Raw genomic sequence first — 57,671 nt, 5'->3', positions numbered from 1 at the left:
CTGGCGGGTCACTCCGATGCGGTCGGCCAGCTCGGCCTGGGTCATCTCCCCGTGAGCGAAGCGCAGCGCCCGGATCGAGTTGGTGACTCTGGTCGGCTTGACCACGGTTACCGGCCCGCCGGTGCGACGCCGCCGAGCGGGGCAGAGATCCGGGTGCGCTTCTCCGCGGAAGTCATGCCCCACTCCTATGTACAGAAAGTTTGACATGTTCAAGGTAAAGCAGAGGCGACATCATGTCAAGAATTCTTTACTTCGACCGTCCGCCGACGGCCGGCCTGTAGCGTCACGACGTGCTCAGGAACATCATCTCGGTCAGGCGGGGTTGGTTCTGGCTGTTGAAGAGCACGGTCAATCGGGTGGCGATCGTCGTCGTCCGCCGGGGCTGGGGCCCGCTCTCGCTGGTCAGGCACACCGGCCGCCGGACCGGAACCGGCTACGAGACGCCGATGCTCCTCATCCGGGTCGGTTCGGGCTTCGTCGCCGAGCTGACGTACGGACCGAACGTCGCCTGGCTCCGCAACGCCCTGGCCGCCGGCGGCTGCACGGTCCTGCATCGCGGCGTCGAACACCGGATCGACCGCATCGAGCCCTACCCCACCGAGGACGGCCTGCGGGCGTTCGGCAACCCGGCCGCCCTCGTCCTGCGCCTGGCTCGCCGCCGCGACTTCCGGCTCCTCCACATCGCCCACCCCTGAGCCCGAAACCCGCCCGCGGAACTCCGGGTCGAAAATGTCGGACCCGGCTGGTATCTCTGTCGGCATGGATACCGAGCACGCCGATCCCGCCGTCATCGCCGAGCTGCGTGACGCGCTCTGCGCCGACGACGAGGGCAAGTCCGCGTTGGGCTGGCCCGGCGTCCACGCCTTCGAGGCGGAGCACGGCGTGACCCTGCCGGAGCCATATCGCACGTTCGTCGCCGAGGTCTCCGACGGCTCGTTCGCCGGCCCACCCGACTTCGGCCTGGTCGCCCTCGCCGCCCTCCCCTCCGACTGGGGTGACGGCCGTCCCGAGCGGGTCCTGGCCAAGCCGTTCCCGCTGACCGCGGCGTGGCTGTGGGAGGAGGACGAGGAGCCGGACGAGGAGCTGATCGATCGTGTCTTCAACGACGGCTCGATCGTCCTCGGCACCGACGGCTGCGGGGCGTATTGGCATCTCGTCGTCACCGGCCCGCACCGCGGCCAGGTCTGGATGATCACCGGCGAGGGCGCGGCGCCGTTCGGCGCGGAGTTCGGCCAGGGCGGCGGCGAGGCCGGCTTCGCGGGCTGGGTCCGCCACTGGTCCGCCGGGGAGCCCTGGTTCGAATGAGTGGGAAAGCGGAACGCGGCCCCGAGGGACCGCGTTCCGGTGTTGATCTACTGAGGTGGGTCAGACGGTGCGGGCCAGGCGGTCGGCCAGGAGCTTGGCGAAGCGGGCCGGGTCCTCCAGGTCGCCGCCCTCGGCGAGCAGGGCGGTGCCGTAGAGCAGCTCCGCGGTCTCCGGCAGCGCCGGGTCGTCCGCACCCCGCTCGTGGGCCGAGCGCAGGCCCGCGACCAGCGCGTGGTTCGGGTTGAGCTCGAGGATCCGCTTGACCCGCGGGCCCTCCTGACCCATCGCCCGGTACATCTTCTCCAGCGCCGGGGTGATGTCGTCCTGGTCGCTGACCAGGCACGCCGCCGAGGTGGTCAGCCGGTGCGACAGGCGCACCTCCTTGACCTGCTCGTCCAGCTTCTCCTTGAGGAAGCCGAGCAGCGGCGCGAAGTCGCCCTCCGGCTCCTTCTCCTCCTCGTCCTTCTTCAGGTCGACCGAGCCCCGGGCGATCGAGCGCAGCTTCTTCCCGTCGAAGTCGGGCACCGCGTCGACCCAGATCTCGTCGACCGGGTCGGTGAGGATCAGCACCTCGTAGCCCTGCTCGGCGAACGCCTCCATGTGCGGGGAGTTCACCACCTGCGAACGGGACTCGCCGGTCAGGAAGTAGATCTCCTCCTGACCCTCCTTCATCCGCTCCACATAGGCGGCCAGCGTGGTCGGCTCGTCCTGCGCGGTGGTGCCGAACGACGCGATCTCCAGGATCGGCTTGTGGTTGTCGGGCTCGCTGAGCAGGCCCTCCTTGACCGCCCGGCCGAACTCGCGCCAGAACGTCGCGTACTTCTCCGGGTTGCTGGTCATCAGGTCCTTGATCGTGGAGAGGACCTTCTTGACCAGCCGGCGGCGGATCATCTGGATGTGCCGGTCCTGCTGCAGGATCTCCCGGGAGATGTTCAGCGACAGGTCGGCCGCGTCCACGACGCCCTTGACGAAGCGCAGGTAGTCCGGGATCAGCTCCTTGCTGTCGTCCATGATGAAGACGCGCTTGACGTAGAGCTGCAGGCCGCGGCGGGCGTCGCGCTGGAACAGGTCGTGCGGGGCGCGGGACGGGATGAAGAGCAGCGCCTCGTACTCGAAGGTGCCCTCGGCCTTCATGTTGATGATCTCGAGCGGGTCCGACCAGTCGTGGCTGATGTGCCGGTAGAACTGGTGGTACTCGTCGTCGGAGACCTCGCTGCGTGGCCGGGCCCAGAGCGCCTTCATCGAGTTCAGCGTCTCGTCGCCCTTGCGGATCGGGAACGAGATGAAGTCCGAGTAGCGCTTGACGATCTGCTTGATCCGCCACTCGTCGGCGTAGTCGTAGAGCGCGTCCTCTTCGTCCTTCGGCCGCAGGTGCAGCGTGACGGTGGTGCCGATCGGCACGTCCGGCGCGTCCTCGAGGGTGTAGGTGCCCTCGCCGGCGGACTCCCAGCGCGTGCCGTGCCCCTCGGTGCCGGCCTTGCGGGTCACCAGGACGACCTTGTCGGCGACCATGAACGTCGAGTAGAAGCCGACCCCGAACTGACCGATCAGCTCGGCGTCGCCCTTGGACTCGGACGCCTCCTTCAGCTTGGCCAGCAGGTCGGCGGTCCCCGACTTGGCGATCGTGCCGATCAGCGCCACGACCTCCTCGCGGGTCATGCCGATGCCGTTGTCGCGGACGGTCAGCGTCCGCGCCTCGGTGTCCGCCTCGATCTCGATGTGCAGGTCGGAAGTGTCCGCCTCCAGCCCGTCCTGCAGCTTGGCCAGGCGCAACTTGTCCAGTGCGTCGGACGCGTTCGAGATCAGCTCACGCAGGAAAATGTCCTTGTTCGAATAGATCGAGTGGACCATCAGCTGCAGAAGCTGGCGCGCCTCGGCCTGGAACTCCAACGTCTCCATCGTCACCCGTTTCCGTCCTTGTCCGGTGTCAACGCCGATCGTATGACGCCGGGGACGGTCACCGGTCACCACCGCCCGCCCTGATGGACAAATCGGGCGGACGGGCTCAGCAGCCGGGGCCCGCGGCCCGGCCCGCGACGATCCGGTAGCGCGTGATGTCGCCGTCGACGTACGGGGGGAGCTGCGCGATCGACGTCGGGTCGGTGTCGTTGACCGCGATGTAGGCGACGATCGCCGAATCCACGATCCGGCAGGTCGCCCGGTCCGCCACCACGATCGTGTCGGCCTTCAATTTCTCGGGGTTCAACGCAGCGTAAGAAGTGCCGGCAATACTCACCGTCACCGCACACGTCGTTGCCAACTCGATCAAGCGCACCCAGGCAGGCTAGTGAACATCACTGCACGTGACAGTGGCCCGTTCAGGCAAGATCACCGGCACGGAAAGCGACTGTGCCATCAGGAAGAATGAATCCACGTGAGGCTTTACGGGGTGCCTGCCGGTTTTATACCGTGATTACTCGGAGCAACAGTTTGATAACGCTGGAGGATCCCATGCGTCGTGCCGCTGTCGTTCTCGCCGCCGTGGTCGCCGGTCTGTGGATCGCCTCCCCGGCCCAGGCGTTCGCCCACAACAACGTTCACAACGTCTACTTCCACGCCGTGCTCGACGCCCTGACCCTGCTGGTCGTGTCGGCGCCGGTGTGGACCGCGATGCTGTGGAGCGGTCGCAGCAAGTGGCTGATGGCCGCGCTCATCGCGGTGGTGCAGATCCCGGTCGCGGTGATCGGGTTCGTACCGATCGTGAACCCGTACCTGCATCTCGCCCTCTTCGTACTGGCCATCGGGGTGACCGCGGTCTCCCTGCGGACCGTCCGCAACCAGGCGCGCGCCGCCGCCACGGCGCCCGCCTCCCGCTAGCGCCCGCCCCGGAAGCCGGTCTCAGCCCCCGGCCTCTTTCCCGGCAGCGCACTGCTCACGCACGGCCCGCACCCAGTTGCCACCGGCGGCACGCACGGCCAGGCCGATCACGGCCTGGCCGTCCTTTATCAGCTCGACCTCCGGACAGCCGGCCGCCGCCGGATGCCAGCCGCCCGCCGGGTCCCGCACGGCGTTGTGCCGGCAGTGCTCCTCGTCCACGTACCCCCAGGCGAGCAGCAACTCCTGGTCGCCGAAGAAGTAGCGCCCGACGCTGGCGATCCGGTCGCCCTCGGGCCGGCGGAAGAACTCGGCCCGCAGCCCGGGCACCTTCATGCCGTCCAACGTCGCGTCGAACTCGATCCGATGCGGCTCGAATTCCGACATTACGGGTAAAGTCACACGCGGAGTCAACCATAGTGCGCGGCGCGACCCGGCGAACTCGGCATCTCCGGCCCGTGATCGCCCGCCGGACCGGGACAAGTGAGCACCGCTCACATCGATCTCGTCGTCCCTTGTGATCCGCTTTTAACCTGACTGTCGGTGAGCGCCGCCACAATGAGCTGGTGGTGACCGAGACGATGATGCCGGTCAACGGCATCCAGGTATGCCTGGAAACCTTCGGTGAACGGACCGATCCGCCTCTCCTGCTGCTGGCCGGCGAGGCCAGCTCGATGGACTGGTGGGACGACGAGTTCTGCCGCCGGCTGGCCGCCGGCGGACGGTTCGTGATCCGGTACGACCATCGCGACACCGGACGCTCCACGTCGTTCCCGTCCGGCGCCGAGTACTCGGGCGTGGACCTGATGAACGACGCCCTCGGCGTGCTGGATGCGCTCGGCGTACCCGCCGCCCACCTGGTCGGGCTCTCTCTCGGCGGCGCGCTGGCCCAGCGCATCGCCGTCGAGCACCCGGACCGGGTCCTCTCCCTCGCCCTGATCTCCACCAGCGCGGGCCTCGGCCCGGACGCCACCCCCGTGCTGGCCGGCATGACCGCGGTCGCGGTCCGCGCCGCCCCCGGCACCGAGGTGCGCGTCCAGCCCACCACCGACGAGGTCGACTGGTCGAACCGGCGCGCGGCGGTGGCCTGCCTGATCGCCGAGATCCGCGCCCGGGGTGGCCCGTTCACGCCGGACGAGCCGCAGCTGCGCCGCCTCGCCGAGCGGATCTTCGACCGCTCGGCGGACCTGGCCGCCGCCCGCCTGAACCACCGGAAGGCTGGTTACGGTCCACCGGTCCGCGAACGGCTCCGGGCGATCACGGTGCCGACGCTGATCCTGCACGGCACCCTGGACCAGCGTTTCCCGGCGGAGCACCCGCGCGAGCTGGCCCGGGTCATCCCCGGCTCCCGGCTGGTCTGGCTGGAGGGGGTCGGTCACGAGATGCCGCCCCGTGCCGTGTGGGATCAGGTCCTCGGCGCGATCCTGGGCGAGCCTTAGAGTCCCAGGTATGCGCCTGGTATCGCTGCTGCCGTCCGCCACCGAGATCGTGTACGCCCTGGGCCTCGGCGACGACCTGGTCGGCGTGACGTTCGAGTGTGACGAGCCGGCCCACGCCCGCTCGTCGAAGACCGTCGTGGTCGGCGGCCGGGACACCCGGGATCTGACCCCGACCGAGATCGACGACTACGTACGCACGCAGCTCGCGGCCGGTGGCGACCTCTACACGCTGCACGCGGACGCGCTCGCCGGCCTGGCGCCGGACCTGATCCTGACGCAGGACCTGTGCCGGGTCTGCGCCCTGCCGTCCGGGCATGTCGACGACGCGCTGGACCACCTGGGCTGCCGGGCCGACGTGCTCAGCCTCGACCCGCACTCACTGGCCGACGTGCTGGGCACGTTCGTCGAGGTGGCCGCGGCCGCCGGCGTACCGGAGCGGGGTCGTGAGCTGGTCGCCGTCCTGCAGGGGCGCCTGGCCGCCGTGGCGGCGGCGGTGGCCGGCCGGCCGCGGCCGCGAGTGGCGGTCGTGGAGTGGGTCGATCCGCCGTTCACCGCCGGGCACTGGGTGCCGGACCTGATCGCCGCGGCCGGGGGCGAGGCGGTGGCGGCGCGGCCCGGGCAGCGGTCCGTTCAGGTCTCCTGGTCCGAACTGGTGGCGCCGGGGCCGGAGATCGTGCTGGTGACGCCCTGCGGCTATCACCTGGACGGCGCGGCCCGGCAGGCCGAGGCGGTGCTGCCGCACTTCCCGGACGCCCAGGTGTGGGCGATCGACGGGGACGGCCTGGTGGTACGCCCGGGGCCGCGGCTGGTCGACGGGGTGGAGGCGATCGCCGCGATCCTGCACCCGCCGGCCCGGCCGGGAACGATCAAGCGCGTCCGGTGACCAGGGTCATCGACCAGCGGGTGCGCGCGTCCTCGCGGAGCCGCGACGCCCGGTACAGCCACCGGATGTCCCGTCCGAACGACCAGGTCAGCGAGCCGAGCGCGACCGCCAGGACAAGGACCGCGGCCCAGGCCGGCAGCAGCCCGGTCGCCACGACCACGAGCAGGACGCCCTGCTGGGCGGCGACGACCTTGCGGGAGAAGCGCGGCGGCAGGGCGGCGTTCAGCCACGGCAGGGCCCAGGAGGCGGCGACGAAGGCGTAGCGGAACGCGCCGATGGCGAGCGCCCACCAGCCGTAGGAGACCGCCGCGTAGACGCTGAGCACCAGGATCAGGAAGGCGTCCACCTCCATGTCGAAGCGCGCTCCGAGCGCCGAGGTGGTTCCGGTACGGCGGGCCACCTGCCCGTCCACCCCGTCCATCGCCAGGGCCACCGTCGCGATCGTGGCCAGCAGCCAGACCGGGATCTCGTGGCCCAGGACCGAGCTGGTGACCAGGGCGGTCACCCCGCCGGCGAGGATCGCCCGGCTGAACGTGACCAGGTTGGCCCAGCCCAGGAACGTCATCCCGGCCCGGTCCAGGGCGGCGCCGAGCAGGGCGCAGAGGACCACTCCGTAGGCGATCCCGGCGATCCCACCGGCCAGCGTGAGCCCCGCGTTCCCGGCCAGCAACGCGATCAGCGCGAGCTGGGCCGCGAATCCGGCGAAGGGTGCCCGGAACGGGGTCGTCGTGGCGGTAGTGACGGTCACCATGCCTCCTGGACTTAGGGTCAATCTGCTGTCCTCCACTCACACGCTTGTCGAGGACTTTCGGTTCAGAGGAGTTGGTCTGTGTTCGACGCGAGGGCCTTTTGGTCGACATACCCCGGATTGGGGGAGGTACGCCCCGAAAGGGTGCCGAGTCCCGGTCCGGGTGAGGTGCTGGTGCGCACCCTGCACTCCGGGGTGAGCCGGGGCACCGAGACCCTGGTCTTCCAGGGGCGCGTGCCGGAGAACCAGTGGACGACGATGCGCGCGCCGTTCCAGGCCGGCGACTTCTCCGGGCCGGTGAAGTACGGCTACCTGAACGTCGGAGTGGTCGAGGAGGGCCCCGCCGAGTTGCTGAACCGGACGGTGTTCTGCCTCTTCCCGCACCAGACCCGGTACGTCGTCCCGATCGAGGCCGTCACCGTCGTCCCCGACGGGGTCCCCGCCGCCCGGGCCGTGCTCACCGGCACCGTCGAGACGGCCGTGAACGCGGTCTGGGACGCCGCCCCGCAGCTCGGCGACCGGATCAGCGTGGTCGGCGGCGGCATGGTCGGCTCCTCGGTGGCCGCGGTCCTGGCCGGCTTCCCCGCCGCCGACGTGCAACTGGTCGACGCGGATCCGGCGCGCAAGACGGTCGCCGACGCGCTGGGCGTGGACTTCGCCCTGCCCGAGGCCGCGGCGACCGGCCGTGACCTGGTGATTCACGCCAGTGCCAACCCGGCCGGCCTGACCCGTTCGCTCGAGCTGGTCGCCCCGGAGAAGACCGTGGTCGAGTTGAGCTGGTACGGCGACCGCGAGGTTCCGCTGCGGCTCGGCGAGTTCTTCCACTCCCGGCGCCTGACCATCCGCAGCAGCCAGGTCGGCGGGATCCTCCCGCAGCGGGGCCGGACCTACGCCGAACGCCTCGAGCTGGCCCTCCGGCTGCTGCGCGACGACCGTTTCGAGGCGCTGCTGACCGGCCGGTCCGGCTTCGAGGACCTGCCCGCGGTACTCTCCCGGCTCGCCGACGGCAGCCTTGCCGCGCTCTGTCACGTGATCGACTACCCCGCCGCGAATTGATCTTTCCGGAGTGGGTAACCGTTGTGCAGGGAAGATCCGCGAATCGAGGAGAGAGCTCTTGTTCAGCGTCACCGTCCGCGACCACATCATGATCGCGCACAGCTTCTCCGGCGAGGTCTTCGGGCCCGCGCAGCGGCTGCACGGCGCCACCTTCCTGGTGGACGCCACGTTCCGCCGCCCGGAACTGGACGATGACAACATCGTCGTCGACATCGGCCTCGCCAGTGAGCAGCTGCGCACCATCTGCTCCGGGCTCAGCTACCGCAACCTGGACGACGACCCGGAGTTCACCGGCGTCAACACCTCCACCGAGTTCCTGGCCAAGGTCATCGCCGACCGGCTGGCCGTTCGGGTCACCGCCGGTGAGCTCGGCCGGGGCGCCGCCGGCCTCACCGGGATCCAGGTCACCCTGCACGAGTCGCACATCGCCTGGGCGAGCTACGAGCGAACCCTGCGGTGAGTTCCGCTCTCCACGTGGTGCTGCCGGCCGGCGTCGACGACCCGGCAGCACCCAGCGGCGGTAACCGCTACGACCGCCAGGTCCTCGACCACCTAGCCGCGATGTCCGCGACGGCCGAGGTCCCCGGCGCGGCTCCCGCCACGTCCGATTCGTTCGCGGTACGGGAGACGACCGTCCCCGGCGCCTGGCCCCGCCCCGCCACGGCCGACCGGGACCGGCTGGCCCGCGTTCTCGCGGGACTTCCCGACGGCTCGACGGTCCTGCTCGACGGGCTGGTCGCCTGCGGCGTGCCGGAGGTCCTGGAACCGCAGGCCACCCGCCTGCGCCTGGTTATCCTGGTGCACCTGCCGCTCAGCGACGAGACCGGCCTCTCCCCCACCGAGGCGGCCGAGCTGCGCGCCCTCGAGCGCCGCGCCCTGCGGCTCGCCGCCGGCGTCGTCGCGACCAGCACCCCGGCGGCCGACCACGTCGCCGCGATGCACGGCCTCGCGCGGGTGCACGTCGCCGCCCCCGGGGTCGACCTGGCCACCCCGGCCGTCCCCTCCCCCACCGGCCACCGCCTGCTCTGCGTGGCGTCGCTGACCCCGCGCAAGGGCCAGGACATCCTGCTCGCGGCCCTCGAACGGCTCACCGACCTCGCGTGGGAATGCGCCTTCGTCGGCGCCGGCACCGTCCCGCCCGTGCCCGCCCGGCTCGCCGGACGGGTCAGGTTCCCGGGTGCGCTGGCCGGCGCGCGGCTGGCGGCGGCCTACGCGGACGCGGATCTCTTCGTGCTGCCGTCGCGCGCCGAGACGTACGGCATGGTCGTCACCGAAGCCCTGGCCCACGGCCTGCCGGTGGTCGCCAGCGACGTCGGCGGGGTGCCGGAGGCGCTCGGCGAAGCCGGGGACCCGGGCGCCGTACCGGGAGAGCTCCTGCCTCCGGACGACCCGGACGCGCTCGCCGCGACCCTGCGGGCCTGGCTCACCGACGCCGGCCTGCGCGAACTCTGGCGGGCCCGGGCGGCGGCCCGCCGCGAGACCCTGACCGGCTGGGACGAGACCGCTCGCAGCCTGGCCGCCATTCTGCGAAAGATCGAGGAAGGAACCGCATGACCGGAGAATTCAGCCCCGACTGGCTGGGCCTGCGCGAGCCCGCCGACGCCGACGCCCGCTCCCTGGAGCTGGTCGGGCTGCTGCCCCGGCCGGTCAAGGTGATCCGGGACCTGGGCTGCGGCACCGGCTCGCTGGGGCGGTGGCTGGCGCCGCGGCTGCCGGTCCCGCAGTTCTGGATCCTCACCGACCGCGACCACGACCTGCTGGAGATCGCCGCCGACCGGATGCCGGAGGGCGTGAACGTGGCGATCGACGAGCGGGACGTGACCGCGCTGACCCGTGACGACCTCACCGGCGCTGACCTGGTCACCTGTTCGGCGCTGCTGGACCTGCTCACCGCCGCCGAGATCGATCGCCTGGTCGAGGTGTGCGCGCAGGCGCGGACGAACGCGCTGTTCACGCTCTCGGTGACCGGGCAGGTCCGGTTCACGCCCGCGGACGAGCGGGACGCGGAGGTCGAGGCCGCCTTCAACGCGCACCAGCGGCGGGAGAGCGGCGGGCGGCTGCTGCTCGGCCCGGACGCCCCCGCCTACGCGGCGGCGGCGTTCGAGAAGGCCGGAGCCCGGGTGATCACCCGGGAGAGCCCGTGGCGGCTCGGGCCGCAATGTCCCGACTTGACCGCCGAGTGGCTGCGCGGCTGGGTCGGCGCGGCCGCCGAACAGCGTCCTGAACTGGGGTTCGACGCCTATCTGCGGGATCGGCTGACCAGCCTTCCGGAGCTGACGGTCGGCCACAAGGATGTTTTAGCGATCTTCGAATGAACCGTGGTGCAAGGGTCGGGCGTACTAGTCCCTGAGGAAGCGACGAGGGGACGAAGACAAAGTGAGCCGATCGTTCTGGGCATGGGCCCGCCTGCTGGGAGGCGCCGCGATCATCGCGGTGGTGCTTTGGCGGCTGGGCACCGGCGCGTTCCTGGACGGGCTGCGGGTACTCGACGGCGGCACCCTCGCGCTGGCCTTCGGGATCGGCGTGGTCACCACGGTGCTCAGCGCCTGGCGCTGGTGCCTGGTGGCCCGCGGGCTGGGCCTGCGGCTGTCACTGAAGGACGCGACCGCCGACTACTACCAGGCGCTCTTCCTCAACGCGGCGCTGCCCGGCGGGGTCCTCGGCGACGTCGGCCGGGCCGTGTCGCACGGTCGCGAGGAGGGCGACGTGGGGCGCGGCGTCCGGGCCGTGGTGCTGGAGCGCACCGCTGGCCAGCTCGTGCTGGTGGTCGTGGGCGGCGCGGTGCTGTTCACGGTGCCGTCGCCGGTGCTGAGCCTGCTCGGCGAGCACGGGAAGTCGGTCGCCCTGACGGTCGCGGCCGCGGCGATCGCGGTGCTGCTGGTCGTGGTGGTGGGCCGGCGCGCGCGGCGCGGCGGTTCGAAGCTGGCCGGCGCCGCCCGGACCGGTGCCGCCGAGATCCGGTCCGGCCTGCTGTCGCGCCGCAACTGGCCGGGCGTGCTGTTCGCCTCCGCGATGGTGCTGCTCGGGCACCTGGCGACGTTCCTGGTGGCGGCGCGGGTGGCCGGGAACGGGGCGTCGCTGCTGACGCTGGCGCCGATGCTGCTGCTGGCGCTGCTGGCGATGGGAATCCCGCTGAACGTAGGCGGCTGGGGGCCCCGCGAGGGCGTGCTGGCCTGGGCGTTCGGCGCGGCCGGACTGAGCGCGGAGCAGGGCGTGACGATCGCTGTGGCGTACGGAATCTGTGCCTTCGTCGCGGCGGCGCCGGGCGCGGTGGTGGTCGCGGTCCGCACCGTGCGGAAGCTGCGTCCCGCCGAGCCGCCCACGGCCGTGGAGACCCAGCCGCCGGCCGAGGTGGCCGTTGCGGTCACCGTCAACCACGATTCGCGGGTACGGATCGCCGCTCCGATCTCCCCGGCCGTGATCACCTCCGTGCCGGAGCTGGTCCGCATCCGGCGCGCCACGGTGCGCCAGCCGTCGTACACGACAAGCGGGGCTGCGGCTTGATCCCGAGCGGACCCGGACCGCTCCGCCTACCTCGGGTCGAAGCGATCCGAGAGTGCGTAGCGGAGCAGGACCACGTCGCCGATCTGGCGGACCTCCGCCAGCCTGGCCCGGTTCTTCGGGCCGGCCGGGAAGTCGCCGTCGTGCACGAACCGCGGCGCCCGCGAGTCTCCGACGAAGAACGGCGCCACGACCAGCTGCAACTCGTCCGCGAGGTCGCGGGTGAGGAACTGGGTGTGCATGGTGCCGCCGCCCTCGACCATCAGCCGCCGGACTCCCCGAGTGGCCAGGTCCGCCGAGATGAGGTGCACGTCGACCGGGTCGCCACCGTCGACCACGGTGGCCATCGCGCCGAGCCGGTCCCGGGCCTCGGCCACCGCCGGGGTGGCGCAGTAGACGAGTTTCCGCGACTCGCCGGCGGTGAAGAACGACGCCGCCGGATCGAGGCCGCCACGGCTGGTCACGGTGACCTTGACCGGGTTCTCCGTGGTGCCGCGGGCGACCCGGTCCGCACGCCGCCGCGCCGAGCGGACCAGCAGGCGGGGGTTGTCCTGGCGGATCGTCGACGCGCCGACCAGGATGGCGTCGCAGCCGGCGCGCACTTCGTCGACGCGGTCGAAATCCGCGTCGTTCGACAGGAGCAGCCGCTCCTCAGTGGTGTCATCGAGATAACCGTCGATGGACATGCCACAGCTCAACAAGGTGTAAGGACGCTCAGCCATCGTGCGTCCACGATAATCCGCGGTGTGCGGCGGCCGATCTTCGGGCACAGCTTCCGCCACCGGAAAGATATGAGGAGGACCGATGTCTGAAGCCACGGCCACGACCGAGGCTGCCGTCCGGCGGCAGGTGACCGTCCCCCTGCGGTTCCCCGACGGCTACGCCACGACCGCCCAGGTGATGACGTTCGACGGGCTGGCCGACGGTCGCGAGCACCTGCTGCTGGGGCTCGGTGACTGGCGGCGGGCGCTGACCAAGTCGGCCGCCGGTGGGCGGGCGCCACTGGTCCGGCCGCACAGCGAGTGCCTGACCGGCGACGTCTTCGGCAGCCAGCGCTGCGACTGCGGCCCGCAGTTGCGCGAGGCGGCCGAGCGGATCACCGAACAGGGTGGCTTCCTGCTCTACCTGCGGCAGGAGGGCCGGGGCATCGGTCTCTACGCCAAGCTGGACGCGTACGCGCTGCAGGACGACGGCCTCGACACCTACCAGGCCAACGTGGCCCTGGGCCGGGGCGAGGACGAACGGGACTACACCGTGGCCGCGCAGATGCTGCTCGCCGTCGGCGCCGACCGGATCCGGCTGCTCAGCAACAACCCGGACAAGAGCCTGCAACTGGACGCACTGGGCATCGAGGTTACCCAGCGGATTCCGACCGGTGTGCACGTCTCCGCGGCGAATGTCCGCTATCTGCGTTCCAAAGCATCGCACACCTCCCACACCATCGAGCTGCCCCTGGCCGAGTGACCCCAGGTTCCGCCTGGCGCGGTTTCCGGCACGATGTCATCGTGACGGGCGTGCACATTCCGGAAGCGGGCGACCTGGACGCGATGCTGTCCGCAGTCGACCAGTTGCCGTTCATCGTCATCCTCTTCGAGGGGCCCGAATTGCTGACGGTCGGCGCGAACGCGGCGACCCGGGCGGTGCTGCCCGGCCGGGAGGTGATCGGCCGCCCGTGCCGGGAGGTGCTCAGCGACCTCGCCGGGCAGCAGTTCATCGACGTGTTCCACGAGGTGTACCGCACCGGCGAGACGGTCGCCGGCAGGCAGTGGCGGGTGCACCTCGACCAGCCGGACGGCTCGGTGAACGAGATCTTCGTGACGTTCACGATCATGCCGTGGCGAGCGCCGGACGGGTCGCTGCGCGGCGTGATCGGGGCCGCGTTCGACGTCACCGAGATGGCCCGGATCCGGCAGGCCGCCGAGGCCGAGACGGCTCAGCTGCGCCGCCGCTACGAGCAGACCCTGGACGTGATCACCGAGCTGCAGCGGGAACTGCTGCCGCCCGGCCTGCCCGTGCTGCCCGGCCTCCAGGTGGCGGCCAGCTACCTGCTCGCCGACGCGGACACCGCGGCCGGCGGCGACTGGTTCGACGCGGTGGCCCGGCCGGACGGGCGGGTCGCGCTGGTGGTCGGCGACGTGGTCGGGCACGGGATCACCGCCTCCGGGGCGATGGGCCAGCTGCGTGCGGTGCTCCAGGAACGGCTGGACTCCGATGCCTCGCCCGGCGAGGCACTGGCCGCCGCCGACCGGTTCGCCGGGCGGATGGGGGCGGCGCACGCGACCACGGTCTGCCTCGCGGTGCTCGATCCGGCGAACGGGGAGCTGACGTACTGCACGGCCGGGCATCCGCCGCCGCTCGTGGTCGCCTCGGACGGCACGACCCGGTTCCTTCCCGCGACCGGCGGGACTCCGCTGTGCACGGGCGGGGTGTTCCCGGTGCGGCAGGACCGCTTGGAGCCGGAAGATCTGATGCTGCTCTACACCGACGGAATTCTGGAGCGGCCGCTGTCAGGCTCGTCGCCGTCCGCCGAGCTCGCCCGGGTCGCCGCGGACGCGGCAGCCGGGCGGGCGCTGCGGGATTCGGGGACGACCGCGACGGCCCGGGTGTGCGCGCAGACGATCGAATTGCTGGTGCGGGCCGGTGGACACGCGGACGACATCACGCTGCTGGCGGTGCAGCGGGTCTCCGTCGCACCAGAAATGATCATCGAACTGCCCGCCGACCCGGCGGCGCTGCGCGGCACCCGCGCGCGGTTCGGTGAATGGCTCACCGCGCTCGGCGCGGCGGAGCACGACATCTTCGTGCTGCAACACGCGCTGGGTGAGCTGGCGACCAACGCGGTCGAGCACGCCTTCGGCGATACGCCTCCCGGCGGCGATCCGGACAGAACCACGATTGAGGTACGGGCAGCGCTCACCGCCGCGGGCCGCGTCGAGGCGACCGTCACCGATCACGGCGGGTGGCGCTCGCCGGTGCGGGAGCCGATCCGCGGCCGCGGCCTGGCGCTGACCGCCCAACTGGTGGAGAGCCTGCGTGTCGAGCCGGGCGCCCACGGCACGGTGGTCACCATCCGGCATCCGCTGAGCCGGCCGGCGCGCCTGCTGACCAGCTTCGACGACGCGCCTTCCGTCCGGGAGGCGCCGGCTGAGATGTCCATCTCCGAACTGCCCGGCGACGAAGAGGCACACGTCCGGGTCGACGGGCCGGTGGACGCCACGTCGGCGCTCCAGATGCAGCGCGAACTGCTGCGTCGCAGCCGGGGCGGAACCGTACCGATAACCCTGGACCTGACCGGGGTGAGCCACCTGGCCAGCGCCGGGGTCTCGGCGCTGTACCGGATCGCCGAGCAGCACCACGAACAGAAGGCGCAGCTGACGCTGATCGCGTCCGCCGGCAGCCCCGCCCGGCAGATCCTCGATCTGGTCGGCCTGCCCGTCACTCCTTAGAGTTGTCCACAGGCATGGGCAGGACACCGGTCCGGCTCACTACTATCGCTGGGTGACTTCGGCTCCCGCGATCCCTGTTTCCAGAGCCATCGACGCGCTCAACCGCATCTTCGGTTACCCGGAGTTCCGCGGGCAGCAGCGCGAGATCGTCGAGCACGTGATCAGCGGTGGCGACGCGCTGGTGCTGATGCCAACCGGCGGCGGGAAATCGCTGTGCTATCAGATCCCGGCGCTGGTCCGGCCCGGCACCGGCGTGGTGATCTCGCCGCTGATCGCGCTGATGCAGGACCAGGTCGACGCTCTGCGCACGCTCGGCGTCCGGGCCAACTTCCTCAACTCGACCCAGGATTTCGACGAGCGGCGCCTGGTCGAGGCCGAGTTCGTCGCCGGTGAGCTGGATCTCCTCTACGTCGCGCCCGAGGGCCTGGGCACCCCCGCGGTGCAGCGACTGCTCGACCGGGGCGAGATCTCCCTGTTCGCGATCGACGAGGCGCACTGCGTCTCCCAGTGGGGCCACGACTTCCGGCCCGACTACCTGGCGCTGTCGATGCTGCACGAGCGCTGGCCGGACGTGCCGCGGATCGCGCTGACCGCGACCGCGACCACGACCACCCGGGGCGAGATCGCCGAGCGGTTGCGGCTGACCTCGGCGCGGCACTTCACCGCGAGCTTCGACCGCCCCAACATTCAGTACCGGATCGTCGGGAAGAACGAGCCCAAGCGGCAACTGCTCGACCTGCTGCGCACCGAGCACCCCGGCGACGCCGGCATCGTCTACTGCCTGTCCCGGGCCTCGGTGGATAAACACGCGGAGTTCCTGTCGGCGAACGGGATCCCCGCGCTGCCGTACCACGCCGGCCTGAGCCCGCAGACCCGCCAGGAGAACCAGGCCCGGTTCCTGCGTGAGGACGGCCTGGTCATGGTCGCCACGATCGCCTTCGGGATGGGCATCGACAAACCCGACGTACGCTTCGTCGCCCACCTCGACCTGCCGAAATCGGTCGAGGGGTATTACCAGGAGACCGGCCGGGCCGGGCGCGACGGCCTGCCCTCGACCGCCTGGCTCGCCTACGGCCTGCAGGACGTGGTGCAGCAGCGCAAGATGATCGACAGCTCGGAGGGTGACCTCGCGTTCCGCCGCAACGCGGCCAGCCACCTCGACGCCATGCTGGCCCTCTGCGAGACGGTCTCCTGCCGCCGCGAGCGACTCCTGGCCTATTTCGATCAGGAGGCGCCGTCCGCACGGTGCGGGAACTGCGACACCTGCCTGGCCCCGCCGGAATCCTGGGACGGCACGGTGCCGGCGCAGAAACTGCTCTCCACGGTGTTCCGGCTGAAGAAGGAGCGCAACCAGAAGTTCGGTGCCGGCCAGTCCATCGACATCCTGCTCGGCAAGCGCACCGACAAGGTCAGCCAGTTCCGCCACGACGAACTGAGCGTCTTCGGCATCGGCGCGGACCTGCGCGACACCGAGTGGCGGGGCGTGGTCCGTCAGCTACTCGCCGGGGGCTACCTGGCGGTCGAGGGCGAGTACAGCACGCTGGTCCTCACCGACCGCAGCTCCTCGGTGCTGCGCGGCGAGGTCACCCTGATGATGCGCCGCGAGATCCCGGCCCAGCGCCTCCGCGCCGGCACCTCGTCGTCGGCCGGGTCCTCGCGCTCCTCGCGCGCGCCGGCCGCCGCACCCGCCGACTTTCCGGCAGAGGCCGAGCCGCTCTTCGAGCGCCTGCGTGCCTGGCGCGCCTCGATCGCGAAGGCGCAGGCCATCCCGCCGTACGTGATCTTCCACGACAAGACCCTGCGAGCGATCGCGGTGCTGGAGCCGTCCTCACTCGACCAGCTGGGCACGGTGAGCGGCGTCGGCCAGAGCAAACTGACCAAGTTCGGCGACGACGTCCTCGCCGTCGTCCGCGGCGAGGACCCCAGCGGGGAGGAGCCCTCCGCGGAGTAGCCACCGGCGCAGCCCGGAAGATCTTGCACTCCGCGCTCCACGATCCTCGCCTGGCCTCCGCGTCCCGCGCCCGGCATCCGGCGTCCGGCGTCCGGCATCCCGCATCCGGCATCCCGCGTGCGGCGTGCGGCATGCGGCCTCCGGCCTGCGGCGTCCGGCATCCCGCGCCCCGCGTCCGGCCTCCGGCCTGCGGTGTGTCCGGCGCCCCGCGTCCGGCCCCCAGCCTGCGGCGTGTCCGGCGCCCCGCGCCCGGCCTCCCGCGCCCCGCGCCCGGCCTCCGGCCTGCGGCATCCCGCGCCCCGCGCCCGGCGTCCGGCCTGCGGCGTCCGGCGTCCGGCGTCCGGCGTCCGGCGTCCGGCGTCCGGCGTCCGGCGTCCGGCGTCCGGCGTCCGGCGTCCGGCGTCCGGCGTCCGGCGGGGATGGTCTCACGCTCTGGCGCGCTCTTCTTCCGGCGAGAGATATGTGATCATTTCTGGAACTCGGCAGCACATCATGGAGGATCGCGTTGGGAACCTGGGACTTCGGACCGTTCGACAACGACACCGCGGCTGACTGGTCGGGCGACCTGGACGACGCCGAGCCCGGCCGGCGCGTGGAGATCATCCGCGCGACCCTCACCGAGGTTCTCGACGAGGACGAGTACCTCGACAGCGACGTCGCCTGCGAGGCGATCGCCGCCGCGGCCGTCGTCGCCTCTCAGCTGCCGGGTGGTCCGGCGATCACCACGGCCTACGCCCCCGACTTCATCACCGAGGGCGGCACCCTCGACCTGCCGTCCGATCTGCCGGCGCTCGCCCTGCGCGCCCTCGACCGGATCGCCGGCGACGACTCCGAATGGCGCGAGCTCTGGGAGGACGCGCTGGACAAGGCCCTCCAGGCGCTCCAGCCGATCCGCGCCACCCTCGAAGCCACCACCTGACCGGTCCTGCATCGGGCCGCGCCGGCCTGTACTCACTGCTCGCGGGCCTGGCTGGCGCCCACGATCACTTCCACAGCCCGCCCCACAACACAACCCAGCCAATCCCCATGCCGATAAGCACAAGTTGATCTTGGATGTTCCTTGAGCAGCCGCGTTGCTTGTGCTCGCATCCCGGGACGACCCCCACCCACCCAGCCGACCGCGAGCGGCGCCACCGGCCGAAACCCACCGGCCACACCGCATGGCGACCAACCCCAGCCACCCGCCCACCCGCGAGCGATCCCCCGCGAGGCCATGACTACCGCCCGCCACCACACACAAGATCGACTCAAGTTGAGACTGGCAGGGGCTGATTGTTCTGGTGTCGATGGCACTGTGGAGGTTGGCTGGGCAGCGGGCCGATCGGGCGGGAACCGGCTCGGGATGAGCGGCGGGACGGGTGGCTGCGGCCGGAGACGGATCGAGCCGCGCTCAGCGGCTTCGCCTCGGCAATAAATGTCATACGCGGCGGTTAGCGTGCGCGGGTGAGTCGATACGAGATCCATCTGACGGTGTCCGCCGAGGCCGACGACGAGCGGCTTCGATCACTGGCGGCCGATCGCGGGGTGAAGTACACCCGCATCCAGCTCGACCGCGGTGAGCATGCGAGCCAGCCGATGCTGAGCTGGCTCTCCGACGGCACCCCCGCCTCGGCCGAGGCGGACGCCCGCCGGACGGCCTCCGCGCTGCGCTCGGAGGGCTTCCCGGTCTCCCGGCTCAAGGTGGAGGCCGCAGCGTCCGGCAGCGAAGCCCCGGTAACGGCGGAGCAGGCCGCCGAACAGCCGGATCTCTACTTCGAACACCACGTCAAACTGCTGCTTCCCGCGTCGACCGACCTCGACCGCGTCCGGGCCATGGCCGTCGAGCACGGGGCGCGTCTGTCGCGCAACGCCCGGCGGGTGCGGGCCGACGGGGTTCAGGAGCGATTCATCACCCAGCGCTGCTACCAGGTCGAGCGCTCCGAGGCGGCCGCGACGCTGGCCGGGCTGCTCGGTGCGGTCGCCGGCGCGGGGTGGGAGGTGGCCGAGGTCGAGCAGGAGTGGGTCCTGGTCGACGACAATCCAGCGCTGGACGCCGGCTGGTTCGAGTGAACGCACAGCGATCCGCCCTGGATCACATCATGACGCTGGTCGCCGAGTCGCCCTGGGCGGACTGGCTGGTGTTGCGCGGCAGCATGACCATGCCGGCCTGGGTCGGCGACGCGGCGCGGCCCCCCGGCGATCTGGACTGGATCGTTCGCCCACCCACCATGTCGCGAATGGACGACCTCGATCCTTACCCGTACTTCGATCGGCTCGCGCCCGTGCAGGAGTGGCCGGAAGCAGCCCATGGGGCCGCTCGCAACGAGATGTGGGAGTTCGAGGAGTTCGATACGGCCGGCCGGCACCCCCGGCTACCCCCGGAGGGACTGAACTGGATCCCCGCAGCCGGGCTGGACAGTCTGAACGACGAGGCGCTGGACAACGAGCTGACGGAACTGATCAGGCAGGACGCGCGAACGCCCGGCGGGATCGAGTTCGAGCCTGAGGCGATCGGATTCTCCTCCGACTGGGACTACGCGGAGTACGAGCCGGGCGGGGAGAACGGCCGCGTCCGGTTCGCACTGCCCTGGCGGGCACCCGACGGTGAGGAGGGTGAGGTCCAGATCGACGTCTCTTTCGGCGAGGACCTGCCGGACGCGCCGGTGTGCACGGCTGTGCCGCGGTCCGGTGGCCTGCCACCGGTCGGCTTGTGGACCGCGACCCGCGAGCTCTCCCTGGCGTGGAAATTGCACTGGCTCGCCGCCGACCAGCGGACCCACCGGGTGTCGGCGATGAAAGACCTCTACGACGCCGTGCTGCTCGCCGAGTTGCCGGACCTGCACCTGCGTCCCCGGCTGCGAAGCCTGGCCATCGGCACCCTGTCGACCGAGATGCGATCCTCCCTGTCCCTGGAACGGTCGTCCGAGTACACACCTACCGCGCCCTCCTTTTCGGGCCCGGCACCGTCGTTCGCGAGCCCGGCGCCGTTTCCCTCTCTGGTCAGCACCCGGACCTTGGAACAGCTGCTCGACCCGGTCGAGATCCGCCGCTGGACGGTCTCCGGCACCCCACCCGGCGGCGGCGACTCGGCCCCGTGGCTGGCACGGCTGGCCGACGCTGTGACCAGGCTCCTCTGACACCGGCGGTGCCGGGACGAGGCGGTGCCGGGACAAGGCGGTGCCGGGACAAGGCAGTGCCGGGACAAGGCAGTGCCGGGACAAGGCAGTGCCGGGACAAGGCAGTGCCGGGACAAGGCAGTGCCGGGACAAGGCAGTGCCGGGACAAGGCAGTGCCGGGACAAGGCAGTGCCGGGACAAGGCAGTGCCGGGACAAGGCAGTGCCGGGCATCGGCTCGGAAGCCGGGCGCTTCCCTCGCGAGTCCGCGCCCGGAGCCGTCGTCCGCCGAGACGAGGCGAGACGAGGCGATGGCCCGCATCGGCTCGGAAGCCGGGCGATCTCCTTGCCGATCCACGCCCGAGGCCGACCGCCCGACCGCGATTGATCGCCCTTACCCGGCGACGATGTTGACCATCCAGGGGACGCCGAACCGGTCGGTGAGCTGCCCGAACTCGTCGCCCCACATCTGCTTCTCCAGCGGCACGTGAACGGTGCCGCCGTCGGCCAGCTTGTCCCAGAAGCCGCGCAGGTCGTCACCGGCGTCGCCGCTGATGCTCACGGTGTTGGCGTTGCCCGGGTTGAACACCATGCCGGGTGCGGTGTCGGAGGCCATCAGAGTGTAGCCCTGCGGCGTCTCCAGCATCGCGTGCATGACGTTGTCCTTGATCGTCGGATCGGGTGCGCCGAACTCACCGAAGGTGCTGACGCGGAGCTCGCCACCGAAGATCGACTTATAGGTCTCCATGGCCTCACGGGCGTTGCCGTTGAACGTCAGGTAGGGATTGAGTCGGGACGTCATCACAGGGCTCCTCTGCCGTCGGAAGATGTCCTCCCGGACGCTAGACCCACCCCCCGACATTCTCCGACCGATCGACGGACGCCCACCCGGATGAGACCTCGGACCGGGATCCCCTCCGCCTGGTGGGTGCCATTGACGCGGAGAAGATCCCGGTCCGGGGTCGGCGGGCGGCCCCGCTTCCGCCGCGTATGGTCGCGGGGCCGCCCGGGGCGACGTGGGGCCCGCGGCCGAGGGCCGCGCGCTCACGCCGCCGGCTCTACCGGTGGTCGGAGCCCTCCGACTCGACCGCCGCGCGGCCCGCCTCCAGACGGGCGATCGGCACCCGGAACGGCGAGCAGGACACGTAGTCCAGCCCGACCTCGTGGAAGAAGTGCACCGAGTCCGGGTCGCCACCGTGCTCGCCACAGACGCCCAGTTTGAGGCCGGGCCGGGTGGCGCGACCCTCCTCGGCGGCGATCCGGACGAGCCGGCCGACGCCGTCGGCGTCGATCGACTCGAACGGGCTGATGCCGAAGATGCCCAGCTCGAGGTAGCGCCAGAAGAACGCGCCCTCGACGTCGTCACGGGAGAAGCCCCAGGCCATCTGGGTGAGATCGTTGGTGCCGAAGGAGAAGAACTCCGCGGCCTCGGCGATCTGCCCGGCGGTCAGCGCGGCCCGCGGGACCTCGATCATCGTGCCGATCAGCACCTGTACGCCGGAGTCCCCGGCCACCTCGGCGATGATCTTCTCGGCCTCCGCCCGTACCGTCTCCAGCTCCTGGACCGCGCCGACCAGCGGCACCATGATCTCCGGCAGCGGGTTGCCGCCGTCCGCGGCGAGCGCGACCGCGGCCTCCGCGATGGCCCGCACCTGCATCGCGAACAGACCGGGAATGACCAGACCCAGCCGTACGCCGCGCAGACCCAGCATCGGGTTCTGCTCGTGCATCCGGCGGACCGCGGCGAGCAGTTGGTCGTCGTGCTCGACCGGCCGCCCCAGTTCGTGCGCCACGGCCACCTTCACCGCGAGCTCCTCCAGCGACGGCAGGAACTCGTGCAGCGGCGGGTCGATCAGTCGTACGGTGACCGGCAGGCCGTTCATCTCCCGGAAGATCTCGAGGAAGTCGGCCCGCTGCAGCGGCTGGAGCGCCGCGAGCGCCTCGTTGCGCTCGGCATCGTCGCGCGCCAGGATGAGCCGCTCGACGAGTTCGCGCCGATCGCCGAGGAACATGTGCTCGGTACGGCACAGTCCGATGCCCTGCGCCCCGAACCGCCGGGCCCGGGCCGCGTCGGTGCCGGTGTCCGCGTTGGTCCGCACCGCGAGCCGGCGCTTCTCGTCAGCGTGCGTGAGGATCCGGTGCACCGCCGCGACCAGCGGATCGTTGGCCTGTGCCGGATCCAGGTCGCCTTCGAAGTACTGCACCACCTCGCTGGGCCGCACCGGCACCTCGCCGAGGTAGACCCGCCCGGTGGTGCCGTCGACCGAGACGATGTCGCCCTCATTGACGGTCAACCCGCCGACCGCGAACGACGACCGCCCGACCTCCATCTCGTCGGCACCGCAGACGCAGGTCTTGCCCATGCCGCGGGCGACCACCGCGGCGTGCGAGGTCTTGCCGCCGCGGCTGGTCAGGATGCCCTGAGCGGCGATCATGCCGGGCAGATCGTCCGGGTTGGTCTCGCGCCGGACCAGGATGACCGGCCGGCCCTCGGCGGCCACCTCGACCGCCCGCTTCGAGCTGAAGACGACCTCGCCGACGGCGGCGCCGGGCGAGGCGCCGACCCCACGCGTGACCGATTCCGGCGACGCGGAGAGATCGAAGCGCGGAAACATCAGCTGGCCCAACTGGCTGCCGCTGACCCGGGTGAGCGCCTCGTCCAGGTCGATCACGCCCTCGTCGACCAGTTGCGCGGCGATCGTGAAGGCGGCGGCCGCGGTGCGCTTGCCGACCCGGGTCTGCAACATCCACAGCTTGCCGCGCTCGATGGTGAACTCGATGTCGCACAGGTCGCGGTAGTGGCCCTCCAGAGTGGCCATGATCCGCAGCAGCTCGTCGTAGCTGGGCTTGTCGAGCTTCTCCAGCTCTGCGAGGGCCAGGGTGTTGCGGATCCCGGCGACCACGTCCTCGCCCTGGGCGTTGGCCAGGTAGTCGCCGTAGATGCCCTGCTCGCCGCTGGCCGGGTCACGGGTGAAGGCGACGCCGGTGCCGGAGTCGTTCCCCAGGTTGCCGAAGACCATCGCGACGACGTTGACCGCGGTACCCAGATCGGCCGGGATGCGCTCCTGCCGGCGGTAGAGCACCGCGCGGTCCGCGTTCCAGGATCGGAAGACGGCCTCGACGGCCAGGTCCAACTGTTCGCGCGGATCCTGCGGGAAGTCGTGCCCGGTGTGCTTGACGAAGACCTTCTTGTACGCGGTGACCAGCGCTTTCAGGTCGCCGGCGTCGAGCTGGACGTCGTCCTTGACGCCCTTGGCCGCCTTCGCCTCGTGCAGCGCGTCCTCGAACTCGGCGCCGGGCACCTCGCACACGGTCTTGCCGAACATCTGGATCAGCCGCCGGTACGAGTCCCAGGCGAACCGGTCGTTCCCGCCGGCCTGCCGGGAGAGGCCGGACACCGATTCGTCGTTCAGCCCGACGTTGAGGACGGTCTCCATCATGCCCGGCATCGAGAACTTGGCGCCGGACCGCACCGAGACCAGCAGCGGGTCCTCGGGGTCACCGAGCCTGCGCCCCATCGCCTGCTCCAGCGCGGCGAGATGGGCGTCGATCTCACCGTCCAGCCCCGCCGCGTGCGTGCCGTGCCTCAGGTACTCCTGGCACGCCTCGGTGGTGATGGTGAAACCGGCGGGGACGGGGAGGCCGAGGTTCGTCATCTCCGCGAGATTGGCGCCCTTGCCACCCAGCAGGTCCTTGAGGTCCTTGTTGCCTTCGTGGAAGTCGTAGACGAACTTCATGCCGTACCCACCTCCGCCTAAGAATCCGTGGCTGAATACGTTCGTGCCCCGGGATTCGTAAGGCTAAGCACGGTTGCGGTGAATAGTTAACAGTCTCGTGGCTTTTTCCACACCGCAGCGAGGATGCGTGTTCGGATCACGCTCTCTTCGCGCACTTCCGCGCAGATGAGACGCCCAGCCCTCTTGCCGCCGATGCGAGACCTGACTTGGCCGCGTCACCGGGAAGGTCGTCACCGGGAGGGCCGGAAAATAAAGACGCCGCTGCGAATTCCACGGGGGAAGAACTCGCAACGGCGCACCGCGAACATTAGACCAAGCGCGACCGGCTGTCTATCCCACGCGCTGGACGACCGAGCCGACCAGCTTCTGCCAGTCGCTCTCGAAGCCCGCGGCAGACTCCGTCTTGTTGAGCTGATAGATCGCGTAGGTGTCCACAAGCACGACGTTTCGGCTGGTCAGCACGGCCACCGCGGTGTCCGCCGCGCCCGGGTGCTTCGCCTCGTACTTCTTGTGACGAATCAGCACGAACCCGGACCAGCCGCTCTCGTTGAGCTCGCGCACCTCGACCGTCTCGTCGTACGCCGGCTCGTTCTTGTCCGAGGTCACCGTCGCCGGCACGGCGACGGACGGCGCGCAGCCGTCGGCGACCGCGCGCAGCAGCGCCTGCCCGGCCTGCGCCGCCTTGGTGTCCGGGTAGACCAGGGCGAGCTGCTCCAGGGTCTGCGCGCCGGCCTCCCCCTCGTCGGCGAAGGACGAGGAGACCGTCTCGGCGCCGGGCGGCGGTTCCGGCGGCGTGCTGGTGCCGCCGCAGAAGCTGACCATCTTCTGGGGGTCGGCGCTGGCTTCCGGCGCGACCCAGGCCCGGCCGATGTCGGCGGCCTGCAGGAAGGCGCCGCGCATGGTGGTCACGTCGATCCGACCGGCCTCCGGCTTGTCGTCGTCCGAGCAGGCGGCCACCGCGAACAGGGCGAGAGCAGCAACGACGGCGACCCGGAGCGGTCTGGCGGTCACGAGCATCGGGCCATCTTGGCAGACTTCCGCCGCCACGCGAAAACGTTGTCCACAGCATCGACGGCGTGTGATGCCGCGCCCACCCAGGGCTGCGAAAAACTGGGCGCACGGCCGATGGCGAACGCGCTATCGTCACGCCCGCACCAGCACGCGGCGTGTAGCTCAGCAGCAGAGCACCCGGCCTCGGACCGGGAGGGCGCGGGGGCCGGACCCGCCACGCCGGCATGATCAGTTACCCGGAGGACCGGAGGCAGCGCGCCCTCGACACCGCCACATCCCATCCGGAGCGGAGCGCCCGGCAGCGGGCCCGGGAGAAGGCCACGGCCTGGACCGCCGCCATCGAGGAGATGCTGACCGGCCGGGTTCGCCCCGGCTCCCGCACCCCGGTCGCCGACCTGCCCGCCTGGGGTGGCCGGGCTGCGGGCGGCGGTCCGGGGTGAGCAGGTCGAGCCGTTCACCGGCTGGTCGACGCGGCGGCACTGGATGCTGCCGCCACGCTGACGCTTCCACAAGCGGAAGTTCGCCACCGCCACGCTGAGGTTTTCCACAGGCCGCGGCTCGGCCGTCGCGTTCGGCGTCGATCACCGATAGCGTGTTGGCAGGCGTCAGCGAGGAGGCCCGCGATGACAGGCATCGATGCATTGGCGGCTCGGCTGCGGGCCGAGATCGGGGTGCGGCGGGTCCTGACCGACCGGCAGGAGCTGCGGACGTACGAGTGCGACGGCCTCGCCCACTACAAGGTCATCCCCGCCCTGGTCGCCCTCCCGAGCACCGTAGAGCAGGTCGCCGCGGTGGTCCGGGCCTGCGCCGAGACCGGCACCCCGTTCGTCGCCCGCGGCTCCGGCACCGGCCTCTCCGGCGGCGCGCTGCCACACGCCGATGGAGTGCTGATCGTGACCTCCCAGTTGCGCGAGATCGTCGAGGTCCGGCCCGAGGACGAGCGCGCCGTCGTCCAGCCCGGTGTGATCAACCTCCAGGTCACCAAGGTCGCCGGCCCGCACGGTTACTACTACGCGCCCGACCCGTCCAGCCAGCAGATCTGCTCGATCGGCGGCAACGTCGCGGAGAACTCCGGCGGGGCGCACTGCCTGAAATACGGCTTCACCACCAACCACGTGACCGGCCTGGAGGTGGTCACCCCCGACGGCGAGCGGGTCCGGCTGGGCGGCCCCGCGCCGGACACCCCGGGATATGACCTGCTCGGCGCGTTCGTCGGCTCGGAGGGCACGCTCGGGGTGGCCACCGAGGTCACCGTCAAGCTGACCCGGCTGCCCGAGACGGTGCGTACGCTGCTCGCCGCGTTCGCCTCCACCGATCAGGCCGGCGCCGCCACCTCGGCGATCATCGCGGCCGGCGTGGTCCCGGCCGCCATCGAGATGATGGACGCGCTGGCCATCGAGGCCGCCGAGTCCGCTGTGAAGTGTGGCTATCCGGCCGGCGCCGGGGCTGTCCTGATCGTCGAGCTGGACGGGCCGGCGACCGAGGTGGAGGCACAGTTCACCGAGGTCAACGCGCTCTGTGAGGCGAACGGCGCGTTCGAGACCCGGATCGCCGCCGATGACGCCGAGCGGGCGCTGATCTGGCGGGGCCGCAAGTCCGCGTTCGCCGCGGTCGGCCGGATCAGCCCGGACTACATCGTGCAGGACGGGGTGATCCCGCGGACCGCCCTGCCAGCGGTGCTGCACCGCATCGGCGAGGTCGCGACCGAGCACGGGGTCCGGGTGGCGAATGTGTTCCACGCCGGCGACGGCAACCTGCATCCCCTGGTGCTCTTCGACGACAGCGTGCCCGGTCAGGCCGGCCGCGCGGAGACGGTCTCCGCGGCGATCCTCGACCTCTGCATCGAGCACGGCGGTTCGATCACCGGTGAGCACGGCGTCGGCATCGACAAGGCGAAACACATGCCCCGGATGTTCAGTGACGACGACCTGGACACCATGCAGCTGGTGCGCTGCGCGTTCGACCCGGACGGGATCGCCAACCCGGGCAAGATCTTCCCCACCCCACGCCTGTGCGGCGAACGCCCGGGCCGGCGGCAGGGCGCACACCCGGCGCAGGCCGCCGGCGTCGCGGAGATCTTCTGATGGCCGCGCTGGACGAGCTGACCACGCCGGCCGGGGACGGCGACACGGTGTGCGGGGTGCGGGCACGGCTGGTCGCCGCGCCGGCTGACACCGCCGAGGCGGCCGCGCTGATCCGGGCCGCCCAGGGTCTGAGCGTGGTGATCCGCGGCGGCGGGACGAAACTGGACTGGGGGCCACCGCCGCGCGAGCTGGACCTGATCATCGACACCCGGCGGCTGAGCGGGGTGGTCGAGCACGCCGCCGGTGACCTGATCACCGTGGTCAAGGCCGGCACCCCGATGTCCGAGCTGCACGGCCTGCCCGGGCAGCAGCTGGCGCTGGACGCACCGGCCGGGGCCACGGCGGGCGGCACGGTCGCGGCGAACGCCTCCGGGCCGCGCCGCCTGCGGTACGGCACGGCACGGGACCTGCTGATCGGCATCACGGTGGTCCGGCCGGACGGGACGGTCACCAAGGCGGGCGGCAAGGTCGTCAAGAACGTCGCCGGGTACGACCTGGGAAAGCTCTACACCGGCGCCTTCGGCACCCTCGGGCTGATCACCGAGTGCGTCTTCCGGCTGCACCCGGCGCCGGCCGCGGCCGCTTTCGTCCGAGCGGTCGCGCCGCCCGGGCAGGCCGCGAAAATCCTGGCCGGACAGTTCGCGGCGAGCGCCCTGGAGGTGAACGCGGCACCCGGCGCCGAGCCGGAGCTGGCAGTGCTGGTGGAAGGGACGCCGGCCGGGGTACGAGAGCGTGCGGCCGCCATTGCCGCGCTGCTCGACGGCGAGGTGTCCGAGCAGGCGCCGGACTGGTGGGACGTGTCACCCTGGCCGGACGGCGGCGTGGGCATCAAGCTGACCGGCAGGTTGTCGCAGGTCCCGGCGCTGGTGGCAACGGCGGTGGGTGCGGGCGCCACCGTGCGAGGTTCGGCCGGCGCCGGCGTGCTGTACGCGGGTTTTCCTGCGCCCAACCCTTCGCCGGGCCCCGCCACGACCGGCATCGGCCCTTCCTCACCAGGTCCCGCTTCGAGCAGTGCCACTTCGACCAGCGCCAGCGATTCCTCGCCAACCGCCGGTTCGACCGGCACCGGCACTTCGTCGCCAGCCGCGGTTTCGACCGGCGCCGGCCGTTCCTCGCCGGTCTCCTCGTCCGCTTCCACGGTCTCGCCCGTGGTGGGTCCCGGAACGGGCACTGCCGAGGGCACCGTCGAGGCCGGACGGGCGATCGAGCTGCTGCGGGCCGCGGCGGTGCGAGCCGGTGGACACGCGGTGGTGCTGACCGCGCCGGCCGGCGTACGCGAAACATTGGACATGTGGGGGCCGGTTCCCGGGCTGGCGCTGATGCGCCGGGTCAAGGATCAGTTCGACCCGGATCACCGGTTCGCCCCCGGCCGCTTCGTAGGAGGCATCTGATGGCTGATGTGGATGCCACCCGGGGCACCGGACCGACGCCGCCCGGCCCGCGTCAGACCGCGGACGGTGGGCACAACCGTTCCCACGAGGTCGACGCGCTGCGGGCCGCGGAGACCGCCGGCCGGCCGGGCGCCTTCGACGATCATCATCCGCCCCGGGCCGATCTGGTGTCGGACTGCGTGCACTGCGGGTTCTGCCTGACGACCTGCCCGACGTATGTGCTGTGGGGCGAGGAGATGGACTCGCCACGGGGCCGGATCCACCTGATCGCGCAGGGGCTGGAGGGCGAGCCCCTGACCGACTCGATGGTCACCCACTTCGACCAGTGTCTCGGCTGCATGGCGTGCGTGACCGCGTGCCCGTCCGGGGTGCGCTACGACCGGTTGATCGAGGACACCCGCGCGCAGGTGGAGCGGCGGCATCCACGCGGGCCCCGGGACCGGGCGCTGCGGGCGGCCATCTTCGCGCTCTTCCCGTACCCACGGCGGCTCCGCTTGTTGCGGGGGCCTCTGTGGGCGTACCAGAAATCGGGTCTGCGAAGCCTTGTCGCCCGGACCGGCCTGCTGGAACGGCTCGCGCCGACCCTGGCCACGCTGGATTCGCTCGCGCCGCGGCTGCGCTCCGTGCCGCGCCCGCCGCGGCGCGTCGCCGCACGCGGCACGCGGCGCGCGGTGGTCGGGATGCTGACCGGTTGCGTGCAGTCGGCGTTCTTCCCGGACGTCAACTCCGCGACCGTGCGGATCCTCTCCGCCGAGGGCTGCGAGGTGCTGATCCCGCCCGGCCAGGGCTGTTGCGGCGCCCTGAGCGTGCACAACGGACGCCGCGCCGAGGCGGAGCGGTTCGCCCGGCGGTTGATCGACACGTTCGAGCAGACCGGCATGGACTGGTTCGTGGTCAACGCGGCGGGCTGCGGCTCGTCCCTGAAGGAGTACGGTGAGTTGCTCGCGGACGATCCGGCCTACGCCGCGCGGGCGGTCGCGTTCGCCGCGAAGGTGCGCGACCTGGCGGAACTCCTCGATGAGCTGGGCCCGGTCGCCGAGCGGCACCCGCTGCCGGTGACGGTCGCCTACCACGACGCCTGCCATCTCGGGCACGCGCAGGGCATCCGGGAGCAGCCGCGCGCCCTGCTGCGCGGCATACCGGGGCTGGAGCTACGGGAGATCGCCGACCCGGAGATCTGCTGCGGCTCAGCCGGCGTGTGGAACGTGCTGAATCCCGAGCCGGCCGCCGAACTCGGCGACCGCAAGGCCGCCGCGGTCCTGGCAACGGGCGCGTCCTTGCTGGTCACCGCGAACCCAGGCTGCCTGATGCAGGTCGCCGCAGCGATCCGGCGGCAGAACGGGAAGATCGCCCTGGCGCACACCGCGCAGGTCCTCGACGCTTCCCTCCGCAACCTCGGGGTCGCGGCCCTCACCAACGACTGAATCTGCCCGGCCCCTCGACCCGATGCGGAACGACAGCGCGGCGGTGGGCACCTGATCGATATCGCCGCCCCTGGTCCTCTGGGGCCGCGACCAGGAGCAGGTCGCCGCCGAGTTCGGCGCGCCCCGGCTCGGCGATCACCTCGACGTCGATTACGGGTGGGTGGATCTGCCGCTCAAGGAGGCGTACCAGCGGGGGCTGGCCGTCGAAGCGCGGCGCAACGAACCCGACGGGCCGAAATTCGCGTTCGACTTCCGGCCGCACTCGCATCACTGGCAGGTGATGGGCCTGGTGCGGGCCTCCGAGCACGAGGCCGGCGTGATCCAGGTCGGTGGCGCGGACATTCTGATGGCGATGACCTCGGTCGGTGACGGTTTCTTCCCCGTACATCTGGACGTCGACGCCGCCGGCAACCCGGTCGCCCTCCGCATCGACATCGCCGGAGAGGACTGACCGCCCGGCCAGGAGGGCAGGCGACCCCATTCCTCAATCATTGATGTACGTTGATTGGGAGCGCTCCCATCCCCCTTTCTTCCGGAGGTCTCCCCCATGCACCGTCAATCGCTGGCCGTCCTCGCCAGCGCCTGCACCCTCCTCGCCGGCTTCCTGTTCGCCACCGCCACCAGGGCGTACGCGGCGGTCGGCTGCTCCGTCAAATACGCCGTCGCCAGTCAGTGGCCGGGCGGCTTCGGCGCCGCCGTGGACATCACCAACCTCGGCGACCCGCTCACCTCGTGGTCCCTGGTGTTCGCGTTCCCGAACGGCCAGAGCATCACCCAACTCTGGAACGGCTCGGTCACCCAGTCCGGCTCGACGGTGACGGTCCGCAACGCGGCCTGGAACGGCGCCGTCGCCACCGGCGGCAAGGCGTCGTTCGGCTTCAACGGCTCGTGGACCGGCTCGAACACCGCGCCGACCGCGTTCTCTCTCAACGGCGTGGCGTGCACCGGCGGCACGACGAACCCCACGAGCAGCCCGACAACGAGCCCCTCGACGCCACCGGCCACCGAGAAGACCAAAATCATGGCGCTGGGGGACTCGATCACCGGCTCCCCGGGCTGCTGGCGCGCCCTGCTCTGGCAGAAACTCCCCGCCGCCCGGGTCGACTTCGTCGGCACCCTGCCCGGCCAGGGCTGCGGCTTCGACTACGACGGCGAGAACGAGGGCCACGGCGGTTACCTGGTCACCAACGTCGCGAACCAGAACCTGCTGGTCGGCTGGCTCGCCGCGACCGACCCGGACGTGGTGATGATGCACTTCGGCACCAACGACGCGTGGAGCAACCTGCCCACGTCGACGATCCTGGCCGCCTACACCACCCTGGTCGGCCAGATGCGCGCCAGCAACCCCAGCATGAAGATCCTGGTCGCGCAGATCATCCCGATGAACCCGTCCACCTGTACCGAGTGCGCCCAGCGCGTGGTCGCCCTCAACGCCGCGATCCCGGCCTGGGCCGCGGGCCTGACCACCACGGCCTCCCCGATCACCGTCGTCGACCAGTGGACCGGCTTCGACACCGCCACCGACACCTACGACGGCGTCCACCCCAACGACGCCGGCAACATCAAAATCGCCAACCGCTGGTACCCGGCCGTCGCCGCCACCCTCCCCTGACGACCCGGCTGTCCCCCCAGCGCCACCTGACCGGGGCATCCACCGACCCGGGCCCGGCCTTAGCCGCTGACCTCCGTCGACCCGGCCCCGGCCTTCCCCACCAACATCCCCTGATCCGGGCCCGGCCTTCCCCGCCGGGCCCGCCAAACTCCCCGCCGCCTCCAGACCGACGCGGGTCATCGCTGCTTCATTTCCCGGTACGTCCAGGACGCCCTGCGGCTGGGGCCGGGTTCAGCTATCGACTTTCATCTCGCCCAGTTCTGCCCAGCCGTCCTGGTCGACGGACTGGCTGACGATCTTCGGGGTCGACGTCAGGTATTTCGGAAGGTCCTGCTGAGCCTGCTTGAAGTGGGCCGACCCGACGTGCTCGCCACCGGCCTGGCCGTCCCGGAACGCCTCGACCAGCACGTACTCCTGTGGATTGTCGACGCCGCGGGACCACTCGAACCACAGGCAGCCCGGCTCAGCCCGGGTCGCCTCGGTGAACGGCCCCGCGATCCGTGGCCACTCGTCCGCGTGCTCCGGCTTGATCAGGAATTTCGCGGTAATGAAGATCATCGGGACGCTTCCTCCCATGCTGTCGGTTTCTCCCCCATCATCGGCCCACGCCCGCCCGAAAGCGGGCACGGAAACGAGAGCAATCGGAAGCGGGACAACGAACGGGTCCGCAGGCAGCACGCCTACGGACCCGTTCTGTCGGTCGAGCCGCCGGTCAGTCGGGCCGGCGGGCCAGGGCAGCCGGGGCCGACGGGACCGAAGCCTCGGCATCCGACACATCGCCCACCGGATCGCCCGAGGCCGAGCCTCCGGCAACCGAATCAAGCTGGACGGCCGGCAACCGGATCGTCAGAGGCCGATCCTCCGGCAACCGAATCAAGCCGGACGGCCGGCAACCGAATCAAGCTGGACGGCCGGCAACCGGATCGTCAGAGGCCGATCCTCCGGCAACCGAATCAAGCCGGACGGCCGGCAACCGGATCGTCAGAGGCCGAGTGGCCGGCGCCCGAGTGGTCGGCCGCCGGGCGGTCAGCGGTTGGCCGGCGGGGAGCCGGGACGTCGGCGGCCGGGTCGTGGCGGGTCAGTGCGCTGGGCCACCACATCCAGCGGCCGACGTCCAGGTTCAGGGCGGTGACCAGCACGGATCGGACGATCAGGGTGTCCAGCAGGACACCGAAGGCGACCGCGAACCCGATCTCGGCGAAGGCGACCAGCGGCAGGCTGCCGAGCGCCGCGAACGTTCCGGCCAGGACGATGCCGGCCGAGGTGATCACGCCGCCGGTGGCGGCCAGGCCGATCACGGCGCCGCGATGGGTGCCGTGTTCGCGAGCCTCCTCGCGGACCCGGGTCATCAGGAAGATGTTGTAGTCGATGCCGAGGGCGACCAGGAATACGAAGACGAACAGTGGGAACGCGGTGTCCTCCCCGCCGAATCCGAAGACGTGCCGGAAGACCAGGGCGCTGACCCCGAGCGCCGCGGCGAAGGAGAGCACCACCGTCGCGATCAGGATGACCGGCGCGACCAGGGCTCGCAGCAGCAGCGCGAGGATGGCCAGGACGACCAGCAGCACCAGCGGGATGATCAGCCGGTTGTCGTGTTTGTTCGCCTCGTTGATGTCCAGGGTCATCGCGGTCGTGCCACCGACCTTGGCGTCCGCCCCGGCGATCGGGTGCACCGCGGCGCGGACCGCGGTCACCGTGTCCTCGGCGGCCTGGCTGTCCGGTGCGGACCGCAGCGTCCCCTCGAGGCGGACCAGACCGTTCCTGATCTCCGGGTCGCCGACCTCGCTGATGCCGGGGACGGCGGCGAAGGCGCTGCGCACCGCGTCCTGCTGGCCGGAGCCGGCGATCACCACGACGGGGTCGTCCTGGCCGGCCGGGAAGTGCCGGCCGAGCACCTCGAGGCCGGCGAGCGAGGGCTGTTCCTTGGTGAACGTGTCCTGCTGGCTCAGGCCGTTCGCGTTGAGCTGCAGCAGGCCGAGGGCCATCGCGCCGAGCGCCACCGCGGTGGTCACCCAGACGGTGCGGGGGCGGCGGGCGATCCAGGCGCCCATCCGGGCCCACAGGCCGGTCGCGGTCGGCTCGGGCGAACCGTAGCGCGGGCGGACCGGCCAGAACAGCCACCGGCCGCAGATCACCAGCAGGGCCGGGAGCAGGGTCATCATGGCGAGCAGGCCGACCACGATGCCGAGCGCGGCGACCGGGCCGAGGCCACTGGTGGCGTTCACCTCGGCAAGCATCAGGCAGGACATCCCGATCGCGACGGTGGCGGCGCTGGCGATGATCGCGGGGCCGGCCCGGTGCAGGGCGAACATCATCGCCTCGTGCCGGTCGGGGTGCCGGCGCAGTTCCTCGCGGTAGCGGGCGACCAGCAGCAGGGCGTAGTCGGTGCCGGCGCCGAAGACCAGCACGGTCAGAATGCCGGCGCTCTGTGCGTTGACCACCAGGCCGGCGTGCTTGGCGAGCAGGTAGATCACCGCTTGGGCGCTGGTCAGGGCGACGCCCGCGGTGATGATCGGAAGCAGCCAGAGGACCGGACTGCGGTAGGTGATCAGCAGGATGATCGCGACGACCACGAGCGTGGTGTACAGCAGCGTGCCGTCGATGCCCTCGAACGCGCTGGCCGAGTCGGCCGCCACCCCGGCCGGGCCGGTCAGGTGGATGCTGAGGCCGTTCTCCCCCGTACCGGAGATGGTCTTGATCTGGCCGACCACGTCGGCGATCTTGTCCCAGCCGTCGGCGTCGACCTTGATCGGCGCGATGACCTGCAGCGCGGCCTTGTCCTCGGCCGGGAACGGCCCGGCGACCTGGCCGGTGACCCCCGGAACCGCGGCGATCGCCCGGGCGTCGGCGGCGGCCTTCTGCTGGTCGGCGGGGGTGATCCCGCCGATCCGCTCGTAAACCAGGATGGCCGGCACGATGTCGTCCGGCGAGAATTGTTTCTGCAGGTCGGCGACCTGGGTGGCCTCGGCGTCGCCGGGCAGCCAGGAGGCGTTGTCGTTCTTCTCGACGCTGCCGAGCTTGCCGGCCACCGATCCGGCGAACACCAGGACCACGATCCACAGTGCCAGCACGACCCACTTCGTACGGCGGCCACAGACCAGCCGGGCGAAGGATCCGGTCCTCATCGTTTCCCCCCAACGCTTTCGACGGGCGGAGCGTATGCGGGAACGGGGACCGATCTGAACCCCAGAGGGGTCAGATCAGGGATACCTCAGGGGCGGTGTACTCCCTTCGGCCTACGATCACAAGTGTCCAGTACGGACGGCGGAGTACTTCCGGTGCGGCATAATCATTCGGGTGACCAACTGGGAGTATTCGCGGCTGGAGTACCGTGCGGCCGGCACGCTCGGCACCGACCGGTTCATGGACTGGACCGCCACGTTCCATCACCCGGGTGGGGTGCTGCGCTGGGGCACCGACGAGCGCTTCGACGATTTGCGCCATCTGAACAGAGCGGGTGCGGCGGGCTGGCAGGCCTACGACCGCGCGGTGATCCACGTGAAGGACGAGCCACACCGGTTGAGCAGCGTGACGTATTCGATGCGCCGCCCGGTCCCGTCCGAGGCGCCCTAGTTAATCTCTTGGAGTGGCCAAGGAGACCGGGACCAAACTGATCGCCTCGAACAAGAAGGCGCGGCACGACTACGCGATCCTCAAGACGTATGAGGCGGGTCTGGTGCTGGCCGGCACCGAGGTGAAGTCGCTGCGCCTGGGCCGCGCGTCGCTGGTGGACGCGTTCGCCCAGGAGCACGAGGGCGAGATCATGCTGTACGGCCTGCACATCGCCGAGTACGGCTTCGGCAGCTGGACCAATCACGCGCCGCGCCGCACCCGGAAGCTGCTGCTGCACAAGGCCGAGATCATCAAGATCCTGAACACCCTGGGGGACGGCACCGGGCTGACCCTGGTGCCGCTCTCGATGTACTTCAAGGACGGCTGGGTGAAGGTCGAGCTGGGGATCGCGCGCGGCCTCAAGTCGTACGACAAGCGGCAGGTGATGGCGGAGCGGGACGCCAAGAAGGAGATCGCCCGGGAGATGGGGCGGCGCTTGAAGGGCCGCCGCTGAACCCCAGCCGGCACGCGAACTCCGCGGACTGCCGGGAAACAGAAAACGAGGGCCGGTAGAACCGGCCCTCGTTTCCGATCGTCACTTCTTCGGCGTGATCTTGTACTTGTCGCAGGCCGCCTTGTACTTGTCGGTGCAGAGGTCCTCGTACCTGACCGCGCCCGACTCCACGACCGTCGCCATCATGTTCTTGGCCGTGACCGACTTCGGGGTCAGCAGCACGGACGGGACGTAGCGGCCCGTCTCCGGGTCCTTGACGATCTTGCCGTCGGCAGCCGGCTTCTTACCCGTCACCAGGCTGATCGCCAGCTTGGCGGCCTGGTCGGCCTCCTCCGTGGCGCTCTTGAAAACGGTCACGCACTGGTCGCCGAGGAGGATGTTCTGCAGGCCCTGCACCGTGGCGTCCTGGCCGGTGACCGGGACGCCCTTCGCCTTGGCGCCGTTCCGCTTCCTGTCCCGCAGCACCTCGATCGCGGCGTTGCCGAGACCGTCGTTGGCGGCGAGCACGCCGTCGATGTCCGGCCACTGCTCCACCATCTGGGTGAAGATCTTCCCGCCCTCCGTGTTGTCCCACTGCGGGACGGACTGGTCCGGGCCCTTCACGTAGTCGCCGTTGTCGTACTTCGGCTGCAGGATCGAGTCGTAGCCCCGCTTGAACAGGGTGGCGTTGTTATCGGTGGGCGAGCCGTTCAGCTCCGCGATCACCGGCTTCTCGATGCCCTTGTCCTGCAGGCATTTGACCAGCCCTTCCGCCTGCTGCTTACCGACCGTCTCGTTGTTGAAGCTGACGTAGTAGTCGGCGTTGCCGTTGAGGGTGAGCCGGTCGTAGTCGATCACCGGAACCTTGCGGCTCCTGGCGAGGTCGATCACGGCCTTGCCGCTTTCCGAGTCCAGGTTCACGATCATCAGAACCTTGACGCCGCTGTCGAGCATGGCCTTGGCGATGCCCTTGAACGCCTCCGTGTTGCCCTCGGCGTTCTGGATCTCGTGCGGCACGTTCGCCTTCGCGAACGCGGCGTTCAGGGCCTTGGGGTCGTCGGTGGCCCAACGGGCGGAGCTCTCGCTGTCCGGCAGGATCACACCGACGCCGTTCCTGCCCTTGCCGGAAGAGGTCGCCGTCGAGGTGATCTCCGAACCTTTGTCGCCGCCGGTGTCACCGTCGTCCGAGCCGCTGTCACAGGCCGTAAGGGTCACCGACGTCATCAGGCCGGCAGCGGCAAGTGCGATCAAGGCCTTGCGCATGGCAGTAGAAGTCCTCTCAGGGGTGGATCCCGACCTGCATGGGGGGTGCCGGGCAGTCCGCCAAGTATCGGCCTGCGTGCCTCCGTCGCAACTTTGGGTGCAGGCCTGAGTGCAAGATTATTCACTTCGCCGGGCGTTACCGGCAAGACGTCACCCACGGTATTGATGAGTTCCTTTGTCTGAAAACGGGAAACCGGTGCTTAACACGGCACGGCGGCCCACTTGCGCGGGCCGCCGTGAATCGTGTCTCAAACCAGCCTTCGCCGGATCCACCAGAGCGAGAACAGCGTCAGGACGAGGGTGAGAACGACCAACAGACCGAACTCCCGCCACTGAAGGGTCCAGAACTTCGAGCCGGGTACGTACATCAGCTTCTGACTGAGGTTCTGCGTGCTCAGCCACTCCTGGCACCGCTCGGGGCCGGTGCCGCCGGGGCGGGGCAGACACGTCTCGGCGTCCGCCGGGCCGACGAAGAGCGCGCCGGTCGAGGTCACCACCTCGTTCGCCACGATCCAGGCACCCGGCTGATCGGCCTCGGCACGCAGATGCATCTGTAACGAATCGACATCCATCCCGATCCCCTCGAGCTTCGACACGTCGAGCGGCTTCACCACGGTGATCGGCTGGGCCAGCCACGGGCGCACCACCATCGGTGCGGCGACCTGCAGGCCCGCGACGACCAGCAGGGTCACCGCCATCGCGACGACGGTCCGGCGCAGCACCATGCCGACGGTCACCCCGACGACGAACGCGAGCGCGGCGTACCCGATCGGCACGATGCCGCGCCCCGCGAAGATCAGCGGGGTGATCCGGTCGCCGCTGGCCGAGTCGATCCTCTGTGCCCATCGGGTCAGCAGCAGGCTGAACAGTCCGGCGCCGAGCGCGGCGGTCAGGCCACCGATCGCCAGCTTGATCAGCAGCCAGCGGCCCCGTCCGACGGACTGGCTGAAGACCATCCGGTAGGTCCCGGTCTCCAGCTCCCGGGCGACCACCGGCGCGCCCCAGAACACGCCGATGAGAGCGGGCATCAGATACAACGCGCCGATGGTGGCGAGATAGACGTGGTGGGAGAGCCCCAGCTGGAATCGATCCGCGAAGTTCTCCGCCGCCGCGAGGCAGGCGTCGCCGGAACAACCGGTGTATCCGGTGCTCGTCGCCAGGTCGCTCACCTGTTGCCAGGTGAGCAGGACGGCGCCGAGGAGCAGGACGAGACAGGCGGCGCCGGCGATCGCCTGGGTCCGGAACTGCCGCCAGGCCAGCCAGGTCATCGCTGCCCCTCCAGCACCCGGGCCGGACCCGCGGCCCCGCTCATGTACGCCAGCACGATGTCCTCCAGGTCCAGTCGGTCCGCCTGCCAGGACGGATCGTCGATCGGCGCGGTGCTGCGCACCACCAGCGTCGACTGCACGTCGGTCCGGCTCTCGTCCACCACGGTCCAGCCGGCGTTCAGCTCCCCGGGGTCGCGCCGGGGCCCGACCAGACGGTGATGACCGGCGAGCAGCTCCTCCACGTCGCCGGCCACCCGCACCCGGGAGGCGACCAGCACGATCAGGTGGTCACAGACCCGTTCCAGGTCGGCGACCAGGTGGGACGACATGACGATGCTCATCCCCTGCTCGACAGCGAGCTCCATCAGGCTCTGCAGGAAGGTGCGCCGGGCGAGCGGGTCGAGCGCCGCCACCGGTTCGTCGAGCAGCAGCAGGTCGGGCCGTTTCGCGGCGGCGACGGTCAGGGCCAGCTGGGCGCGCTGGCCACCGGAGAGCTTGCCGGCCTTCTGCGTCGGGTCGAGGCCGACCTGGGCGATCCGGCGCTCGGCGAGCGGCCTGTCCCAGGACGGGTTGAGGTGGGCACCCATCCGCAGGTGCTCCGCGACGGTCAGGCCGCCGTAGACCGGGGTGTCCTGAGCGACGAATCCGACCCGGGGCGATCCGCTGGACGGCCGCTCGCCGAGCACTTCGAGCCGCCCCGCGGTCGGCTCGAGCAGCCCACAGGCGAGTTGCAGCAGCGTGGACTTGCCGGCGCCGTTCGGGCCGACCAGGCCGACGACGTGGCCGGCCGGGATGTCCAGGGTGCAGCCGGAGAGGGCGGTCCGACGTCCGTACCGCTTGGTGAGGTTCTCCGCGATGAGCGCGCTAGTCATGCTCTCGCCTCCGAAAAAGCCCGAAAGGCGCTCGTGAAGAGCGCCTCGATGCTCTCGTCGTCGAGGCCCGCCGCCCGCGCCTCGACGAGCCAGCGCTCCAGCTCGCGCCGCAGCGGCTCGTGCTTGGCCCGCGAGTCGTCACCGAGCGTCCTCGTGACGAAGGTGCCGAGGCCCGGACGCGCGGTGACCAGGCCCGCGTACTCCAGCTCGCGGTACGCCTTGGAGACGGTGTTCGGGTTGATCGCGACCTGGGCCACCACCTCCTTGACGGTGGGCAGCTTGTCGCCCTCCTTGAGCACACCGAGCCGTAGCGCGTGCCGGACCTGCTGGATGAGCTGCAGGTACGGCGCCACCCCGGACCTCGTCTCCAGGTGGAACTCGATCACCTCACCACCTCCATTCCACTAGTTAACTAGCACAATAGCGATGGCCGCCCAGGAAGTAAACGCGAGCGGTTGTCCACAGGCAGGTGAAGTTCCTGGCTCGCCGCGGAGCCCGCGTGGCAGTCTCGGTGCCATGAGCATCGCCGTCACTGAGCACATCGGGCCGTGGACCGAGGAGGACTATCTGGCCCTCGGCGAGACCACCGATCGCATCGAACTCTTCGACGGGAGTCTGCTGGTGAGCCCGGCGCCGACCACGCGCCATCAGCACATCGCACGACGACTCGCGGCTCTGCTGGACCCGGGCACCGACGCGGCCGGGCTCTGGGTCTTCGAAGCCATCAACGTGCGCCTGCAGGGAGCCCGCATCTTCATTCCGGATCTCGTGATCACTCCGGAGGAGGACGGTGCGATGGCCGAGGCCGACGAAGTGGTCCTGGTCGCCGAGGTGGTCTCCCCGGGAACGCCGGCAACGACCGGGTGCTCAAGATGGCGCTCTATGCCGCCGCGCGGATCGAGTGGTACCTGCTCGTCGAGCCGGAAAAGGACACCATCACGCTGCGCCTGTTCCGGTTGGCGAAGGACCACTACACCGAGCACGCTGTCGCCGCACACGGGGAACGGCTGGTGGCCACCGAGCCGTTCCCCTTCGAGATCGACGCCGACGCTCTGCTGCGCCGCCGCTGACCTACCAGTTCACGGCGATGTACTTGGACTCCAGGTACTCCAGCAGCCCCTCGTGACCGCCCTCGCGGCCGATGCCGCTCTGCTTCACCCCGCCGAACGGGGCGGCCGGGTCGCTGACCAGGCCACGGTTCAGGCCGACCATGCCGGCCTCGATCGCCTCGCTGATCCGCAGGCCCCGGGCCAGATCACCGGTGTAGACGTAGGCGACCAGGCCGTACTCGGTGTCGTTGGCCAGCCGCACGGCCTCGTCCTCGCCGATGAACGTGACGATCGGCGCGACCGGGCCGAAGATCTCCTCGCGCAGGATCGCCGAGTCCGGTCCGACCCCGGTCAGCACGGTCGGCGGGTAGTAGAAGCCCGGCCCGTCCGGACGGCTGCCGCCGGTGACCGCCGCCGCCCCGGCCTCCAGAGCGCCCTTGACCAGGGTGTCCACCTTCGCCACGGTGTCCTCGTTGACCAGCGGGCCGACCTGCGTCTTCTCGTCCGTGCCCGGGCCGACGACCAGCGCCGACATGCGCTGCGCCAGCCGCCGGGCGAACTCGTCGGCGATGCTCGCCTCGACGAAGAACCGGTTCGCGGCGGTGCACGCCTCGCCGCCGTTCCGCATCTTGGCGATCATCGCGCCCTCGATCGCGGCGTCCAGGTCCGCGTCCGCGAAGACCACGAACGGGGCGTTGCCGCCCAGCTCCATCGAGGTGTTCACGACGTTCTCCGCGGCCTGGGCCAGCAGGATCCGGCCGACCTCGGTGGAGCCGGTGAACGACAGCTTGCGGACCCGGGCGTCGCGCAGCATCGCCGAGACCACCTTGCCGGAGCTGCGCGACGGCAGCACGTTCACCACACCCTCCGGCACCCCGGCCTCGGCCAGGATCGCGGCCATCGCGAGCGCGGTCAGCGGGGTGTCGGAGGCCGGCTTGAGGATCACCGTGCAGCCCGCGGCGAGCGCCGGGCCGATCTTGCGGGTGGCCATCGCGGCCGGGAAGTTCCACGGCGTGACCAGCACGCAGACGCCGACCGGCCGACGGGTCACCAGGATCCGGTTGGCCCCGGACGGTGCGGTGGCCACGTTACCGTCGATGCGCACGGCCTCCTCGGCGAACCAGCGGAAGAACTCCGCCGCGTACGTCACCTCGCCCTTCGCGTCGGTCAGGGCCTTGCCGTTCTCCAGACTGATCAGCTTCGCCAGGTCGGCGGCCCGCTCGGTCATCAACTCGAACGCCTTGCGGAGCACCTCACCGCGGACCCGAGGGGGTGTCGAGGCCCAGCCCGGACCGGCCGCGGCCGCCGCGTCCACCGCGGCGATCGCGTCCGCCTCACCGCCGTCCGCGACCGACGCGACCGTGTCGCCGGTCGCCGGGTCGATTACGTCGAACCGGCTCGCCGAGGACGCGGCCACCCACTTGCCGCCGATGAAAAGTTCCGTCTCCACAACAGCTCCTCAGTCAGGTCCGGTTACGCCTTCAGCATTCTCCGGATCCGGACGCGCCGCCATGCATCCTCGATTGGACCCCGTGCCGGCACCGACCGGCGGATAGCGTGAGTGGCGTGACCGTGGGATTTCTCGGGCTGGGCGTAATGGGCCGGCCGATCGCGCTCAACCTGGCCCGGGCCGGGACCGACCTGCTGGTCTGGAACCGCTCCCCCGCCGCCGCCGAGGCACTGCGCGCCGCGGGCGCCGCCGTCGCCGGCGGCGTCACCGACCTCTTCGCGCGCTCCGACATCGTCCTGATGATGCTGGCCGACGACCGGGTCGCCGACGAGGTGCTCGGCCGGGACACCGCCGCCTTCGCGGGCCTGATCGCCGGGCGCACGCTGGTGCAGATGGGCACCACCTCCCCGGCCTGGTCGCGCGGCCTCGCCGAGCAGGTCCGCGACGCCGGTGGGTGGTATGTCGAGGCACCCGTCTCCGGGTCCCGCGTCCCCGCCGAGACCGCCCAGCTCGTCGTGATGATGGCCGGGCGCGATCAGGATCTGGACCGGGTCGCCCCGGTGCTGCGCCCGATGTGCCGGGAGATCGTCCGCTGCGGCCCGGTCCCCAACGGCCTGCTGATGAAACTCTCCGTCAACACGTTCCTGATCAGCATGGTCACCGGCCTGGCCGAGGCCTTCCACTTCGCCGGATGCCACGACCTGGACCGCGCCACCCTGCTCGACGCCCTCGACGCCGGGCCGATGGCCAGCCCGGTCTCCCGCCTCAAGGGCCGCAAGCTGCTCGACCGCGACTTCACCGCCCAGGCCTCGATCCGCGACGTGCTCTACAACAACCACCTGATCGTCGAGGCCGCCGAGGCGGCCGGGATCCCCTCCCCCCTGCTCGACATCTGCCTCGAGCTGTACGCGGAGACCAGCGCGGCGGGGCACGCCGGGGAGGACATGGCCGCGGTCATCCGTGCCCTGGAAGCCCGCACAACCCCTTAAAACCGAACAACCTTTCGGCGGTACGACCTACGCCTCCCGTGACCAGGCTGAAGCCGAGCCCCGTGCCACTCTCGCGCGGCGCGCTCCCGGGCCGAGGCCGCAACGCGACGCCCGGTCCCGGCTGAGCCCGGTGTCGGGCTCGGAACACTGCAACGGGGCCGGCTGGAGGCGCGTCGCGGGTCGGAGCGGCAGCGGCCTCGCGCGAGAGCACCACGCCGGCTCGGCCGAGAGGCCCTCGGACGGGGCTCCGCTACTCGTACCGAAGGAATTGGTTCAAGCCTGAAGATTGCGGCAGATCTCGGCCAGGGCCGGGGGTTCGAGAGGGTCGGGGAGCTCCGGGAAGTCGGTGGGGTGGATCCAGGCGTGACCCAGCAGGTCGGCCTGCTCATACGGGAGCAGACCGTCCCGGGCGATCGCGGGGAGCGCAACCGCATACCGCGCGACGAAGAACTGCTCGGGGCCGGCATAGTGCCGGCCCTTCCAGAGCGTGTCGCGCTCGACCAGCGTGAAGTCCGGATGGATGGCCGCCGGGTCGAGGCCGGTCTCCTCGGCCAGTTCCCGCCGGGCCGTCTCCAGCGGCGTCTCGCCCGGGTCGATGCCGCCGCCCGGCGGCTCCCAGAGGCGGTGGCCGTCGGTCGGATCCGCCCAGTTCATCAGCAGAAGGCGACCGTCCCGGTCGAAGCAGAGGATTCGGACAGCCGGCCGGAAAACGGTCTCCATGGCGCTCGACTCTAGGCCGGTTCAAACCCGTCCGGGGAGCGGCCTAAGCTGGGCGGAGTGGCGAAGTACTTCGACGTGCACCCGGACAATCCGCAAGCGCGCATCATTCATCAGGTGGTCGACCTGATCCGTGCGGACGGGTTGATCGCCTATCCGACGGACTCGCGCTTCGCGCTCGGCTGCCGGATGGGGAACAAGGACGGGCTCGACCGGATCCGAGCGATCCGACATCTGGACGACAAGCACCATTTCACCCTGATGTGCTACGACTTCGCCCAGCTCGGCCAGTTCGTGCAGATCAACAACGCGCTGTTCCGGGCGATCAAGAGCAGCACCCCGGGGCCGTACACGTTCATCCTGCCGGCCACCAAGGAGGTCCCGCGGCGGCTGCTGCACCCGAAGAAGAAGACCGTCGGGGTGCGGATCACCGCGCACACCACCGCCCAGGCGATCCTCGCCGAACTGGGTGAACCGCTGGTCTCCAGCACCCTGCAACTGCCCGGCGAGGCGGAGCCGATGACCCAGGGCTGGGAGATCAAGGAGACCCTGGACCACAGCGTGGACGCGGTGATCGACTCCGGGGAGTGCGGCACCGACCTGACGACCGTGATCGACCTGTCCGAGGGGGTGCCGGAGGTGCTTCGGGTCGGCGCCGGGGATCCGGCGCGGTTCAGCGACTGAACAGGTCCAGCGGGACAGCGGCGGCCAGGGCCGACATGCCGGCGTCGTTCGGGTGCAGGTGGTCGCCGGGGTCGTAGCCGCGCCACAGGCGCTGCGGGAACCGGTCGTCGCAGACCGCGGCCTCGAAGTCGACCACCGCGTCGTACTCGCCGCTCTCCCGGATCCAGCGGTTGAGCGCGTCGCGGGCGGCGCGGTGCTCCGGCGTGTCGTACCCGCTGCCGCCGAACGGGAGCAGCGTGCCGCCGATCATGGTCAGCCCGGCGGCCCGGCCCTGCCCGATGAGCCGCCGGTGCCCGGCGATCAGCGCGTCCGCGCCGGCGCCGTGCCCGACGTCGTTGATCCCGAGCAGGGTGATGACGTGTCCGGCGCCGGGCTGGTCCAGCACGTCACGGGCGAAGCGGCGCAGGCCGGACGGGCCGACGGTGACGTGCCCGCGGTAGTTCGCCGCCTGTCCGCCATCCGTCGGCGGTTCCGGGCCGGAGAGCAGCCGGTTGCCGCCGATTCCGGCGTTCAGGACGCCGAGCGGCCGCCCTGCCGTCCGGGCCCGCGCGGCCAGCAGATCGGGCCACCTCCGGTTGGCACCGATCGTGCTGCCGGCCCCACAGGTGATCGAGTCGCCGAACGCAACGACCGCGGCGCTCGGTACGGCCGGGCGCACGCTGACGCCACCGAGCAGCACGTACCGGGTGATGACGGCGCCGCCGAACCCGTCGGGCAGGGCCGCGACGTTGCCCGGCACGACCTGGTTGCGCTGGTACGAGTTGGGGCTGAGGGTGCCGGCGCGGACGCTCTCCGGCAGGTAGAAGGTGATCACCAGGTCGTCGCCCGACGCGACCGGCAGGTCCGGGACCGGGTCGCTGATCAGGTTGCCGCCGGCCGGGACGACGACACCGGTGCGGCCGTCGAAGGTGACCGGGCGGACGGTGCCGGCCCGCATCGCGGTGCTGTCCGGTCCGCCGGCGCGGCGGCCGGTCCAGACTTCGCCGAGGTGGACCGGTTCGTCGCCGTACTCATTGGTCAGCCGCAGGCGTGGTTCGATTCCGCCGAGGCTGAGGTGCACCACCTGGCGTACGGTGCAGTCCGCGGTGAAGAGTTTCGTCCCCGGCGTCGGCGCGGTGGCCCAACTGCCGGTCCAGGAGGTCGCGGCGGCCGTGTTGCGCCGCTGCCCGGCGGCGCCGGGGACCGCGACCAGCGTGGCCACACCGACGCCACCGAGGATCAGGGCGCGCCGGCTCGCGGCGCGCCCGAGGGCGGAGAAGCGATCGATGTGCAAGACCGAAACGTAAGCAGCCGGTAGCACACCGTCAATACCTCCCGGCGAAACCGACCCGGAGGTGTGCGGTTGCCACACCCCCGGGTCGGTTCGGATCACCCGGTCGAGCAGCTCAGGTTCTGCACGGTGGCCGGAGCCGTGCCGGAGCCGAGGAAGCCGAACGTGGTGGAGTTGCCGGCCGCGATCGTCCCGTTCCAGGTTTCGTTGGTCGCGGTGACCAGCGAACCGCTGCTGGTCGCCTTGGCGCTCCAGACGGAGGCCAGGGTCTGGCTGCCGGGCCACGTCCAGGTGACGCGCCAGCCGTTGACCGCGGTGGTGCCCGCGTGCACCATCACCTGGCCCTGGAACCCTCCGGACCAGGTCGAGACGACGTTGTACATCGCGGTGCAGCCGGTGCCGGTGCCCCCGCCGGGCGTCGACGGGGACGTGGACGGGCTCGCCGGGGTCGACGGGGAGGGCGAGGTCGGCTGGGTGCCGACCCCGGTGACCTCCCCGTGGCCGCCGTCGAAGACCACGTCGGAGCAGCCGTAGAAGGTCTCCTGGCTGTCCGAGCGGGACCAGACCGAGTAGATCAGGTGCTTGCCGGTCTTGCCCGACGGCAGGTTCCCGGTCCAGTAGTAGTGCCCGTCATCGGTGCCCGGGCCACCGTTCGCGGGCGGGTTGGTCACCTGGTCGAACGGGGTCGGCTCGAGGTCGCTCCAGGCGAGCGGCTTGGTCGGGTCGTAACCGTTCTTGGTGATGTAGAGGTAGAACGTGCCGGGGTGCTTGGCCCAGTCGTTGTAGTGGAACTCGACGGAGGCCCCGGCGGTCAGGTGGGTCTGCGGCCAGTCGGTCCGGGCCAGGTTGAACCCGGTGAAGTTGTACGGCCCACCGGTTCCGCCGCTGCACAGCTGACCGTCCGGCAGGAAGCCGTTGACCCGGCCGGCGCCGTCCGAGCGGAGCACGGCGAACCAGTTGTACAGCGAGTTGACGCCGCTCTGCGCGACCGCCGCGGCGCAGGCCGCGTTCTTCGGTTCGATCGCGCCGGTGGTCGGGTTGCGGCCGTCCTGGTAGCAGAGCCAGGTCCGGCTGCCCGGTACCTGTAGTGCGCCGTGCGCCTGGGCGGCCGTGGGCAGGACGAGGATCCCGGCCACGAGCGCGCTGACGAACAGGGCGATTCTGGCAATCTTCATGGCGTCACCCGTTCGGGAACAGCCGGGCGAAGTCGGCGTAGCCGGTTGCCACGTCGACCTGGGCCCAGAACCGGTGGTAGTTGAACGTCGGTGCGGCCCCTCCGTTGAGGTACGCCTGGACCTTCGGGAAGTCCGGGTCGTTCTTGTAGAAGGAGCGGATGTCCAGGAACGACTTGCCGGGGGCGATCACGTCGCCGTTCGGCATCTTGCCGGTCCAGCCCTGCGGGATGTACAGGCCCTGGCCGGTGCTCGCGTTGTAGACATCGTCGAAACGGTTGTAGTCGGCGCGCGTCTCGGTGACCGAGACACCCTTCGAGTCCTTGTGCGTCCAGATCGCGTCGAGCAGGTTCTTGGCCGCCGTCTTCGCCGTGGCGTTGCCGGACTTGGCCGCGTAGTAGGTGAGCAGCTTGGCGAACGAGCCCGCCACGCCGAGGTCCTGACCCTTGCTGGTGACCGTCACGTGCAGGTTCGTGTTCGTGGCCGGGCTGGACGGGTTCCAGGTGGCGGGCGCACCCGACCAGGACATGTCGGACGGGATGGAGAAGCTGGTGGCACTGATCGTGGAGTTCGCCAGCGCCCACGGCACCCACTTGTCGAGCACCGACTTGGCCTTGGCGTCACCGGTCGTGTAGTAGTACTCGGCCAGCCGCTCCAGCGACCAGGTCTGCATGCCGAACCACTGGTTGGACGGCGGGTCGGCGTAGACCGGAGCCACGACGTAGGACAGGCCGTAGAACGTCGGGGTGCCGGACGGCGGTGCCGAGTAGTTGCCGTTCCAGCTGTTGGTGGCGCCACCGGCGATGGCCCCCTCGCTGGACTGCAGCCACTGGTAGAACTCCAGCTGCCGGTTCAGGCTGGCCTGCCAGTCCGCCTTGGCGGTCGGTGACTTCGGCGCGAACGCCGAGACGTTCGACAGCACGTACGCCGCCATCGGGTTCTGGTAGCCGAAGTGGCTGGTGCTGGAGCCGATCCGCCACGCCCAGCCGGCGGACGTGTCGTAGGCGCCGCCCCAGGCGTAGTACCAGGACATCAGGTTGTTCGAGGCGTTCTTGCCGGTGCCGGCCGCACACGAGGTGGAGGTGCAACCCGGCTGCTTGAAGTACTTGTCGTAGAACGAGTACCGCAGGTAGTCACCCATCTTCGCGGCGTTGGCGACGGCCGTGGAGATCTGCGACGCCTTGCCCTGCGCGGTCGCCCAGGTGTACGCCCAGTACGCCGCCTGCACCGCCCGCGAGTCCGCGTCCGGCGCGTTGGTGTACTTCCACTGCTTGGCGTACGACGCGTCCTTGGTGAACAGGTCCAGGTAGCCGTTCGGGCCACCGTGCTTGAACGTGTCGCAGGACGGCTGCGGCACGGTCTCCCAGGTGGACTCCTGCGGCCCACGCTGGAACGTGTTGATGTAGGTGACCCGGCTCGTCCCGTCACCGCAGTGGCCGAAGCCGTACGTGTTGTCCACGTCCAGCAGCCAGTGCATGCCGTAGATGTCGTCGGTGCCGTACGCGCTCTTCAGCTCAGCCGCCAGCGGGTCCGACCCGACCGACACCCCGGTGTCCAGCTGTGACGGGTACTGCGAGGGCAGCGGGTACTCGGCCGCGTAGGTGGCCGGCTTGGACGCGTTGTAGTTGGCGTTGGTCGGCTGGTCGGCGTGCGAGGGGATGATGTACTTCTCCATCGTCGTCCAGGCGCTGTTGAACGGCGCCCAGTCCCCGGTGGCCTGCCCGTGCTCGGCCTCCAGCCACAGCCAGTAGCTGAACGCCTCGCTGGTCGTCTCGTGCCCCTGGTCGGGCGCCTCGTCGATCAGCGTCTCGATCGAGTGGTAGGGCACGCCCTCCGGGCTGAAGTAGCCGTTCGCCGAGTTCTTGATGTCGTTGTACATCTGGGTGAACCGTGCGTCGACCGCGCCCGCCTTGACGATCGTCACCGCGACGTTCGCCGCGGTGTACCCGCTCGACGTGGCCGTGATCGTGGCCGTGTCGCCGACCGTCGCCGAACTGGTCGCGGCGATCGTGACGGCTTGGCCGGTGCTCCAGTTCGACGGGGTGAACGTGAGCGTGGCCGGGGTGGCGGTGACCGCGGTGGAGCCCGCGCTGCGGGCCACCGCGACGGTGACGTTCGCGGTGGGCGCCTTGCTCAGCGCGACCTTGAACGAGCCGCTCGCCCCGGGCTCGAGCGTTGCCGACGTGGCGTCGGCGACGATCGCCGGGTTGGTCGACGCGTCGACGAAGACCGGCACGTCGGCGGTGTTGCTCCTGGTGCCGGCGCCGTCGTAGGCGATGGCCTGCAGGTGGTAGGCGGCCGTCTGGGCCGGGACCCCGGTCCAGGTGTACGCGTACGGCGCGCTGGTGTCCGTGCCGAGCAGCAGGCCGTCGTGGTAGAACTCGACCTTCGCGATGCTCTGGCCACTGGTCGCGGTGGCGGTGGCCGCGATCGGGATGGACGCCGGCGCGGTGTACCGGGTGTTCGCGGCCGGGCTGCTGATCGCCACGGTGGGCGCGGCCGCCGAGCCGTTGCAGGGCACCCCGTTCAGGGTGAACGTGGTGGGCACCGGGTTGGTGGAGCCGAAGGTGCCGTTGAAACCGGTGCTGGTGGAGGCCCCGGTGCCGAGCGTGCCGTTCCAGGCCGCGTTGGTCACCGTGACGTGCTGGCCGCTCTGCGCGTAGGTGCCGTTCCAGCCCTGGGTGACCTTCTGCGCGGCGTCCGGGAAGTCGTACTCGAGCTTCCAGGACGTGATCGGGTCACCGGAGTTGGTGATGGCGATGTCACCGGTGAAGCCACCGGACCACTGGCTCTGAACCTTGTAGACGACAGCACAGCCGGCCGCGGCGTAGGCCGGCGGGCCGCCGGCCACGAAAACCGCCCCGGCGCCGAGGACGGCGACGCCGGTTACGGCCAGCCTGCGTCGCAGGCGTTGAACGTACGGTCTCACGGGGGTGTCCTCCTAAGGGACTCGGGAGCAGGAGACGGGAGACGGGACGGGATTGGTGGTGCCGGTGGTGCTGCCGAGGAATCCGAACGTGGTGGAGGCCCCGGACGCGAGAGCGCCGTTGTAGGACGCGTTGGTGACGGTGACCGCGGTGCCGGACTGGGTGGCGGTGCCGCCCCAGGACTGGGTCACGGTCTGCCCGGCGGTGTAGGTCCACTTGACGGTCCAGCCGGTGGTGGCCGTGGCGCCGTTGTTGGTCACCGTGACCTCACCCTGGAAGCCGCCGGTCCACGAGCCGGTGATCTTGTAGGCGGCGGTGCAGCCGGTGCCCGTCGACGGCGAGGTGGACGGGGAGATCGAGGTGGAGGGCGACACCGACGCCGACGGGGAGACCGACGCCGAGGCCGAGGCGGACGCGGAGGTCGACGGCACCGGGCCGGTCCGGTCGGCGTAGAGGATGCCGCGGCCGTTGGTGCCCAGGTAGACCCGGCCCCAGATGCGCGGGTCGCCGGTCAGGGCGTCGCCCATGTTGCCGTACTGGTGCTTGTCGTCGTTGATCCGGAGCCAGTTCGCGCCGGTGTCGTCGGAGCGGTACACCCCGTCGACCCCGTCCACCGTGCCGACCAGGAAGACGGCCGGGTGGGAGGCGCCCGGCGCGGCCTTGCCGAAGGCGACGTTGATTCCCTCGGTGATCTTGGAGGAGACCGTGGCGAAGGTCTTGCCCGAATCGATCGAGCGGAGCAGGCCGGTCGCGCCGGCCACCCAGACCTCGCCGGCGACGCCCGGGACCGCCTTCAGGTGCAGGCGCCCGGTCGTGGGCAGGGCCACCGACTGCGCGGTGAACGTCGCTCCGCCGTCCGTGCTGGTGTAGAACTTGCCGGCGGCGTACGCGTAGAAGGTCTTGGGGTTGACCCGGTCGGATTCGACGATCGCCCCGGCCGGCAGCCCGGTGGCGGCGGTCCAGCTGCTGCCCCGCGTGGTCGAGTAGTGGACGCCGGTGCCCGCCGGCGACCAGACCACGTAGTTGGCGTCCGCACCGACCGCCACGGTGCCGCCACCGGTCACCCCGGACGGCTCCTGACCCTGGTACCAGTTCTTGCCGCCGTCGTTGGAGATGCCGATGTGCGGGGCGGCGTCGGCGTTGCCCACCCGGACGAAGAACGCCGGGCTGAGCTCGGCGAAGTCCAGGCTCGTGTTGCTGCCCAGGCTCGGGGTGTCGTGGAAGTTGGCCGGCACCGCGTCCAGGTCGGCGTGGTAGAAGCCGCCGATGTCACCGAGCGCGCTGACCAGCGGGGCCCCGGTGGAGGGGCTGGCCAGGTCGAGGACGGCGGTCTCCTCGAGGCCCTTGGCCATCGGCTTGATCGTGAACGTGGTGTTGGCGTCCCAGTTGGTGAGCTGGGTGGTGCCGTACACCGTGGCGCCGGTGCCGTACAGCAGCCGGTTGGAGTCGAACGGGTCGATCGCGAGCGACTCGTTCATCCAGCCGAGCTTCGGGGTCTCCTCGGGCGGCTGCGGGTTGTTGTTGAAGTCGAGCCACGGGTTCGCGGAGATGTCCATGGTGTAGCGCTTGGTCCGGCTGGGGTAGCCGTTCCAGTCCCAGATCCGGGTCCAGGTGGCGCCGTAGTCGGTGCTGCGGAAGAAGATCGCGTCCGGCCACCAGGAGATCTGGGTGGCGACCATCAGGGTGCCCGGCTTCTTGGCGTCGACGGTCAGGCCGGAGTAGCCGTAGTACCGGTCGGCGACCGCCGTGGGCGAGATGTTCGTCCAGGTGCCGGTGCTGATCTGGTACTTCCAGACCTCGCCGGCCGCACCGTCGTACGGACCGCCGGTGTCGCTGGTGGTGATGTAGAGATAGTCGCCCTGTACGGCGCCCTTGTGCGCGAGGTACCCGGTCGGCTGCCCGGCGATCCGGGTCCACGTCGAGCCGCTGTCCGAGGACATGTAGACCGGGTTGTCCTTGTCGGCCACCCCGACGAAGATCTTCCCGGCGGATCCGAAGGTCACCCAGCTCAGGCCCTGGTTCTGGTTCAGGTAGTTGTTGGTGTCGGTGGGGTCCTGGACGTAGTTGCCGACGTTCGGGAAGTTGCCGACCTTGGCCCAGGTGGCGCCGTAGTCGGTGCTGCGCCAGAGCCCGTTGCCACCCTCGGCCGCGAAGTAGACGTTCTTGTTGTTGGCCGGGTCGACCGCGAGGCGCTCCCCCATGCCCCGGCCGGGCATGTTGCCGCCGAGTTTGAACGGAAGATTGGTCTGCGACCAGGTGTTCCCCTTGTCGGTGGAGCGCAGGATCGCACCGTTGTTCGGGTCCCAGCTGTTGGTGTACATCCCGACGGCGGCGTAGACGCGGGTGGTGTCGACCGGGTCCGGGGCGATGCTGAGCACACCGTTGTGGCCCCAGTCGTCCTGGCCGACCCAGTCCAGCAGCGGGGTCCAGCTCTGGCTCGTCTGGTTCCAGCGGTACGCGCCGCCGATGTCGGTGCGGGCGTAGATGAGGTTCTGCTCGCCGGGGTTGAAGACGATGCCGGGGACGAAGCCACCGCCGTCGATCCGGACGTTCTTCCAGCTGTACGGGTCGGTGCCGGCAGCCGTGGCGGACATCGGCTGGGAGATCACGACGACCGCGGTGGCGGCGACCGCCAGAGCGGCGACGAGCGCGCCGCCGGGGGACCTTCTCATGGGGGCAGACCTTCCATTGATGAGCATGAAGGTGGGAGCGCTCCCAGAAGCGTCTGTCTCCGTCATCTTCCTGTCAAGAGCCGGAAACATCAGAAGTCCGTCGCCGTTCAACTACGGAGCGCGACAATTTGGTGAAAGACAGGTTTCGATCTTCGAGCGCCGGGGCAAAACCGCCGGTCGGAGCGGCTCTCCCCGGAAGTAGCACTGTGAGCAGCGACAAGTTGCCAGAGGTGCGGCTGTGTATCATTCGGCGGAATGTGCGGGCTGACACCTGACGGCCAGGCCCGCAACCAGTCGGCAGTGAGGCCACCGGTACACGGTGTGACGACGGCCCGGCGTAGCGGTGGAGGAGATTGCATGAAGGTTTGCGTTGTTGGTACCGGCTATGTCGGCCTGACCACCGGCGTCAGCCTCGCCTTCCTGGGGCATGAGGTGACGTGTGTGGATCTCGACCAGCACAAGGTCGACATGCTGCGCGCCGGAAAGTGCCCAATCTACGAGCCCGGGATGGAGGAGCTGCTCGCCGAGGCGGCGCCCAACCTGAGCTTCACCACCAGCTACGACGAGGGTGTGCCCGGCGCTGACGTGGTCTTCGTCGCGGTGCAGACCCCGTCGGCCGAGGACGGCAGCCCCGACCTGCGCTACCTCCGCTCCGCCGCGGAGAGCGTGGCCCGCTCGCTGAACCACGGTTTCACCGTCGTGGTGAACAAGTCGACCGTGCCGATCGGCAGCGGCAACTGGGTGGACGCGATCCTGCGCGAGTCGTTCGCCCAGCGCGAGGACCGCCCGGCCGGCGTCGAGTTCTCGGTCGCCTCGAACCCGGAGTTCCTGCGTGAGGGCAACGCCATCGCGGACACCCTCTACCCGGACCGGATCGTCATCGGCTCGGACAGCCCGCGCAGCCTGGAAGTGCTGAACCGGCTCTACCAGCCGATCATCAACCAGACCTTCACCGCGCCCACCTTCCAGCCGCGCCCCGAGGACGCCACCGCGGTGCCGCTGGTCTCCACCGACCTGGCCTCCGCCGAGCTGATCAAGTACGCGGCCAACGCGTTCCTGGCCCTCAAGATCAGCTACGTGAACGAGATCGGCCAGCTCGCCGCGAAGGTCGGCGCCGACATCACCGAGGTCGCCCGGGGCATGGGCCTGGACCAGCGGATCGGCTCCCGGTTCCTGCAGCCCGGCGTGGGCTGGGGCGGCTCCTGCTTCGGCAAGGACACCAAGGCGCTGATCGCCACGGCGGCCGAGTACAACCACGAGATGCCGATCGTGAAGGCGGCCCGCGACGTCAACCAGCGGCAGCGCGCGATCGCGGTGGAGCGGCTCCAGGACGAGCTGCGGATCCTCAAGGGCCGCAAGATCGGCCTGCTCGGCCTCGCCTTCAAGCCGAACACCGACGACCTGCGCGACTCGCCGGCGCTCGACATCGCGAACCTGCTGCTGGCCCGGGGCGCCCGCGTCCGGCTGCACGACCCGATCGCCGGTGAGCGCTTCCGGCACGAGCAGCCGGAGCTGGCGCCGCACCTGAGCGAGAGCCTGGACGGCGTCTTCGACGACTGCGACGCGGTCGTGCTGGTCACCGAGTGGGCTCAGTACCTGGAGCTGGACTGGAGCAAGTTCGTCGGGCTGATGCGCAACCCGCTCGTGCTGGACGGCCGGCACGCGCTGGACGGCGACCGGATGCGCCGGCTGGGCTACAAGTACCTCGCTGTGGCGGGCTGACCGACCCACCCGCACAACTCACCGGAACCGCCGTGGCCCCTGGCCACGGCGGTTCCTTTTTGCGTCGTAGGCGCAATCCGTCCGACCTTCTCCGCTTGACGACTGAAGCGGGTTCCCGCGAAGCCCAACAAAACCGACTCACTGCTAGTATCATGGCGATTTAAGGCGTATAAATCCGGATAAACTACCCGGAGCAACTGGCCTCTTCCGTCAATCTTCTTAACCGGTTAAGGTGCGCGGGTCTCGCAGCTATATCGTTACCGACTCGATCACGGGGAAATCATTGCGCAACGTGGCGGTTACCTCTTGACTGTTGGTCGAGTCGCGCTTCGGACGGCGGCGTCGCCAGACGCCGGAGGCGCGTCAAAGACATAGGGAGCGGTATGTTCGGTCAGAGTGGGAGTTCGCGATCCCGAGTCGCGCTCGCTGGTGCCCTCGGCGTCGGGCTGGTTCTCAGCCTCGCGGCCTGCGGCGGCGACAAGAAGGACGACTCGAGCGGTTCCACCGATGCGGCGTCGGCCGGCATCGACTGCGCGCAGTTCAGCCAGTTCGGCGACCTCAAGGGCAAGACCGTGTCGGTCTACACCGGCATCGTCACCCCGGAGGACACCCCGCACAAGAAGTCGTACGAGGCTTTCGAGAAGTGCACCGGCGTCACGGTGAAGTACGAGGGTGACAAGTCCTTCGAGACCCAGATCCTCGTCCGCGCGAAGGCCGGCAACCCGCCGGACATCGCGTACGTGCCGCAGCCGGGTCTGCTCAAGCAGCTCGTCGACACCGGCAAGGCGGTGGAGGCCCCCAAGGAGGTCTCCGACAACACCGACAAGTGGTTCGGCAAGGACTGGAAGTCCTACGGCACGGTCAACGGCAAGTTCTACGCCGCGCCGCTGGGTGCCAACGTCAAGTCCCTGGTGTGGTACTCGCCGAAGGAGTTCAAGGACAAGGGCTACACCATCCCGACGACCCTGGACGAGCTGAAGCAGCTCAGCGACAAGATCGCGGCCACCGGCAGCAAGCCGTGGTGCGCGGGCATCGGCTCCGGTGACGCCACCGGCTGGCCGGTCACCGACTGGGTCGAGGACTTCATGCTCCGTGTGAACGGTGTCGACGCCTACGACAAGTGGGTCAGCCACGAGATCCCGTTCAACGGCCCCGAGTCCACCGCCGCGTGGAACGCCGTCGGCGACTACCTGAAGAACGACAAGTTCGTGAACGGCGGTATCGGCGACGTCAAGAGCATCGCCGCCACCTCGTTCCAGGACGGCGGCCTGAACATCCTCGAGGGCACCTGTTCGCTGCACCGCCAGGCCAGCTTCTACGCGGCCAACTTCCCCAAGGCCACCAAGATCGCGGAAGACGGCGACATCTACGCCTTCTACCTGCCCGGCAAGGACGCCAGCAGCAAGCCGGTCCTGGGCGGCGGCGAGTTCGTCGTGGCCTTCGCCGACCGTCCCGAGGTCAAGGCGTTCCAGTACTACCTCTCCACCGAGATCTGGGCCAACCAGAAGGCCAAGGCCTCCAGTGGCTGGGTGAGCGCCAACAAGGGCCTCAACATCGAGAACCTGACCAACCCGATCGACGTGCTCTCCGCGAAGATCCTGCAGGACCCGAACGCGCAGTTCCGGTTCGACGGTTCGGACATGATGCCCGCCGCGGTCGGCTCCAACGCCTTCTGGAAGCAGGCCACGGCCTGGATCACCGGACAGGACACGGCGACCACGGTGAACAACATCGAAGCCGCATGGCCCAAGAAGTGATCTGAGCCGAATCTCCGAGGCCGGCCGGGACGCCCTGCGCGTCCCGGCCGGCCATCGCCCTCTTTCCCCTCGGAATACGAAGGAGGTCCGGGTCGCGTGTTTGAGACCGCGAGCACCACCCCTGAAAAGCTCCTGCAAATGCTCTCGGCGCTGCTGCTGTTCGCCGCCGTGATGGGCGTCATCCTCTTCATCGCGAGTCGCGTCCGGGGCAAGCGCTCCGACAACTGGGTCGGCTACCTCTACCTGCTGCCGGTCGTGGTGCTACTCGCTGTCGGCCTGGTCTACCCCGGCCTGCGCACCGTCTACGAGTCGTTCTTCGACGCGCACGGCGAAGAGTTCATCGGCGTCGACAACTACAAAACCATCCTCACCGACAACGACCAACTGGTCGTGCTCGGTAACACGATCATCTGGGTGGTCCTGGTTCCGCCGCTGGCGACCGCGATCGGCCTGGTCTACGCGATCCTGGTGGACAAGTCCCGCTTCGAGTCGTTCGCCAAGGCGCTGATCTTCCTGCCGATGGCGATCTCCATGGTCGCCGCGTCGGTGATCTGGAAGTTCGTCTACGAGTACCGGGTCAACCAGCCGAACGTGAACCAGATCGGCCTGCTCAACCAGATCATCGTCTGGCTCGGCGGCGAACCGGTCCAGCTGCTGATCACCGACACCGGGCGGCTGAACACCCTGTTGCTGATCGTGGTGTTCATCTGGATCCAGGCCGGCTTCGCCATGACGATCCTCTCGGCCGCGATCAAGGCGATCCCGGACGAGATCGTGGAGGCCGCCCGCCTCGACGGCGTCAGCCCGTGGAGCATGTTCTTCAAGATCACGCTGCCCAGCGTCCGGACGACCGTCGTCGTGGTGCTGACCACGCTGGCCATCGGCACGCTCAAGGTCTTCGACGTGGTCCGCACGATGACCGGCGGTAACTTCAAGACCAGCGTCATCGCGAACGAGTTCTACAGCCAGCTGATCCGGGCCGACAACCAGGGTCTCGCCGCGGCGCTCGCGGTGGTGCTGTTCATCCTCGTGCTGCCGATCGTCTTCTACAACATCCGCCACGTCCGTCGGGAGGCATGATGACGGCCACACCCGTAGCGACGACGCCGGAACTCAAGGCACCCGCACCGAGCGCCTCCGCGATCGCGAAGAAGCGGCTCAGCTCGCCGTGGGCCTCCCTGGTCGCGATCGTCGTCGCGGTGCTCTGGACGCTCCCGACGTTCGGGCTGCTGCTCTCGTCGTTCCGTCCGGAGATGGACATCAAGCGGACCGGCTGGTGGACGTTCTTCAGCGACCCACAGGTCACCCTGGACAACTACCGAGCCGTGTTCGACGAGGAGACCGGCGTCAACCTCGCCGACTTCTTCGTCAACTCGCTGACGATCTGCATCCCGGCGGTGCTGATCCCGATCGCGCTCGCCGCCCTGGGCGCCTACGCGTTCGCCTGGATCAACTTCCGCGGAAAGAACATCCTGTTCCTGGCGATCTTCGCGCTGCAGATCGTCCCGCTGCAGGTCACCCTGATCCCGCTGCTGACGATCTTCGTGAAGATCGACATCAGCGGTACGTTCTGGCCGCTGTGGCTGGCGCACTCCACGTTCGCCCTGCCCCTGGCGATCTACCTGCTGCACAACTTCATGAAGGAGATCCCGGCCGGCCTCATCGAGGCCGCCCGCATCGACGGCGCCGGGCACGTGTCGATCTTCTTCCGGGTGATGCTGCCACTGCTCATCCCGGCACTGGCGGCGTTCGGCATCTTCCAGTTCCTCTGGGTCTGGAACGACCTGCTGGTGGCCCTGGTCTTCGCGGGCGGCGGCGACGAGGTCGCCCCGATCACCCTGCAGCTGGCCAACATCACCGGCACCCGCGGCACGGCCTGGCACCTGCTGGCCTCGGGCACGTTCGTCTCGATCATCGTGCCGGTCACGGTGTTCCTGCTGCTCCAGCGCTACTTTGTCCGCGGCCTGCTCGCCGGCAGCGTCAAGGGGTAGCTTCCACCTCCTGTCACATGTTCTGCGGGGCCGCACCACACGGTGCGGCCCCGCAGTGCGTCAGACAACCAACAGCAAATTCAAGATCCATTTCCCTAGGTACGACCGATGGGGCGCCGTGGCCAGGCTCGAGCCAAGTCCCGTGGCGCACTCGCGCGAGGCCCGCGCCACCCCGACCCGCCGCCGCGCCCCACGACCCCGCCCATCAACCGCAACGGCCGGCGCCCCCTCTCAGAGGCCGGTCCGTGAGGTTACGTCCGTTTCTGGCTGAGGGTGAATAGGCCGGGCTGGGTCTCGGTCAGGATCTCGCGGTTGACCAGGCGTTTCA

At 70.2% G+C, this 57,671-nt stretch carries 51 protein-coding genes, 1 tRNA gene and 1 pseudogene (1 of these 53 running past the window's edge); 32 read left to right on the top strand and 21 right to left on the bottom strand.

Annotated features, from left to right (window positions below; translation table 11 throughout):
• Window positions 1–207, bottom strand: the 5' portion of a protein-coding gene (locus CHC09_RS48855) for a helix-turn-helix transcriptional regulator (RefSeq protein ID WP_373871919.1). Its footprint begins 120 nt before the window's first position; the window shows 207 of its 327 coding nt (coding positions 1–207); the start codon lies at window positions 205–207; the stop codon falls past the left edge of the window.
• A gap of 83 nt (window positions 208–290) precedes the next feature.
• Here CHC09_RS48855 and CHC09_RS19815 point away from each other — a divergent pair, with 83 nt between their 5' ends.
• Entirely contained in the window at window positions 291–695 is a 405-nt protein-coding gene (locus tag CHC09_RS19815; RefSeq protein WP_203833155.1) for a PNPOx family protein, read from the top strand.
• 64 nt (window positions 696–759) lie between these two features.
• Window positions 760–1,305, top strand: coding sequence for an SMI1/KNR4 family protein (locus CHC09_RS19810; RefSeq protein ID WP_089294643.1), 546 nt, complete (start codon window positions 760–762; stop codon window positions 1,303–1,305).
• A 60-nt stretch (window positions 1,306–1,365) separates the two neighbouring features.
• Here CHC09_RS19810 and htpG read toward each other — a convergent pair whose 3' ends face one another.
• Both htpG and CHC09_RS19800 read right to left on the bottom strand, forming a co-directional pair.
• Window positions 1,366–3,210, bottom strand: coding sequence for a molecular chaperone HtpG (gene htpG, locus CHC09_RS19805; protein WP_089294642.1), 1,845 nt, complete (start codon window positions 3,208–3,210; stop codon window positions 1,366–1,368).
• A 100-nt stretch (window positions 3,211–3,310) separates the two neighbouring features.
• Complete coding sequence (locus tag CHC09_RS19800; protein ID WP_089294641.1) at window positions 3,311–3,580, bottom strand: hypothetical protein; 270 nt, start codon at window positions 3,578–3,580, stop codon at window positions 3,311–3,313.
• Between the two features lie 176 nt (window positions 3,581–3,756).
• On the opposite strand from CHC09_RS19800, the gene CHC09_RS19795 reads away from it, so the two are divergent.
• Window positions 3,757–4,122: a hypothetical protein gene (locus CHC09_RS19795; RefSeq protein ID WP_089294640.1), complete on the top strand. Its 366-nt coding sequence runs from the start codon at window positions 3,757–3,759 to the stop codon at window positions 4,120–4,122.
• 21 nt (window positions 4,123–4,143) lie between these two features.
• On the opposite strand, the gene CHC09_RS19790 is transcribed toward CHC09_RS19795, so the two are convergent.
• Window positions 4,144–4,506, bottom strand: coding sequence for a hypothetical protein (locus tag CHC09_RS19790; protein WP_089294639.1), 363 nt, complete (start codon window positions 4,504–4,506; stop codon window positions 4,144–4,146).
• A gap of 182 nt (window positions 4,507–4,688) precedes the next feature.
• Between CHC09_RS19790 and CHC09_RS19785 the strand changes: the two genes are divergently transcribed.
• Entirely contained in the window at window positions 4,689–5,558 is an 870-nt protein-coding gene (locus CHC09_RS19785) for an alpha/beta hydrolase (RefSeq protein ID WP_244911609.1), read from the top strand.
• Window positions 5,559–5,568: 10 nt separating this feature from the next.
• Window positions 5,569–6,441, top strand: coding sequence for an ABC transporter substrate-binding protein (locus tag CHC09_RS19780; protein ID WP_089294638.1), 873 nt, complete (start codon window positions 5,569–5,571; stop codon window positions 6,439–6,441).
• Here CHC09_RS19780 and CHC09_RS19775 read toward each other — a convergent pair.
• On the bottom strand, window positions 6,425–7,189 hold the full coding sequence (locus tag CHC09_RS19775) for a CDP-alcohol phosphatidyltransferase family protein (RefSeq protein WP_089294929.1): 765 nt from the start codon (window positions 7,187–7,189) through the stop codon (window positions 6,425–6,427). The two genes, CHC09_RS19780 and CHC09_RS19775, sit on opposite strands and share 17 nt — an antisense overlap.
• Before the next feature lie 81 nt (window positions 7,190–7,270).
• On the opposite strand from CHC09_RS19775, the gene CHC09_RS19770 reads away from it, so the two are divergent.
• The 5 genes from CHC09_RS19770 (at window position 7,271) to CHC09_RS19750 (ending at window position 11,749) form a co-directional block, all read left to right on the top strand.
• Window positions 7,271–8,245 carry a zinc-dependent alcohol dehydrogenase gene (locus tag CHC09_RS19770; RefSeq protein WP_089294637.1) on the top strand — a complete coding sequence of 325 codons (975 nt, stop codon included), beginning with the start codon at window positions 7,271–7,273 and terminating at the stop codon, window positions 8,243–8,245.
• A 58-nt stretch (window positions 8,246–8,303) separates the two neighbouring features.
• Complete coding sequence (locus tag CHC09_RS19765; RefSeq protein WP_089294636.1) at window positions 8,304–8,705, top strand: 6-pyruvoyl trahydropterin synthase family protein; 402 nt, start codon at window positions 8,304–8,306, stop codon at window positions 8,703–8,705.
• The gene (locus tag CHC09_RS19760; protein ID WP_089294635.1) at window positions 8,702–9,799 is read left to right on the top strand and encodes a glycosyltransferase family 4 protein; all 1,098 of its coding nucleotides are present in this window, start codon (window positions 8,702–8,704) and stop codon (window positions 9,797–9,799) included. The genes CHC09_RS19765 and CHC09_RS19760 overlap by 4 nt, the downstream gene beginning before the upstream one ends.
• Window positions 9,796–10,560 carry a class I SAM-dependent methyltransferase gene (locus CHC09_RS19755; RefSeq protein ID WP_089294634.1) on the top strand — a complete coding sequence of 255 codons (765 nt, stop codon included), beginning with the start codon at window positions 9,796–9,798 and terminating at the stop codon, window positions 10,558–10,560. The genes CHC09_RS19760 and CHC09_RS19755 overlap by 4 nt, the downstream gene beginning before the upstream one ends.
• A gap of 61 nt (window positions 10,561–10,621) precedes the next feature.
• A complete protein-coding gene (locus tag CHC09_RS19750; protein ID WP_089294633.1) occupies window positions 10,622–11,749 on the top strand; it encodes a lysylphosphatidylglycerol synthase transmembrane domain-containing protein in 1,128 nt (375 codons plus the stop codon).
• 26 nt (window positions 11,750–11,775) lie between these two features.
• Here the strand turns inward: CHC09_RS19750 and CHC09_RS19745 are convergent, their stop codons facing one another.
• Window positions 11,776–12,468 carry a RibD family protein gene (locus CHC09_RS19745; RefSeq protein WP_089294632.1) on the bottom strand — a complete coding sequence of 231 codons (693 nt, stop codon included), beginning with the start codon at window positions 12,466–12,468 and terminating at the stop codon, window positions 11,776–11,778.
• Window positions 12,469–12,550: 82 nt separating this feature from the next.
• Here CHC09_RS19745 and CHC09_RS19740 point away from each other — a divergent pair, with 82 nt between their 5' ends.
• The 6 genes from CHC09_RS19740 to CHC09_RS19710 all read left to right on the top strand — a co-directional run bounded on the left by CHC09_RS19740 (window position 12,551) and on the right by CHC09_RS19710 (window position 20,259).
• Window positions 12,551–13,210, top strand: coding sequence for a GTP cyclohydrolase II (locus CHC09_RS19740; RefSeq protein ID WP_089294631.1), 660 nt, complete (start codon window positions 12,551–12,553; stop codon window positions 13,208–13,210).
• Window positions 13,211–13,251: 41 nt separating this feature from the next.
• Window positions 13,252–15,192 (top strand): SpoIIE family protein phosphatase, encoded by a 1,941-nt coding sequence (locus CHC09_RS19735; protein ID WP_239138385.1) that lies wholly within the window; start codon window positions 13,252–13,254, stop codon window positions 15,190–15,192.
• A 52-nt stretch (window positions 15,193–15,244) separates the two neighbouring features.
• On the top strand, window positions 15,245–17,143 hold the full coding sequence (recQ, locus tag CHC09_RS19730; protein WP_089294630.1) for a DNA helicase RecQ: 1,899 nt from the start codon (window positions 15,245–15,247) through the stop codon (window positions 17,141–17,143).
• Window positions 17,144–17,648: 505 nt separating this feature from the next.
• Window positions 17,649–18,062: a DUF4259 domain-containing protein gene (locus CHC09_RS19720; RefSeq protein WP_089294629.1), complete on the top strand. Its 414-nt coding sequence runs from the start codon at window positions 17,649–17,651 to the stop codon at window positions 18,060–18,062.
• Window positions 18,063–18,586: 524 nt separating this feature from the next.
• Window positions 18,587–19,192, top strand: a complete 606-nt coding sequence (locus CHC09_RS19715) for a hypothetical protein (protein WP_089294628.1) — start codon at window positions 18,587–18,589, stop codon at window positions 19,190–19,192.
• A gap of 29 nt (window positions 19,193–19,221) precedes the next feature.
• Window positions 19,222–20,259, top strand: a complete 1,038-nt coding sequence (locus CHC09_RS19710; protein ID WP_089294627.1) for a nucleotidyl transferase AbiEii/AbiGii toxin family protein — start codon at window positions 19,222–19,224, stop codon at window positions 20,257–20,259.
• A gap of 371 nt (window positions 20,260–20,630) precedes the next feature.
• On the opposite strand, the gene CHC09_RS19705 is transcribed toward CHC09_RS19710, so the two are convergent.
• The 3 genes from CHC09_RS19705 to CHC09_RS19695 form a co-directional block, all read right to left on the bottom strand.
• Window positions 20,631–21,038, bottom strand: a complete 408-nt coding sequence (locus tag CHC09_RS19705) for a VOC family protein (RefSeq protein WP_089294626.1) — start codon at window positions 21,036–21,038, stop codon at window positions 20,631–20,633.
• A 256-nt stretch (window positions 21,039–21,294) separates the two neighbouring features.
• Window positions 21,295–23,973 carry a pyruvate, phosphate dikinase gene (gene ppdK, locus CHC09_RS19700; protein WP_089294625.1) on the bottom strand — a complete coding sequence of 893 codons (2,679 nt, stop codon included), beginning with the start codon at window positions 23,971–23,973 and terminating at the stop codon, window positions 21,295–21,297.
• Window positions 23,974–24,303: 330 nt separating this feature from the next.
• Window positions 24,304–24,990 (bottom strand): hypothetical protein, encoded by a 687-nt coding sequence (locus tag CHC09_RS19695; RefSeq protein ID WP_089294624.1) that lies wholly within the window; start codon window positions 24,988–24,990, stop codon window positions 24,304–24,306.
• 145 nt (window positions 24,991–25,135) lie between these two features.
• On the opposite strand from CHC09_RS19695, the gene CHC09_RS46375 reads away from it, so the two are divergent.
• From CHC09_RS46375 to CHC09_RS19665, 7 genes are all read left to right on the top strand, one after another.
• A tRNA-Arg gene (locus tag CHC09_RS46375) sits at window positions 25,136–25,207 on the top strand.
• A 1-nt stretch (window position 25,208) separates the two neighbouring features.
• Window positions 25,209–25,424, top strand: coding sequence for a hypothetical protein (locus CHC09_RS19690; RefSeq protein WP_089294623.1), 216 nt, complete (start codon window positions 25,209–25,211; stop codon window positions 25,422–25,424).
• A 183-nt stretch (window positions 25,425–25,607) separates the two neighbouring features.
• The gene (locus CHC09_RS19685; RefSeq protein WP_089294622.1) at window positions 25,608–27,068 is read left to right on the top strand and encodes an FAD-linked oxidase C-terminal domain-containing protein; all 1,461 of its coding nucleotides are present in this window, start codon (window positions 25,608–25,610) and stop codon (window positions 27,066–27,068) included.
• Window positions 27,068–28,459: an FAD-binding oxidoreductase gene (locus CHC09_RS19680; protein ID WP_089294621.1), complete on the top strand. Its 1,392-nt coding sequence runs from the start codon at window positions 27,068–27,070 to the stop codon at window positions 28,457–28,459. Before CHC09_RS19685 ends, CHC09_RS19680 begins: the two co-directional genes overlap by 1 nt.
• Window positions 28,459–29,883 carry a (Fe-S)-binding protein gene (locus tag CHC09_RS19675; protein WP_089294620.1) on the top strand — a complete coding sequence of 475 codons (1,425 nt, stop codon included), beginning with the start codon at window positions 28,459–28,461 and terminating at the stop codon, window positions 29,881–29,883. Before CHC09_RS19680 ends, CHC09_RS19675 begins: the two co-directional genes overlap by 1 nt.
• A 160-nt stretch (window positions 29,884–30,043) precedes the next feature.
• Window positions 30,044–30,334: a hypothetical protein gene (locus CHC09_RS19670; protein WP_089294619.1), complete on the top strand. Its 291-nt coding sequence runs from the start codon at window positions 30,044–30,046 to the stop codon at window positions 30,332–30,334.
• Window positions 30,335–30,430: 96 nt separating this feature from the next.
• Window positions 30,431–31,495, top strand: coding sequence for a cellulose binding domain-containing protein (locus CHC09_RS19665; protein ID WP_089294618.1), 1,065 nt, complete (start codon window positions 30,431–30,433; stop codon window positions 31,493–31,495).
• Window positions 31,496–31,726: 231 nt separating this feature from the next.
• Here CHC09_RS19665 and CHC09_RS19660 read toward each other — a convergent pair whose 3' ends face one another.
• The gene (locus tag CHC09_RS19660; RefSeq protein ID WP_089294617.1) at window positions 31,727–32,053 is read right to left on the bottom strand and encodes a putative quinol monooxygenase; all 327 of its coding nucleotides are present in this window, start codon (window positions 32,051–32,053) and stop codon (window positions 31,727–31,729) included.
• A 395-nt stretch (window positions 32,054–32,448) separates the two neighbouring features.
• The gene (locus CHC09_RS19655; protein WP_089294616.1) at window positions 32,449–34,620 is read right to left on the bottom strand and encodes an MMPL family transporter; all 2,172 of its coding nucleotides are present in this window, start codon (window positions 34,618–34,620) and stop codon (window positions 32,449–32,451) included.
• A 172-nt stretch (window positions 34,621–34,792) separates the two neighbouring features.
• Here CHC09_RS19655 and CHC09_RS19650 point away from each other — a divergent pair, with 172 nt between their 5' ends.
• On the top strand, window positions 34,793–35,068 hold the full coding sequence (locus CHC09_RS19650) for a hypothetical protein (RefSeq protein ID WP_089294615.1): 276 nt from the start codon (window positions 34,793–34,795) through the stop codon (window positions 35,066–35,068).
• 13 nt (window positions 35,069–35,081) lie between these two features.
• Window positions 35,082–35,561, top strand: a complete 480-nt coding sequence (gene smpB, locus CHC09_RS19645; protein WP_089294614.1) for an SsrA-binding protein SmpB — start codon at window positions 35,082–35,084, stop codon at window positions 35,559–35,561.
• Between the two features lie 81 nt (window positions 35,562–35,642).
• Here the strand turns inward: smpB and CHC09_RS19640 are convergent, their stop codons facing one another.
• From CHC09_RS19640 to CHC09_RS19625, 4 genes are all read right to left on the bottom strand, one after another.
• Complete coding sequence (locus CHC09_RS19640) at window positions 35,643–36,803, bottom strand: sugar ABC transporter substrate-binding protein (protein WP_089294613.1); 1,161 nt, start codon at window positions 36,801–36,803, stop codon at window positions 35,643–35,645.
• A gap of 248 nt (window positions 36,804–37,051) precedes the next feature.
• Window positions 37,052–38,071, bottom strand: coding sequence for an ABC transporter permease subunit (locus tag CHC09_RS19635; protein ID WP_089294612.1), 1,020 nt, complete (start codon window positions 38,069–38,071; stop codon window positions 37,052–37,054).
• Window positions 38,068–38,943, bottom strand: a complete 876-nt coding sequence (locus CHC09_RS19630) for an ABC transporter ATP-binding protein (protein WP_089294611.1) — start codon at window positions 38,941–38,943, stop codon at window positions 38,068–38,070. Before CHC09_RS19630 ends, CHC09_RS19635 begins: the two co-directional genes overlap by 4 nt.
• Complete coding sequence (locus CHC09_RS19625) at window positions 38,940–39,329, bottom strand: GntR family transcriptional regulator (protein WP_089294610.1); 390 nt, start codon at window positions 39,327–39,329, stop codon at window positions 38,940–38,942. The genes CHC09_RS19630 and CHC09_RS19625 overlap by 4 nt, the downstream gene beginning before the upstream one ends.
• A gap of 40 nt (window positions 39,330–39,369) precedes the next feature.
• Between CHC09_RS19625 and CHC09_RS48850 the strand changes: the two are divergent.
• Window positions 39,370–40,013 (top strand): annotated as a pseudogene (locus CHC09_RS48850) (Uma2 family endonuclease).
• 1 nt (window position 40,014) lies between these two features.
• Here CHC09_RS48850 and CHC09_RS19615 read toward each other — a convergent pair.
• The gene (locus tag CHC09_RS19615; protein WP_089294609.1) at window positions 40,015–41,442 is read right to left on the bottom strand and encodes an NAD-dependent succinate-semialdehyde dehydrogenase; all 1,428 of its coding nucleotides are present in this window, start codon (window positions 41,440–41,442) and stop codon (window positions 40,015–40,017) included.
• 65 nt (window positions 41,443–41,507) lie between these two features.
• Here CHC09_RS19615 and CHC09_RS19610 point away from each other — a divergent pair, with 65 nt between their 5' ends.
• A complete protein-coding gene (locus CHC09_RS19610) occupies window positions 41,508–42,431 on the top strand; it encodes an NAD(P)-dependent oxidoreductase (RefSeq protein WP_275407879.1) in 924 nt (307 codons plus the stop codon).
• 273 nt (window positions 42,432–42,704) lie between these two features.
• Here the strand turns inward: CHC09_RS19610 and CHC09_RS19605 are convergent, their stop codons facing one another.
• Window positions 42,705–43,151, bottom strand: a complete 447-nt coding sequence (locus tag CHC09_RS19605) for an NUDIX domain-containing protein (protein ID WP_089294607.1) — start codon at window positions 43,149–43,151, stop codon at window positions 42,705–42,707.
• A gap of 57 nt (window positions 43,152–43,208) precedes the next feature.
• On the opposite strand from CHC09_RS19605, the gene CHC09_RS19600 reads away from it, so the two are divergent.
• Window positions 43,209–43,832 (top strand): L-threonylcarbamoyladenylate synthase, encoded by a 624-nt coding sequence (locus tag CHC09_RS19600; RefSeq protein WP_089294606.1) that lies wholly within the window; start codon window positions 43,209–43,211, stop codon window positions 43,830–43,832.
• Here the strand turns inward: CHC09_RS19600 and CHC09_RS19595 are convergent.
• The 4 genes from CHC09_RS19595 to CHC09_RS19580 form a co-directional block, all read right to left on the bottom strand.
• On the bottom strand, window positions 43,822–45,105 hold the full coding sequence (locus CHC09_RS19595; RefSeq protein ID WP_239138389.1) for an SGNH/GDSL hydrolase family protein: 1,284 nt from the start codon (window positions 45,103–45,105) through the stop codon (window positions 43,822–43,824). The genes CHC09_RS19600 and CHC09_RS19595 overlap by 11 nt on opposite strands.
• Window positions 45,106–45,200: 95 nt before the next feature.
• Window positions 45,201–46,277: a lytic polysaccharide monooxygenase auxiliary activity family 9 protein gene (locus CHC09_RS19590; protein ID WP_089294605.1), complete on the bottom strand. Its 1,077-nt coding sequence runs from the start codon at window positions 46,275–46,277 to the stop codon at window positions 45,201–45,203.
• Between the two features lie 4 nt (window positions 46,278–46,281).
• Window positions 46,282–49,203, bottom strand: coding sequence for a glycoside hydrolase family 48 protein (locus CHC09_RS19585; RefSeq protein ID WP_239138390.1), 2,922 nt, complete (start codon window positions 49,201–49,203; stop codon window positions 46,282–46,284).
• 12 nt (window positions 49,204–49,215) lie between these two features.
• Entirely contained in the window at window positions 49,216–51,873 is a 2,658-nt protein-coding gene (locus tag CHC09_RS19580) for a cellulose binding domain-containing protein (protein ID WP_089294604.1), read from the bottom strand.
• Between the two features lie 357 nt (window positions 51,874–52,230).
• On the opposite strand from CHC09_RS19580, the gene CHC09_RS19575 reads away from it, so the two are divergent.
• From CHC09_RS19575 to CHC09_RS19560, 4 genes are all read left to right on the top strand, one after another.
• Window positions 52,231–53,595 (top strand): UDP-glucose dehydrogenase family protein, encoded by a 1,365-nt coding sequence (locus CHC09_RS19575; protein WP_089294603.1) that lies wholly within the window; start codon window positions 52,231–52,233, stop codon window positions 53,593–53,595.
• Window positions 53,596–53,978: 383 nt separating this feature from the next.
• Entirely contained in the window at window positions 53,979–55,352 is a 1,374-nt protein-coding gene (locus CHC09_RS19570) for an ABC transporter substrate-binding protein (RefSeq protein WP_089294602.1), read from the top strand.
• A 138-nt stretch (window positions 55,353–55,490) separates the two neighbouring features.
• On the top strand, window positions 55,491–56,432 hold the full coding sequence (locus tag CHC09_RS19565; RefSeq protein WP_179277212.1) for a carbohydrate ABC transporter permease: 942 nt from the start codon (window positions 55,491–55,493) through the stop codon (window positions 56,430–56,432).
• Window positions 56,429–57,343, top strand: a complete 915-nt coding sequence (locus CHC09_RS19560; protein ID WP_373871920.1) for a carbohydrate ABC transporter permease — start codon at window positions 56,429–56,431, stop codon at window positions 57,341–57,343. Before CHC09_RS19565 ends, CHC09_RS19560 begins: the two co-directional genes overlap by 4 nt.
• Window positions 57,344–57,671: the final 328 nt, after the last annotated feature.

Origin of the sequence: Actinoplanes regularis, assembly GCF_900188005.1 — a bacterium.
Taxonomy (GTDB): domain Bacteria; phylum Actinomycetota; class Actinomycetes; order Mycobacteriales; family Micromonosporaceae; genus Actinoplanes; species Actinoplanes regularis.
This window is presented reverse-complemented; position numbering and strand designations above follow the sequence as displayed.

Coding starts and splice junctions, on each gene's coding strand:
- CHC09_RS19665 (WP_089294618.1), top strand. CDS start 30,431: ATGCACCGTCAATCGCTGGCCGTCCTCGCCAGCGCCTGCACCCTCCTC.
- CHC09_RS19640 (WP_089294613.1), bottom strand. CDS start 36,803: ATGCGCAAGGCCTTGATCGCACTTGCCGCTGCCGGCCTGATGACGTCG.
- CHC09_RS19695 (WP_089294624.1), bottom strand. CDS start 24,990: ATGCTCGTGACCGCCAGACCGCTCCGGGTCGCCGTCGTTGCTGCTCTC.
- CHC09_RS19780 (WP_089294638.1), top strand. CDS start 5,569: ATGCGCCTGGTATCGCTGCTGCCGTCCGCCACCGAGATCGTGTACGCC.
- CHC09_RS19680 (WP_089294621.1), top strand. CDS start 27,068: ATGGCCGCGCTGGACGAGCTGACCACGCCGGCCGGGGACGGCGACACG.
- CHC09_RS19705 (WP_089294626.1), bottom strand. CDS start 21,038: ATGACGTCCCGACTCAATCCCTACCTGACGTTCAACGGCAACGCCCGT.
- CHC09_RS19685 (WP_089294622.1), top strand. CDS start 25,608: ATGACAGGCATCGATGCATTGGCGGCTCGGCTGCGGGCCGAGATCGGG.
- CHC09_RS19690 (WP_089294623.1), top strand. CDS start 25,209: ATGATCAGTTACCCGGAGGACCGGAGGCAGCGCGCCCTCGACACCGCC.
- CHC09_RS19565 (WP_179277212.1), top strand. CDS start 55,491: ATGCTCTCGGCGCTGCTGCTGTTCGCCGCCGTGATGGGCGTCATCCTC.
- CHC09_RS19630 (WP_089294611.1), bottom strand. CDS start 38,943: ATGACTAGCGCGCTCATCGCGGAGAACCTCACCAAGCGGTACGGACGT.
- CHC09_RS19795 (WP_089294640.1), top strand. CDS start 3,757: ATGCGTCGTGCCGCTGTCGTTCTCGCCGCCGTGGTCGCCGGTCTGTGG.
- ppdK (WP_089294625.1), bottom strand. CDS start 23,973: ATGAAGTTCGTCTACGACTTCCACGAAGGCAACAAGGACCTCAAGGAC.
- CHC09_RS19745 (WP_089294632.1), bottom strand. CDS start 12,468: ATGGCTGAGCGTCCTTACACCTTGTTGAGCTGTGGCATGTCCATCGAC.
- CHC09_RS19590 (WP_089294605.1), bottom strand. CDS start 46,277: ATGAAGATTGCCAGAATCGCCCTGTTCGTCAGCGCGCTCGTGGCCGGG.
- CHC09_RS19810 (WP_089294643.1), top strand. CDS start 760: ATGGATACCGAGCACGCCGATCCCGCCGTCATCGCCGAGCTGCGTGAC.
- CHC09_RS19655 (WP_089294616.1), bottom strand. CDS start 34,620: ATGAGGACCGGATCCTTCGCCCGGCTGGTCTGTGGCCGCCGTACGAAG.
- CHC09_RS19790 (WP_089294639.1), bottom strand. CDS start 4,506: ATGTCGGAATTCGAGCCGCATCGGATCGAGTTCGACGCGACGTTGGAC.
- CHC09_RS19755 (WP_089294634.1), top strand. CDS start 9,796: ATGACCGGAGAATTCAGCCCCGACTGGCTGGGCCTGCGCGAGCCCGCC.
- CHC09_RS19710 (WP_089294627.1), top strand. CDS start 19,222: ATGACGCTGGTCGCCGAGTCGCCCTGGGCGGACTGGCTGGTGTTGCGC.
- CHC09_RS19575 (WP_089294603.1), top strand. CDS start 52,231: ATGAAGGTTTGCGTTGTTGGTACCGGCTATGTCGGCCTGACCACCGGC.
- CHC09_RS19570 (WP_089294602.1), top strand. CDS start 53,979: ATGTTCGGTCAGAGTGGGAGTTCGCGATCCCGAGTCGCGCTCGCTGGT.
- CHC09_RS19740 (WP_089294631.1), top strand. CDS start 12,551: ATGTCTGAAGCCACGGCCACGACCGAGGCTGCCGTCCGGCGGCAGGTG.
- CHC09_RS19560 (WP_373871920.1), top strand. CDS start 56,429: ATGATGACGGCCACACCCGTAGCGACGACGCCGGAACTCAAGGCACCC.
- CHC09_RS19675 (WP_089294620.1), top strand. CDS start 28,459: ATGGCTGATGTGGATGCCACCCGGGGCACCGGACCGACGCCGCCCGGC.
- CHC09_RS19660 (WP_089294617.1), bottom strand. CDS start 32,053: ATGATCTTCATTACCGCGAAATTCCTGATCAAGCCGGAGCACGCGGAC.
- CHC09_RS19580 (WP_089294604.1), bottom strand. CDS start 51,873: ATGAGAAGGTCCCCCGGCGGCGCGCTCGTCGCCGCTCTGGCGGTCGCC.
- CHC09_RS19605 (WP_089294607.1), bottom strand. CDS start 43,151: ATGGAGACCGTTTTCCGGCCGGCTGTCCGAATCCTCTGCTTCGACCGG.
- CHC09_RS19635 (WP_089294612.1), bottom strand. CDS start 38,071: ATGACCTGGCTGGCCTGGCGGCAGTTCCGGACCCAGGCGATCGCCGGC.